Here is a 57,671-nt window from a genome sequence, read left to right as displayed (position 1 = left end):
CGCTTCAGGGCATCGACGAAATCAACTCGACCGTTACCGAAGGCAATTCGGAAACGGTGATCCAGCTCACCATCGGCACGCCGATCGACCGCGCGGTCAACGACGTGCGCGACGCGATCGCGCAGATCCGCAGCGACCTGCCCGAGGGAATCCTCGAGCCGCAGGTGTACCGTGCGAACACCAGCGGCAACGACGTCGCGAGCTTCGCGGCGATCACCAGCGACATGACCGTCGAACAGCTCTCCTGGTACATCGACGACACCGTCACCAAGGATCTGCTGTCGATTCCCGGCATGGCGACGATCAGCCGCAACGGCGGCGTGAGCCGTGAGATTCGCGTCATCCTCGATCCGCTCAAGCTCCAGAGCCAGGGGCTGACCGCCAGTCAGGTCAATTTGCAGTTGCGCCAGGTGAACCTGAATGCTGCGGGTGGTCGTGCCGAGATCGCGGGCTCCGAGCAGTCGATCCGCGTGCTTGGCAATGCGCGCGACGCGGCCGATCTCGGCCAGACCCAGATCAACGTCGGCAATGGCCGTACCGTGCGCCTGGCCGACATCGCGCAGGTCCGCGATCTCTATGCCGAGCAGCGCAGCCGCGCGACCGTCGATGGACGCCAGGCGATCACCTTCGATTTCCAGCGGGCCAAGGGCGCGTCCGACGTCACCGTCTATCACGCCGCGGTCGAGAAGCTGCGCGCGCTCGAAAAGCGCAATCCTTCGGTCAAGTTCGTCCAGCGCTACACCAGCACCGACTATACCGAAGCGCAGTATGAGAGCGCGATCCATGCCATGATCGAGGGCGCGATCCTTGCCGTCATCGTCGTCTTCATCTTCCTGCGCGACTGGCGCGCGACCGCGATCTCCGCGCTGGCGATCCCGCTGTCGGCGATCCCCGCCTTCTGGTTCATGGACCTGCTCGGCTTCGACCTGAACGGCATGACGCTGCTCGCGCTCAGCCTGGTCGCGGGCGTGCTGGTCGATGACGCGATCGTCGAGATCGAGAACATCGTCCGGCACATGCGGATGGGCAAATCCGCCTATCAGGCCTCGATCGACGCCGCCGACGAGATCGGTCTCGCGGTGCTGGCGACGACGATGGCGATCGTCGCAGTGTTCCTGCCGGTCGCGCTGATGCCGGGTATCGCCGGGCAGTTCTTCAAGAATTTCGGCCTGACCGTGGTCGCAGCCGTGCTGATGAGCCTCGCGGTCGCGCGGCTCGTGACGCCGATGATCGCCGCGTATTTCCTGAAATCGTTCGGCCATGCCAGCCACGGCGAGGGCCGGATCATGGACTGGTATGTCCGCACGCTCCACTGGACGCTTAACAGCGACAAGGCGGCGGCGTGGCGCGCCCGCGGTGGCATGCGGAAAATGTTCAACCGCGTGATGGATCACCGGATGTGGGCGATCGGTGCGGGCGTGCTCGCCTTCGCGCTGACGCTGTTCATGTTCACCGTCATCCCGTCGCAGTTCCAGCCGACCCGTGACGAGGATGATTCGTCCGCACAGATCGAGATGGTGCCGGGCACCACGCTCGCGCAGACCGATGCGGTGGTCGCGCGCGTCAGCGAGATTCTCCGCCGACAGCCCGAGGTAACGACGGTCTATGCGCGGACCAGGGTCGGTAGCGGTTCGGTGACCGCCAATCTTCGCCCCGATCGCAAGGAGACCTCGGTCGAGTTCGAACGCCGGATGGCGCCGCAGCTCACCGCGATCCCCGATGCGCGCGTGTCGTTCCGCTCGCAGTCGGGCTGGGGCAGCAGCGGTCGCGACGTGACCGTGGTGCTCGGCGGCAGCGATCCCGCCAAGCTGCAACAGGCAGCGGACAAGATCGTCGCCGAGATGGGTTCGCTGAAATCGCTGACCGCACCGCGCGTGTCGGGCGGCATGCAGCGCCCGGAAATCGTCATCCGCCCGCGCTTCGATCTCGCCGCCAATCTCGGCGTGACCACGCAGGCGCTGTCGTCGGCGATCCGGATCGCGACGCTCGGCGATATCGACCAGAATTCGGCGCGCTTCTCGCTCTCCGATCGCCAGATCCCGATCCGCGTCGCGCTCGATCAGTCGGCGCGGACCAGCCTGTCGACGATCCAGAACCTGCCCGTGTCGACCGCATCGGGTGGCTCGGTGCCGCTCAACCTGGTCGCGGATATCGGCCTCGGCTCGGGTCCGACCAAGATCGACCGCGTCAACCAGCAGCGCCAGATAACGCTCGGCGCCGATCTCGCGCCCGGCGTGGTGATCTCGGACGCGATGAAGCAGGTTCACGCGCTGTCGTCGATGAAGAACCTGCCAGTCGGCGTCAGCGAACTCACGCTCGGCCAGAGCAAGTGGCAGGCGGAGATGATCACCAACTTCATCACCGCGGTGATCGCGGGCACCTTCCTCGTGTTCGCGGTGCTGGTGCTGCTGTATCGCCGCGTGTTGCCGCCGTTCGTCAACATGGGGTCGTTGCTGCTCGCGCCGCTCGGCGGGTTGCTGGCGCTGTGGGCGACCGGCCAGCCGCTGTCGCTGCCGGTGTATATCGGCCTGCTGATGCTGCTCGGGATCGTCGCCAAGAACTCGATCCTGCTGATCGACTTCGCGCTCGACGAGATGAGCAAGGGCGTCGACGCCTTCACCGCGATCATCGATGCCGGGCACAAGCGCGCGCAGCCGATCGTGATGACCACGGTCGCGATGGTCGCGGGCATGGTGCCGACCGCGCTGTCGCTCAGCGGCGATTCGTCGTCGCGCGCGCCGATGGGGACGGTCGTGATCGGCGGCCTCGCGCTGTCGACGATGCTGACGCTGCTGATCATCCCCGCGGCGTTCAGCCTTGCGGTCGGGATCGAGCGCTATGTCGGGCCGCGGCTTGGTCGCCGCCTGCTCACCTATCGTCCGGGCGACAATGGCGACGAGGTGATCGGGATCGCCGGGCCCAATCCGGGGCCGCTGCTCGGACCCGCGACCGGCAAGCTCGGCCACGGCCGCGATCACGGTGACGGCACGCAACCCGCCGAGTGAGTCATCCCCGGCACGCCCCTCTGCACCCGGGCACCCGAACCGCCGCAGCGGCGTGAACATTCGGGGCGCCCGGGGATTGTTACGGGCATGACGCTTTTACCCCGTATGCGCCCGGCCGGCGAAGCCCCCCCGCCGGCGCTCGTCCGCATGCGGATCGTCGCCACCGGTCTGCTCGTGTTCATGGCCGCGACGTTTTTCGTCAGCCGTGCGCTCGTCCCCGTCCACCCGGCGTTCGGGTTCGTCCGCGCGTTTGCCGAGGCGGCGATGGTCGGCGGTCTGGCGGACTGGTTCGCGGTCACCGCGTTGTTCCGGCACCCGCTCGGCCTGCCGATCCCCCACACCGCGATCGTACCGCGCAACAAGGACCGGATCGGCGACACGCTCGCGCAGTTTCTCCGGGCGAATTTCCTGATCCCCGTCGTCATCGCGCGCCGCACCCGCCGGCTCGACGTGGCGGGGGCGATCGCGCGCTGGCTGACCGATCCGCCCGAGGGGGCAGGGGGGCGTTTTCGGCAGGGCGCGTCGAAGCTGGTCGCGCAGGTCTTGGAAGGGCTCGACCCGGCGCGGCTCGGCGGGATGGTCAAGGCCGGAATCGGCGCACGCCTGCGCGCCACCGAAGTCTCGCCGATCCTTGGCCAGCTGCTGAAGGCCGCGATCGCCGAGCGCCGCCACGCGCCGCTGCTCGAAAGCGCGATCCGCTGGGCCGCCAAGACGCTCGCGGCAAACGACCACCTCGTCCGCGCGATGGTCCACGACAAGGCTGGCTCGATCCTACGCTGGACCGGGCTCGACACCACCGTCGCGGACAAGCTGATCAGCGGCTTCGACAAGCTGCTCGCCGAGATGGCCGAGGACCCCGAGCATCCGTTGCGCCTGAAGGCGGAGGAGGGACTCGATCGCCTAGCCTGGGATCTCCAATACGACCGCCGGATGCGCGAGCGCGTCGAGACGATGAAGAACGACCTGCTCGACAACCCGGCGATGCAGCGCTGGCTCGACGGCCTGTGGGAGCAGGCACGCGGGGCACTCCTCGCGATCGCCCGCGACCCCGAGCGCGCGATGGCCGGCAAGCTCGGCGACATCCTCCGCCAACTCGGCGAAACGCTGCAGCACGACCCCCGCATGTCGCGCACGATCAACCGCTTCGTGCGTCGCGCAGCAGTCGGCGCGGCGGCGGACTATGGCGACGGCATCGTCAAGCTGGTGTCCGAAACGGTGCGCAGCTGGGATGCCGACACGATCACCAGCCGCCTCGAGAACGCGGTCGGCCGCGACCTGCAGTATATCCGGGTGAACGGCACGATCGTCGGCGGGCTGGTCGGGCTGGTGATCCACAGCGTCGATGTTTTGCTGTGACGGGGGCGGCGTAGGATTGTTTGGATTGCACGCGGAACGGCAGTTCTACAGGTATGGTCGGGTCGTCTGTACCTGTCTGGGTTAAGTAAGACCTGGAGGGGGTGGCGCTGAAAACAGATCGAGAGGGGACGGCGCTTGCCGACATCGAATGTCTGGGTTGGAAGAAAAGCAGTCGTTCCCGATCTGTCAGTAGACGATCGAAGTCCCCCGCTTCAGCGGCTTAGGCGGCGTCGGCGGACGCAGGCCGGCGGCACGATAGTCGGCAGGTACCGGCTTGAGATTGAGGGCAGCTTGGTAGCAGCCTTCCAGCGGCCGATCGGTGAGCCCTGCCGCCTCCCAGAATTTCTGCCCGGCTGCGGTCGACAGAGATTTCCGGACGTCCGCGATCTCAGCAGTCGACAGCCGGCGCGCGATCCCATCCATCGCACATGCCGCAACCGCAGTGTCCAACTGGCTCGGGTCCGCGGGCACACGGCGGGCGATTATCGGCTTTAATCGGTCGTATGCACCCAGATAGGTCTTGGTCACCGACAGCCTCGGACTCGGCTGCATGCCGATCGTGTAGAGCGCCTGCCTCGTTGCTTCCGCCACGGCGCTGTCGATCGCCTGCTGCTTCGTAAATTCTGCCGGTGGATGATCCGCCCACAACTGGATGGCTGCCGCAAGGCTGTCGGCTGGCGGTGATGGCACGGGTGGGGCCGACGAAGCTTGCAAAAGAAAGGCGAGCAGCTGAAGCATTCGCCGTTCGTGCCATACCCGAGGCGATGTCCGCAACTGGGCGATTGCGGAACGGCCGGGATGGGGAGGAAAGCGGACTGGCCGCTTTGGAGCAGCGGCTAGAGGTAAGCGGACATTTGTTGTCGTATCGCAGGACGGTCCCGATCGTTGCGCCGGCCACATTGTGGGAATGAGCGCCGTGGCCCGTCTGGGAGAAACATGATGTCGACTTTGTTAGCTCAGCAGGAAATGCGCCGGTTCCTCGGCAACGAGGACGCTGAGGTGTTGAGCATTAGTGGGCGTTGGGGCGTCGGCAAAACTTATGGTTGGCGTGCGGCGCTCACAGCGGCCCGCGCGGCCGGGAAGCTGCCGCGGGACCGCTACGCCTATGTGTCGGCCTTCGGAGTGCGAAGTATCGATGCGCTCAAGGCTGCGATCTTCCAGTCAACTGTACGGCTCGATGCGCCAACGTTGGAGCCGACGCTACAATCGTTCCAAGAGCTCTTGTCATCGAGCGCAGGCATCAAGACAATTGCCGAGCAGGGCGGCCGCAAAGGCGTAAACGTTTTAAAGACAATCGTTTCTGCGCTTCCTTGGATCGACAAGGCATCCGACCTTATCGTTCCCGGCGCGTCGCTTCTAATCAAGAATCAGATCATATGCATCGACGACATCGAGCGTGCCGGTGAAGGTCTAGCGGTTTCGGATATCTTGGGCTTCGTCTCGTCGCTGCGCGAGGAGAAGAACTGCAAAGTTTTGCTTCTTCTTAATGAGGAGGGCCTGGGCGATGAACGGGAAACGTTCAGGACCCATCTCGAAAAGGTCGTCGATCAGGCAGTACGCTACAGCCCGACACCCGCCGAGTCCGCCGCGGCAGCGCTTGACGACGCGCTTCCGACCGAACGGCTTCTCGCCCAGTCGACCATCAAATTGGGCATTACGAATATTCGGGTGATCGGTCGAATTAAACGCTTTCTGTCATTCGTCGAGCCGATCGTAACACCGCTCCATCCCAACGTGCTGGGCGATACGATCTCAGCGATGGCGTTACTTGGATGGGCCGTTTTCGAGCCGAAGCTCGCGCCCAATATCGAGCATATCAAAAAGCATAGTGGTTATGCGGCGTACCTGCTCAAAGAAGATCCTTCTGAGGACGAGGTGCGCTGGAACACCGTCCTCGATGCCTATGGCTTCACGCACTTCGACGCATATGACGAGATCCTGCTTGCGGGACTTCAGTCGGGCGGGTTCGACGACGAGCGTTTGAAGAATGAGGCCACGAGGTTGGCCCACGATCAGGATCGCGCCGAGATACGCCGAGTGATCACCGAGCCATGGAAAATACTTGGTAGAGGCTTTGCCAATGACGAGGCCGAGTTCAAGAAAGCATTGATTGACTCGCTCGAGGTGCATGCGAAGGACATGAGTTTGCACGACGCTGACAACGTTATTAGTACATTGCGTGAGCTTGACGATGACGCTGAAGCTGATCGCCTCATCGAGCATTATATTATTCAAAATGCAGGACAAGCACGGCAGTTCTTCAATCTAGAAGAGCATCACCTGCGCCAAGTCCCTGACCAGAAGCTGGCAACGGCGTTAGAAACCAAACGCGACGCGATGAAGCTTGAGCGCGATCCAAAGGATCTGTTGCTGAAGATCGATCGCGATGCCAGCTGGAACCCTGAAGATATCGAGTTTCTCGCATCCTTGTCCGAGCAGGACTACGTGAACCTGCTGCGCGGGCTGCAAGGGCCTGAATTTCCTCATGTCCTGAAAGCAGCGCTACGCATCGGTCGAATTGTCGATGCCGAACCTGTCTATCGGACGGTCGGAGAGAAGACGATTGCCGCCCTGAAAACAATTGGCGCGGAGAGCCGGCTGAAGGCCATGCGCGTTAAACCCTACATTCCGCGTGCGCCAGCCAAACCCGAAGGCAGCGACGCCGGGACGCCCGCGGAAGTAGTGGCCTAAAATCAAATCGTGGGGGCCGCTAGATCAAACCGGTTTCGGCTGCGAGCATCTCGAACGGGGGCTAAATCAAGCCACCAAGCCAAGAGTTGCAAGTCGGGTATTGGCCAGACCATGCCAAAGTGGAAAGCTAAACGAACGGCAGAAGTTGGGCAGCAGTGGAGGGGCTTTGGATGGCGATGTTTGGGCGATAGTTACTAAGTAGGTTTTGGCAGCGGTCACCGATCGCGCAACGGAACTACCGTTCCCAATCGGGCATCGGCCAGCCCTTAGCCTTTGCCAGCAACCGCAAAGGCCCATGTGCATTCACCGCGAAGGGTTCGTCGGCCCACTCGAAGGTCGGGGCATCCGAAACATGGTCGGAATAGAAGCGGATGTGCGCGTGGTCTCGGGCGATGCCTTCGCGGTCCATCCAGGCCTGGATCATGCGCAGTTTTGCCGGGCCGTAGCAATTCTCGCCTTCGATGCCGGCGAGCAGCACGCCGTCGCGATCGCGCAGGCTCTCGGTGCCGATCACCGCGTCGAAGCCCAGTCGCCGCGCGATCGCCTCGACGTAGAATCGGTACGACGCGGTCGCCATCACCAGCCGGTATCCGGCGGCGCGGTCTGCCTCGATCTGCGCGCGGGCGCTCGCGAACACGCCGTCGCGCATCACGCGGTCGGCGAAGGCTTCGGCCGCGCGGCGTTCTTCGGCGGGCGTCATGCGCTTGCCGAGCATCATCCGCTGCATCAGGTATTTGAGCCGGCCGCGGCTGATCAGCTTGCCGACATAGCCGAGCGCGGCGACTCCGGCGAACGGGACGAGCGCCAGCCGCCACGGCGCGCCGCCTTTCTTCGCGGTGTGGAGCAGGAACGGCGTCCAGGTCGGCGCGTGCGTGATCGTCTTGTCCATGTCGTAGATCGCGAGGCGGACGGACGGGGCGGCGGAAGGCAATTCGGTCATCGTCGCGACTTACGCCGCATTCATCTTGCCGATCCAGTCACTTTGCCGCAAAGGTGCCCCCGATGAGCGCGATGGCCGATTTTCAGCAGGACGGTGCCGATACCGGCACGCTTCGCTTTACCGGCGATCTGTCGCTCGCAAAGATCGGCAATCTGCCCGATCGGCTCGAGGCGATCGACGCGGCTTCGGTGAAGCATGTCGACCTGAGCGGGGTCGACCGGATCGACACGATCGGCGCCTGGGTCGTCCACCGCTTCGCGGCGCGCAACGATGCGACGATCGACGGGCTCGATGCCAACGACCAGGCGCTGTTCGACCAGGTCGTCGCTTCCGATCAGCCGCTCGCCGCCAGGCCCGCCAAGGTCAACGCGGCCAGCCGCGTGCTCGGCGAGATCGGCGATGCAATCGTCCTGTCGGGCAAGACCATGCTCGGCCTGCTCGGGTTTCTCGGCGCGACCACGATCGCGTTCGGCAGCGTCATCCGCCATCCGCGCCGCTTCCGCTTCAACGCGGTGGTCCAGCGGTTCGAGGTGGTCGGCGTCGCCGCGCTCGGCATCGTCGGGCTGATGAGCTTCCTGATCGGCATGGTCATCGCGCAGCAGGGTGCGGTCCAGCTCCGCCAGTTCGGTGCCGAGGTGTTCACGATCAACCTCGTCGGCCGCTTGACGATCCGCGAACTCGGCCTGTTGATGACCGCGATCATGGTCGCCGGCCGCTCCGGCTCCGCGTTTGCCGCACAGCTCGGCACGATGAAGCTGACCGAAGAGATCGATGCGATGCGGACGATCGGCGTGTCGCCGATGGAGGCGCTGGTGCTGCCCCGCGTGCTCGCCGCGATCGTGATGATGCCGCTGCTCGGCTTCTACGCCTCGGTGATCGCGATCATCGGCGGCGGGCTGCTCTGCTGGGTCCAGCTCGGCATTCCGCCGGTCACCTTCATCGCGCGTATCCGTGAAGTCGTGCCGATCACCGATCTCTATATCTCGCTGATCAAGGCGCCCGTCTTCGGCGCGATCATCGCGATCGCCGGCTGTTTCCAGGGGATGCAGGTCGAATCGGACGCCGAGCAGGTCGGCCTGCGCACCACGTCGGCGGTCGTCCAGGGCATCTTCCTGGTGATCGTGCTTGACGCATTCTTCGCGGTGTTCTTCACGTGGTTGGGTTGGGACTGATGCCCCGCAAGCAAGACGATATCATCATCTCTGTGAAGGGGCTGAAGAACGCGTTCGGCGATTCCGTGGTGCATGAGGGGCTCGACCTTGACGTGCGGCGCGGCGAGATCCTTGGCGTCGTCGGCGGCTCGGGGACGGGCAAGTCGGTGCTGATGCGCTCGATCATCGGCCTTCAGACTCCGGTCGCGGGCGAGGTCACTGTCTTTGGCGAGCCGAACATCGGTCGCGAAGAGACCGAGGCGACCGAAATCCGCAAGCGTTGGGGCGTGCTGTTCCAGGGCGGCGCGCTGTTCTCGACGCTGACGGTGGCCGAGAACGTCGAAGTGCCGTTGCGCGAATTCTATCCGGACCTGTCGCCGGCGCTGCTCGCGGAAATCGCGTCGTACAAGGTGGTGATGACGGGTTTGCCTGCCGACGCCGCGAACAAGTTTCCCGCCGAGCTTTCGGGCGGCATGAAGAAGCGTGCGGGCCTCGCCCGTGCGCTCGCGCTCGATCCCGAACTGCTGTTCCTCGACGAGCCGACCGCGGGGCTCGATCCGATCGGGGCGGCGGCGTTCGACGGGCTGACCCAGTCGTTGCAGAAGACGCTGGGGCTGACCGTGTTCCTGATCACGCACGATCTCGATACGCTGTATGCGATCTGCGACCGGGTCGCGGTGCTTGCCGACAAGAAGGTCATCGCGGTCGGCACGATCGACGAGCTCATCGCGCTCGATCACCCGTGGATCGAAGAATATTTCAAGGGGCCCCGCGGCCGTGCCGCGGTCGCGACGCAGGAGGCGCACGAGCGCGCCGACGAGCAAGCAGCCCAACACCCTACCGAAGTCCAGTCCAAGCAGTCCGCGCCGGACGACGCCGACGCGACATACGCCGAGAAAGAAGCAAGGACGCGCTGATGGAAACCCGTTCGAACCACGTCCTAGTCGGCGCCGTCGTGCTGATCCTGCTGGCGCTGCTGGCACTGTTCACCGTGTGGATCGCGCGGCTGGGCGGCAAGGAAGAGAAGGAATACGACATCTTCTTCCGCCAGTCCGTCGACGGGCTTGCGCGCGGCTCTGCCGTCGTGTTCTCGGGCGTGCCGTCTGGACAGGTGAAGACGATCTCGCTGTGGAAGAACGATCCGCAGTTCGTCCGCGTCCGGATCAGCGTCAACGACGAGACGCCGGTGCTGCAGGGCACGACCGCGTCGATCTCGGGCGTCGGCTTCACCGGCGTCAGTCAGGTCTCGCTAGATGGCGCGCGGAAAGGTGCACCGCCGGTCGCGTGCCCCGACGTCAATGGCCAGCCTTGCCCGTACGGCGTGCCGGTCATCCCGACCAAGCAGGGCGGACTCGGCGCGATCCTGAACTCGGCACCGCAGTTGCTAGAGCGCCTGTCGACGCTGACCGAGCGGCTGACCGGGTTGCTGACCGACCGTAACCAGGCGTCGATCGCGGGCATTCTCGAGAACACCAACCGTCTGACCGATGCGCTCGCCGATCGTGGCCCCGAGATCGCCGCGACGCTCGCGCAGACCCGCGTCGCGATCCAGCAGGCGGGCGATGCCGCGCAGCAGTTTGGCGTGCTCGCCAAGACGACCAACGGCGTCCTGTCCGAGGACGTGAAGCCGGCGATGGCGAACCTGAACAAGGCGATCACGTCTGCGCAGCAGAGCGCCGAGACGCTCAACGCCGCGATCGGCGATGCGCGGCCGGGCTTGCAGGCGTTCTCGAAGACGACGATTCCCGAGGCCAACCGTCTGGTCCACGACCTTCGGACGACTGCCGCGGCATTGTCGTCGGTCGCCGAGAAGGTCGACCAGCAGGGTGCGAGTTCGCTGATCGGGCAGCAGAAGCTCCCGGATTACAAGGGTAAGTGAGGCACGCCATGAAGACACCGCTCATCCTGATCGCGATGCTGCCACTCGCCGGGTGCATCAGCTTCGGCGCGAAACCGCCCCCCACGCTGCTGACGCTAACGAGCTCTTCGTCGGTGCCGGTTGGCCAGAACCAGGATTCGGCGACCGCTAAGTCGATCACGATTCAGGTGCCGGTCGTGCCGCAGTCGCTCGCGACCGCGCGCGTGCCGGTGCAGGCCACGCCGACGTCGATCGCGTACGTGACCGATGCGCAGTGGGCGGAGCCGCCGGCTCGCCTGTTCGCGCGGCTCGTGTCGGATACGGTTGCGTCGCGGACTGGGCTGGTCGTGCTGTCGACTGCGCAGTCGATTGGCGATCCAGGTGGATTGCTTGGTGGCGAGTTGCGGTCGTTCGGGCTGGATGCGACGACGCGACAGGCGGTCGTAACGTTCGACGCATCGCTGACCCGCGCGGGCAAGACGTCGGTCGAGAAGCGCCGCTTCGAGGCGCGCGTGCCGGTGTCGGCGATCGATGCGACGTCGGCGGCGGCCGGGATCAACCAGGCGGCGAACCAGGTCGCGACCGAAGTGGCGGACTGGATCGGCCGATGAACGCCACGTTGGCCTGAGCGTTGATGCTCTCTGATGAGGAGAGCTGCAATGCCACAGGGCGACAAGGATGCGTATACGGATAAGCAGAAGCGCAAGGCTGCGCATATTGCGGATGGCTATGAGGCGAAGGGTGTCCCCGAGTCCGAGGCTGAGGCGCGTGCCTGGGCGACGGTGAACAAGGATTCAGGCGGGGGCAACAAGTCCGGCTCAGGGCGCGGCAAGCCCGATACGCAGGCGTCTGCGCGCAGTGGTGGGAAGCAAGCGGCGGGGCGTAGCGATGCGGCGAAGTCTGCTGCGGCGAAGAAGGGTTGGGACACCCGACGGAAGAAGGCAAACGGCTAACCAAGTCTTCGATCCTCCCCTGCAAGGGGAGGTGGCTGGCGCTTGCCAGACGGAGGAGTGACACCCTTTCGATAGCGCGATACCCCGTCAGTCCTGCGGACTGCCACCTCCCCTTGCAGGGGAGGATCAAAGTCTGCCTCAATCTGCTAGCATCGCTTCCGCCTCGGCCAGATGCAGCCGCTCGACCATCTGGCCATCCAGTCGGATCGCGCCCTTGTCGGCATTCTCCGGCTTGGCGAACGTGGCGACGATCAGGTGTGCCCTTGCCAACTCCTCCTTGCTAGGAGCGAAACCCGCGTTCGCCGCCTCGATCTGCGACGGGTGGATCAGCGTCTTGCCATCGAAGCCCAGCATCGCGCCCTGCGCGCACTCGGCGGCGAAGCCCTGCGCATCGTCGAGCGCGTTACAAACGCCGTCCAGCGCGACGATCCCAGCCGCCCGCGCGGCTATGACGGTTGCTGTGAGCGCGGGCATCAGCGGCGTGCGATCCGGCCCGAGACGACACCGCATCTCCTTGGCAAGATCGTTGGTGCCGGCGACCAGCGCCGTCAGTCGCGTAGCTGATGCGGCTTGGGACAAGGTCGGCAGCGACAGGATCGCGGCACAGGTCTCGATCATCGCCCAGATCGGCGGGCCATCTTCGCCAAGCGATGCACGAACGGTCTCGAGATCGGCGGGGTACGACACCTTGGGAACGAGCACCGCGCCGACACCGATCTCGCGCACTGCCGCGACGTCGTCCGCGTACCAGGGCGTCCCGAGGCCGTTGACGCGCACTACGAGTTTGCGCGAACCGAAACCGCCTTCGCGGACCGCCTCGACCACGCGGTCGCGTGCTGCGGTCTTTTCGTCGGGCGCGACGGCGTCTTCCAGATCGAGGATGACGACGTCGCAATCGAGCGTCCGCGCCTTAGCGATGGCGCGGGCGTTCGAGGCGGGCATGTAGAGTGCGCTGCGGCGGCGTCTTGTCGTCATGCTATCAGCCGTTGCGGATCAGGTGACGACGTCGGGCGCGGTGCGGCCGGTGTGCTGGGCGATCCCCGCGATCGACTCCGCGGCGGCGACGATGCTGGCGAGCATCTCGCCGGTATCGCGGTCGAGATCGCCGCCGACGGGTTCGTAGCGTTCGAGATAGACGCGCAAGGTCGCGCCGGTGGTGCCGGTGCCCGACAGGCGGAACACGACGCGGCTGCCGCCCTCGAAGAGTACGCGGACGCCCTGATTTCGGCTGATCGAGCCGTCGGTCGGGTCGGTATAGGCGAACTCGTCCGCGGTCTCGACGGTGAGGTCGCCGAACTGCTGGCCGGGGAGGGTGGCCAGGCTCGCGCGCAGGGCCGCCATCAGCGCGTCGGCGCGCGGGGTCTCGACGCCTTCGTAATCGTGGCGGGCATAGTAGTTGCGGCCGAACTTCGCCCAGTGATCGCGGGCGATCGTGTCGACGCTGTCGCCGCGGACCGCGAGGATGTTGAGCCACAAGAGGACTGCCCACAGCCCGTCCTTCTCGCGGACGTGATCCGAGCCGGTGCCCGCGCTTTCCTCGCCGCAGATCGTCGCCATGCCGGCGTCGAGCAGGTTGCCGAAGAATTTCCAGCCGGTCGGGGTCTCGTAGGCCGGGATTCCGAGCGCTTCGGCCACGCGGTCGGCGGCGGCGCTGGTCGGCATCGAGCGGGCGATGCCCTTGAGCCCGCCTGCATAGCCCGGCGCGAGGTGCGCGTTGGCGGCCAGCATCGCGAGGCTGTCCGAAGGGGTGACGAAGCGGTGCTTGCCGATGATCAGGTTGCGGTCGCCGTCGCCGTCCGAAGCCGCGCCGAAATCGGGTGCGTCGGGGGCCATCATTGTCTCGTACAGGGCGTGCGCGTGGACGAGGTTGGGATCGGGGTGGTGGCCGCCGAAATCGGGGAGAGGCTCGCCGTTTCGGACGGTGCCGGGCGCGAAGCCGAGGCGGCGTTCGAGGATCTCGGTCGCGTACGGTCCGGTAACCGCGCTCATCGCATCGAATGCCATCGTCAGTTTTGCGGCGCGGATCACGTCGAAGTCGAACAGCGTTTCCATGAGCGCGGCGTAATCCTCGACAGGGTCGACGACCTCGACGGGCATATCGCCGACCATGACTTCGTCGTCGGTGTCGAGGTCGATGTCGTCGGCATCGACGGTCAGCCAGCGGTCGATCTCGAGCGTGCGCGCGTTGATCGCGTCGGTCACGGACTCAGGGGCGGGGCCGCCGTTGGCGATGTTGTACTTGATCCCGAAATCCTCGTCGGGGCCGCCTGGGTTGTGGCTGGCGGAGAGGACGAGGCCGCCGATCGCGCCACGCTTGCGAATCATGTGGCTGGCGGCGGGGGTCGACAGGATGCCGCCGCGGCCCACGATGACGCGGCCGAAGCCGTTGGCCGCTGCCATGCGGATCGCGACCTGGATGACCTCGCGGTTGAGGAAGCGACCATCGCCACCAATGACCAGCGTCGCGCCGGCCTTGTCCGCGACCACGTCGAACACGCTCTGGACGAAGTTTTCGGCGTAGTTTGGCTGCTGGAACACCTTCACCTTCTTGCGCAGGCCCGAGGTGCCGGGCTTCTGGTCGGTGTACGGCGTGGTCGATACGGTGCGGATCATGCGGTCCCCGTCAGGCTTGCGTAAAGGTCTGCGTAGCGGCGACCGCTCTCGTCCCACGAGAAGTCCGCGCGCATCGCGTTGCGCTGCAACATGGACCAGCGATCGGGGCGTGCATAGAGGGCCATCGTTCGGCGCAGCGCGTGACTCAGCGCTTCGGGCGTGACGCCGTCATGCTGGACGCCCGTGGCGACGCCCGCGGCGATCGCGGCTTCGTTGGCGTCGATCACGGTGTCTGCGAGTCCGCCGGTCCGCGCGACCACGGGGATGCAGCCGTAAGCGAGGCCGTAGAGCTGCGTCAGGCCGCACGGTTCGAACCGCGATGGGATCAGGATCGCGTCGGCGCCGCCTTGCAGCAGGTGCGAGACGGGCTCGTCATAGCCTATGCGGACGCCGATCCGGCCGGGGTGGCGTTCGGCAGCGGCGAGGAAGGCGTGTTCGAGTTCGATGTTGCCCGAGCCGAGCAGAGCAAGACGGCCGCCGAGCGCGACGAGTTCGTCGAGTGCGCCGGCGAGTACGTCCATGCCCTTCTGCCCGGTAAGGCGGCTGACGACGGTGAAGAGCGGACCATCTTCGGTATCGAGGCCGAACAGGGTTTCGATCGCGCGCTTGTTGGTGCGGCGGCGGGCGAGCGTGCGGGCGGTGTAGCGGGCGGGAAGGGCCGCATCGGTTTCGGGGTTCCAGACGGCGGGGTCGATGCCGTTGACGATGCCGGTTACGCGGCTGGCGCGGTCGTTGATCAGCCCTTCTAGGCCCATCCCAAATTCGGGGCGGCGAATTTCTGCGGCGTAAGTCGGGCTGACGGTGGTGATCGCGTTGGCGGCTTCGAGCCCGGCCTTGAGATAGCCGACACCGCCATAATATTCGACGCCGTCGAGCGCGAAGGCGATGTCAGGCAGCGCGAGGTCGGCGAAGATGTCGTAGCCGTAGCGCCCCTGGAACGCGATGTTGTGGATTGTGACGACCGTCTTGGCGGGCTTGGCCGGGCCGGGGGCGTAGCGGAGATAGGCGGGGGCCATCGCCGCCTGCCAGTCGTGCGCGTGGAGGATGTCGAACGCGTAGCCGGGGACGACTCCCGAGGCGAGGTCGGCGGCGGCGCGGCTGAACGCGGCGAAGCGGCGCCAGTTGTCGGGCCAGTCCGCGCCGGTTGCGTCGCCGTACGGGCCGCCGCCGCGTGCGAAGAGCGCGGGGGCGTCGAGGACTAGGAGCGGGTGGTCGCCGATTTTTGCTTTCAGGATGCGGGCTTCGGTGCCGAGGAGATCGGTGTAGCGGTGGACGACTTTTGCGCGCTTCGTGACGGCGGCGAGCGCAGGGTAGCCGGGGAGGAAGGTGGTGAGCGCCACGCCATGCGGCGCGAGCGCGGCCGGCAGGGCGCCGACGACGTCTGCGAGACCGCCGGTCTTTATGAGAGGATAGGCTTCGGAAGCGACGGAGAGGACGCGCATCAAATCCTCCCCGGCACGGGGAGGGGGACCGTTCGCCACTGGCGAATGGTGGAGGGGGCTCGCCGCCACCGTACCGCTGGTGGAAGCCCCCATCCACCATGCGATGCATGGTCCCCCTCCCCGTGCCGGGGAGGATTTGCGTTGGTCATCACGCGATTAGCCGGTCGATCATGGATTTGGTTACGAGCGTCACGCCGCTGTCCGTGCGGCGGAAGCGTTGGGCGTCGGACTCGGCGTCCTCGCCTACTACCAGACCGTCGGGGATCTCCACGCCACGATCAACGACGACCTTCGACAACCGCGCACCGCGACCGATCACGCAGTGGGGGAGGATCACCGCCTGATCCAGCATCGAATAGCTGTGCGCGCGCGTGCCGGTGAAGATTAGGCTGCGGTGGATCGACGAGCCGGAGATGATGCAGTCCCCCGACACCAGCGAGGACACCGCCTCACCCCGACGACCATCGTCGGCATGGACGAACTTCGCCGGCGGGGTGACCTCCGAATAGGTCCAGAGCGGCCAGCTGCGGTCGTAAAGGTCGAGCTTGGGCACGACGTCGGTGAGGTCGATGTTCGCCTCCCAATAGGCGTCGACCGTGCCGACGTCGCGCCAATAGGCGTCGACTTCGCTGCCCGAGCGGACACAGCTGTCGGAGAAGCGGTGCGCGACCGCCTTGCCGTGCTTGACGAGGTACGGGATGATGTCCTTGCCGAAATCGCGCGAGGAACCGGGCGTCTCGGCATCGCGGCGCAGTTCGTCGAACAGCAATTTGGTATGGAAGACGTAGATCCCCATCGACGCCAGCGCGATGTCCGGGTTGCCGGGGATCGCGGGCGGATCGGCGGGCTTCTCGACGAACGCGGTGACGTTGTCGTGCTCATCGACGGCCATCACGCCGAAGCCGACCGCCTCCATCCGCGGCACTTCGAGGCAGGCGATGGTGACGTCCGCGCCGGTCTCGCAATGCTGTTGCAGAATCAGCTCGTAATCCATCTTGTAGATGTGGTCGCCCGCGAGGATGACCATGTATTCGGGCGCGTGGCTCTCGATGATGTCGATGTTCTGGTAGACCGCGTCGGCGGTCCCCTCGTACCATTGGAACTCGCTGATCCGCTGCGAGGCGGGCAGGATGTCGAAGCTCTCGTTGCGTTCCGAGCGCAGGAAGTTCCAGCCGCTCTGGAGATGGCGGATCAGCGAATGCGCCTTGTACTGCGTCGCGACGCCGATCCGGCGGATGCCCGAGTTGATCGCGTTGGACAGCGCGAAATCGATGATGCGCGCCTTGCCGCCGAAATACACCGCGGGTTTCGCGCGCGTATCGGTCAGCTCCATCAGGCGACTGCCGCGGCCGCCGGCCAGCACATACGCCATCGCGTCGCGTGCCAATGGCTGTCCCCGCCGTTCCACCATGTCAGTCTCTCCCTAATATTCAGCAGTATAACGCGCCGTCACCCGCCGGTTGTTCCGTCGTTGCGCCGGATCGGTCTTCGAACTCGATCAGCCTTCGTATTCGAGCATGATCGTCGCCAGCGGGGGCAGCGTGACCCAGGCCGCGCCGTCTTTCGCGACGACGCCGCCGAGATTGCCGAGGCCGCTGCCCCAATAGTCGTGCGCGTCGCTGTTGATGATCTCGCACCAGCGGCCGTCGATCGGCAGCGGTATGCGGTACGGCGCGCGGGCGATCGGCGTCATGTTGGCGATGATCGCGACCGGCTTTGCGCCGGGGGCCTTGCGCAACCATGCGAACACCGAATTGGCGGCGTCGTCGGCGATCAGCCATTCGAAGCCCTCCGCCTCGCAGTCGCGCGCGTGCAGCGCCGGCTTCTCGCGGTAGACGGTGTTCAGGTCGCGGACGAGGTTGCGGATGCCCTCGTGGCTGCGCGCGTTGCGCAGGTCCCAGTCGAGCGCGCGGTCCTCGGACCATTCGCGGCGCTGCGCGAATTCCTGCCCCATGAAGAGCAACTTCTTGCCCGGATAGCCCCACATGAACGCGTAATAGGCGCGCAGATTGGCGAATTGCTGCCAGTCGTCGCCGGGCATCTTGGTCAGCAGCGAGCCCTTGCCGTGGACCACTTCGTCATGGCTCAAGGGCAGGACGAAATTCTCGCTGAACGCATAGACGAGACCGAAATTGATCTCGCCGTGATGGTGCTTCCGATGCAGCGGATCGCGCGCCATGTACTGGAGCGTGTCGTGCATGAAGCCCATGTTCCACTTGAACCCGAACCCCAAGCCGCCGCTCTTGCCGTCGTCGCTGACGGGTGCGGAAACGCCGGGCCACGAGGTCGATTCCTCGGCGATCGTGAAGACGCCGGGGTGCTGGCCGTAGATTTCGCGGTTCATGTCGCGGAGGAACGCGACAGCCTCCCAATTCTCGCGGCCGCCGTCCTCGTTGGGGATCCATTCGCCGCTCTTGCGCGAGTAATCGCGGTACAGCATCGACGCGACCGCATCCACGCGCAGGCCGTCGATGTGATAGCGCTCCGCCCAGAACAGCGCGTTGTTGACGAGAAACGACGCGACTTCGCGCCGGCCGAAATTGTAGATCGCGGTGTTCCAGTCGGGGTGGAAGCCGAGCCGCGGATCTTCGTGTTCGTACAGCGCGGTGCCGTCGAACTTGGCGAGCCCGAACGCGTCGGTCGGGAAATGCGCGGGGACCCAGTCGAGCAGCACGCCGATCCCGGCCAGATGCGCGCCGTCGACGAACCGCGCGAAGCCATCGACGTCGCCGAAGCGGGCGGAGGGCGCGTAGAGACCGGTGGTCTGGTAGCCCCAGCTCGGGTCGTACGGATGTTCGCTGATCGGCAGGAATTCGATGTGCGTGAAGCCCATCTCGACCACGTACGGGATCAGGCGATCGGCGAGCGCGTCCCAAGTCAGGAACCAGCCGTCGGCGTCGCGGTCCCATGATCCGGCGTGGACCTCGTAGATGCTGATCGGCACGCGGCGTGGATCGACCGAGGCCCAATGTTTCCGATGATCGGTGTCGGCCCAGTCGTGCGCCAGCTTTCGCGTGATCGAGGCGTTGGCGGGGCGGAGTTCGGCCGCGAACGCGAACGGGTCGGCCTTGAGCGGCTGCAACTGGCCGTCGGGGCCGACGATCTCGAACTTGTAGGCGCGATATTCGGCGATGTCGGGGATGAAGATCTCCCACACGCCGACGTCGCCGCGCTTGCGCATCGCGTGGCGGCGGCCGTCCCAGTCGTTGAAGTCGCCGACCACCGACACGCGCTGCGCATTAGGGGCCCAGAGCGCGAAGTGGACGCCGTGCGCGCCCTCATGCTCGATCAGGTGCGCGCCCATCTTGTCGTGAAGACGGCGGTGCGTGCCCTCCGCCATCAGCAGGTCGTCGATCGGGCCTAGTACGGGGCCGAAGCTGTAGGGGTCGGTGACCCACCACGAGGTTTCGCCCGCCTCGGCATGGTATTTCACCGGCTGTTGCGTGCCCTCGATCGGACCCTCGAACAGGCCGCGATCGTCGATGCGGGGGAGAGTGCCGAGCGCGGTGCCGTCGAGTGCGTGCGCCTTGGCCGTGTCCGCGCCGGGCAGCCAGACGCGCGCGAACACGCCGGTCGGGCCGCTGTGGACGCCGAGCAGCGAGAACGGATCGTCATGACGCCCTTCCAGCAGGGCAACGATGGCGCCTTCGGGTGGCTTCACATCACCGTCCAGATCTCGCGCGCGTACTCGCGGATCGTGCGGTCGGACGAGAACCAGCCGACGCGCGCGACGTTGCGGACGGTCGACGCGACCCACGCGTCGCGGTCGTTCCAGCGGGTGTCGACCGCGCGCTGGGCGGTGGCATAGCTGTCGAAGTCGGCGGCGAGCATGAACCAGTCGCCGTCGTACAGCCCGCCCATCAAGCCGGCGTAGCGCGTCTTGTCGTCGGGCGAGAACACGCCGGACGCGATCGCGGAGACCGCCTGGCGGAGTTCGTTCGAGCCGTCGATGACACTGCGCGGATCATAGCCGTTGGCGCGCTTCGCCTCGACCTCGTCCGCGGTCATGCCGAAGATGAAGATGTTGTCGTCGCCGACGCGGTCCTTGATCTCGATGTTCGCGCCGTCGAGCGTGCCGATCGTCAGCGCGCCGTTCATCGCGAACTTCATGTTGCCGGTGCCCGACGCCTCGAGGCCGGCGGTCGAGATCTGTTCGCTGAGATCGGCGGCGGGGATGATCTTCTCCGCCAGCGACACGTTGTAATTGGGCAGGAACGCCACCTTGAGCAGGCCACCGACTGATGGGTCCGCGTTGATCCTGCGCGCGACGTCGTTCGCCAGCTTGATGACGAGTTTGGCGTTGTGATAGCTCGACGCCGCCTTGCCCGCGAACAGCTTGACCCTCGGGGTCCAGTCTCGCTCGGGATGGCTGCGGATCTGGTCGTAGAGCGCGACCGTCTCGATGATGTTGAGCAGCTGGCGCTTATACTCGTGGATGCGCTTGATCTGGACGTCGAACAGCGCGTCGGGATCGACGCGGAGCCCCATCGTTTCCTTGATGTGATTAGCCAGTGCCACCTTGTTCGAACGCTTCACGCTCGAAAAGCGCTCCCTGAAACCGGAATCGTCGGCGAAAACATCCAGACCGACCAGCTTTTCCGCATCGTCGAGGAAGCCGTCGCCGATCGCATCGCGGATCAGCGCGGTCAGGCCGGGGTTGCACTGCTGGAGCCAGCGGCGCGGCGTGATGCCATTCGTCTTGTTGTTGATCCGCGTCGGATACAGCTTGTGCAGATCGGCGAAGACCGTCTTCTTCATCAGCTGCGTATGCAGCGCGGCGACGCCATTGACGCTGTGCGACCCGGCAAAGGCGAGGTTCGCCATCCGCACGCGCCGCTCGCCGCCCTCGTCGATAAGGCTGATCGCCGAGATCGCGCGGTCGTCGATCCCCTCGGTGCCGCGCGCTTCCCGCAGCAGCTTGGCGTTGATCGCGTAGACGATCTGCATGTGCCGCGGGAGCAGGCGTTCGAACAGCGGCAGCGGCCAGCTCTCCAGCGCCTCGGGCAGCAGCGTGTGGTTGGTGTAGCCAAAGGTGGCGCGCGTGATCTTCCACGCCTCGTCGAACGCGAATTCGTGGTGGTCGATCAGCAGCCGCATGAGTTCGGCGACCGACACCGCGGGATGCGTGTCGTTGAGCTGGATCGCGGCCTTGTCGGGCAGCGTGCGGATGTCGCCGAAATACTGGATGTGGCGGCGGACGATGTCCTGGATCGACGCGGACGAGAAGAAATACTCCTGGCGCAGGCGCAGTTCCTGGCCGGCTGCGGTGGAGTCGTTGGGGTAGAGGACGCGGGTCAGCGTTTCGGCGCGCGTCTGGTCGGCGAGCGCACCGGTGAAATCGCCGGCGTTGAAGCGGTCGAGCTTGATCGGATCGAACGCGCGGGCGGTCCACAGACGGAGCGTGTTGACGTGTTTGCCGCGCCAGCCGACGACGGGGGTGTCGACTGCCGTCGCTTCGACGGCTTCGTTAGGTCGCCAATGCACCTGTCCGCTGTCGCTCGCGGTGACCTCGCCGCCGAAGCCGATAAAGTACGCGCTCTCGCGGCGTTCGAACTCCCAGGGGTTACCGTGCGCGAGCCAGTTCTCCGGCATCTCGACCTGCCAGCCATCGTCGATCCGCTGGCGGAACATGCCGTTCACGTAGCGGATGCCGTAGCCGTAAGCGGGCAGCGCGAGGCTCGCCATGCTTTCCATGAAGCAGGCGGCGAGCCGGCCGAGGCCGCCATTGCCGAGTGCCGCGTCGGGTTCGATCTCTTCGAGTTCGGCGAGGTCGACGCCGTGGAGCTTCAGCGCCTGCGTGACCTCGTCGTTGCGCTGGAGGTTGGTTACCGCGTCGCGCAGCAGCCGGCCGATCAGAAATTCGAGGCTGAGATAATAGACGCGCTTGGCGCCGGCCGCGTGCGCCGCCTTGGTCGACGCCATCCAGCGTTCGACGATGTCGTTGCGGACGGTCAGGATCGTCGCGGCGAGCCAGTCATGGGAGCGTGCGGCCTGCGCGTCCTTGCCGATGCGGTGGACGAGCGTGTCTAGAATCGAGTCGGCCAGATCCTGGATGACGGGTGCTTGAACGGGCGGCTGTACGGCAGGATCTGAGGTCACGCGGCTTCCGAAATCGTTACGGTCGCGGCGATCCTAGCCGTCCGCGAGCCGATGTCACGCGGACTTGCTTCCCGTGCAGGAAAAGAATGTTGCCGATCAATGCTTTGAATTGGGATGATCCATCACCGCGCTGGGGCGGTGGTGGACAGGGTAGGGTTCGAACCTACGTAGGAGAAACTCCGGCAGATTTACAGTCTGCTGCCTTTAACCACTCGGCCACCTGTCCAGGCCGCTTTTGCAAGCGCCGCTCTTTCAAGCGAGGCGGCTCAATGGCGAAGCGCGCTCGGTGTGTCAACGCAGGTTTTGCGAAGTTTCGTGGTTCATAGTTGCCGCGGGCGCGGAATGCCGACAAGGACGCGGCATACACAGACACGATAGAGAGCGAATATGGCACGCAAGGGACACAGGCCGAGCAAGGCACCGGCAGGCCGCCCCCGCTTCTGGGGCAAGCACGCGGTAGGGGCGGCGCTCGCCAATCCGGAGCGCACGGTGCGCAAAATCCTCGGCACGCGCGAGGCGCTGGCCGGGTTCGACCTGCCCGCCGACGTGCCGGTGACCTATGCCGAGGCGATGGATCTGGCGCGGCTGGTGCCGGGCGACGCGCCGCACCAGGGCGTGGTGATCGAAGTCGAGCCGCTCGAGGACATGTGGCTGGCCGACCTGCTCGAGCACGGCAAGGACGACAATCGCCCGCTTGTGATCCTCGACGGCGTGACAGATCCGCATAACGTCGGCGCGATTCTTCGCTCGGCGGCGGCGTTCGATGCGCTGGGGATCATCACGCCGGATCGCAATGCGCCGCCGGAATCGGGGACGATCGCGCGGGCTGCGTCTGGGGCGCTTGAGAGCGTGCCTTGGATCCGGGTCGTGAACCTCGCGCGCGCTCTGGAAGAGATTGCGGCGGCGGGGTTCTGGCGGATCGGGCTGACCGGCCACGCGACGCAGACGCTGTCGGAAGCGATGGGGACGCAGCGGATCGCAATCGTGCTCGGCGCCGAGGGCGAGGGCATGCGGCAGAATACCGAGCAGCATTGCGACGAGCTGGCAAAACTGCCGATCTCGGAGAAGGTGGAGAGCCTCAACGTGTCCAACGCCGCGGCGATCGCGCTCTACGCGATAACGACACGGTGACCTGAACTCCCTCGCCCCTACGGGGAGATGGAAGGGGCCCGCCGCACTTGCGGTGGGAAGGGAGAGGGGCTTGAGGCTCGGGACGGTTCAGCCCAACAGCCCCTCACCCTTCCGTCGCCTACGGCTCCTCCCTCCCTCTCCCCGCAGGGGCGAGGGAATCAGTCCTCCGCGGCGATTCTTACCTTCAAACCATCCAAGCCCTCGGTCAGCTCGATCTGGCACGACAGGCGTGAAAACTCATCCCGATCACTCGTCGAATCGAGCAAGTCGTCCTCGTCCGGCCCCATCGGCTTCAGTTTGGCCGCAAAGTCCGGGTCGACATGGACGTGGCAGGTGGCGCACGAGCAGCAGCCGCCGCACAGCGCCAGGATCTCGTCGATCCCGGCGTCGCGGATGACTTCCATCACCGAAAGCCCCGCCTCGCCGATGATCTCGCGTTCTTCCCCTTCGCGCGTCACGACGATAAGCTTGGGCATGTCATTCTCCGAAAAATCTTCGTGCGTTCATGCCGTTGCGCGAGCCAGGGATCAAGCATCATGGGCCTGAGCGCAGAGCAACTCGAAACCGCGATGGCGGCATTGTGCGAAATCGAACCGGCGTTCGCGGTCGCGGTCGGCAATGCGGGCCACCCCGCGCCGCGGATCAGCGAGCGCGGCTTTGCGACGTTGCTGCGGACGATCGTCGGGCAGCAGGTGAGCGTCGCCTCGGCGGCGGCGGTCTGGAACAAGCTCGACGCGGTGGTCGGTGGCGCAGGCGACCCGGCGAAGATCGCCGCCGCCAGCGACGAGTTGCTGAAGAGCGCCGGTCTCTCCCGCCAGAAGCTTGGCTATGCGCGCAGCCTCGCCGACGAGGTGACGAGCGGCCGGCTCGACCTCACCAACCTGCCCGAGGATGACGAGGAGGCGATCGCCGCGCTGGTCCGCGTGAAGGGGATCGGTCGCTGGTCGGCGGAGATCTACCTGCTGTTCGCGGAAGGGCGGACGGATATCTGGCCGGCGGGCGACCTCGCGATCCAAATCGAGGTCGGACGGATCCTTGGCCACGAGACCCGCCCGAGCGAGAAACTGACGCGTGAGGTAGCGGAGGCGTGGCGCCCGCACCGCGGCGCGGCGGCGATCTTCGCGTGGCATCATTACCAGGCGGACATGAAGGTCATCTGACCTCCTACTCCCTCCCTGGAAGGAAGGGGGGACGCTTCCCATATATTCCTTGCGTTCCACCCCGCCCACCCCACCACACCCCGCCCGACATCCCAGCGAAACCTGGGATCTCCCCGTTCAAGTCGTGACACCCGCCAACCGAAATACCCCAGCTTTCGCTGGGGTGACGGATTTGGCGGGGGGACGGGAGGCGGGGGTAGGCCAGCTCTGGCAGCTTCAGGACGCAGGCGCTTGTTCCCTACCCCTCGTTCCGGCAAAGCACCCCCCGATGTCAGCCCCCAATCTCCCCGCGTCCGGCTTCGCCAACTCGCTCGCCGAGAGTCACCGCACCGTCGTCGTCCCCGAAGGCGCGTCGTTCTGGCGTCGCCTGTTCGCGTTCGTGGGCCCCGGCTATCTCGTCGCAGTCGGCTATATGGACCCCGGCAACTGGGCGACCGACATCGCCGGCGGCTCCGCGTTTGGTTACACGTTGCTGTCCGTCGTCCTGCTGTCGAACCTGATGGCGATGGTGCTGCAAGCGCTCTCCGCGCGCCTCGGCATCGTCGCAGGGCTAGACCTCGCCCAGGCCTGCCGCGCGCATTATTCGAAGCCGGTCTCGGTCGCGCTCTGGTTCCTGTGCGAGATCGCGATCATCGCGTGCGACCTAGCCGAAGTGCTCGGCACGGCGATCGCGCTGAAACTGCTGTTCGGCCTGCCGCTCGTCTACGGCGTCGTCCTCACCGCGCTCGACGTGTTCCTGATCCTCGCGCTGCAACGCTTCGGGTTCCGCAAGCTCGAGGCGTTCGTCGTCGCGCTGCTCGTGATCATCGCCGGTTGCTTCATCTTCGAACTGTTCCTCGCGCGGCCCGAATGGGCGGGCGTGCTCGGAGGTCTCGTCCCGACGACGCAGATCGTCACCAACCCGGCGATGCTCTACATCGCGATCGGCATCCTCGGCGCGACCGTGATGCCGCACAACCTGTACCTCCATTCGTCGATCGTCCAGACTCGCGCCTTCGCCAAGGACGCCGCGGGCAAGCGCGACGCGATCACGATGGCGACGATCGACGGCACCGTGGCGCTGGGACTCGCCTTCTTCATCAACGCGGCGATCCTGATTTTGGCGGCAGCGACCTTCCACGTTGCAGGGCGCACCGACGTCGCCGAGATCGACCAGGCGTACCAACTGCTCGCACCGATGCTGGGGATGGGCGCGGCGAGCGTGTTGTTCGCGGTCGCGCTGCTCGCGTCGGGACAGAACTCGACAGTGACGGGCACGCTCGCCGGTCAGATCGTGATGGAGGGCTTTCTCAACCTGCGCATGCCGGTCTGGGCGCGGCGGCTGGTAACACGGGCGCTCGCGATCGTCCCCGCGGTGTTAGTGGTCGGTGCGTCGGGCGATGCGGGCGCAACAAAGCTGCTGGTGCTCAGCCAGGTCGTGCTCAGCCTGCAGCTGCCGTTCGCAGTCGTACCGCTCGTCAAGTTCACGGGCGACCGCACGATCATGGGCGACCTAGTCAGCCCGGCCTGGCTGAAGATCCTCGCCTGGGTGATCGCCGCGGTGATCATCGGGCTGAACGGCACGCTGCTCTACGGGATGCTCTAGGCGACCGGCGCACCAGCGTTGGGCAGGGCGGCGTCATCGGCCTTGGGTTTCTTGGCGAACAGCGCGCGGTCGGCGGGGCCGAACGCGTATTTCCACAGGATGTAGAGATAGGTCGCGGCGATCGCGGGTTCGCCGATCGCGAGTTCGACCCATTCGTAGCGCTTGGGGAGCGCGGTGAACCCGGCCCCGACGACGATCGCGGCGAGCGCGGCCCAGACCAGCGGCCAGCGCCACGGCGACACGTTGGCGCCGAGCAGATGGCCGAGCAGCTTCGACTTGATGATCGAGGTGAGGCCAACCGAGAGCATGAGCGCGATCGCCGGGCCGGCCGCCTGATAGTTGACGGGGTAGCCTAGCGCCCGGATCGTGAAGATCAGCGCGAAGCTGAGCCCGACCTGGAACGCGAGCATCGCCGCGGAGATCATCAGATTTCGGTGGCGGGCGATGTAGACGAGCGCGGATTCGCTGACGGCGCCGGTCGAGGCCAGCACTTCCGCCGTCAGCAGGAAGGAGAGCGCGGCGGTGCCGGCGACGAACTGCGGCCCGACCACGCCCATCACCGCTTCGCCGGGGATCGAGCCCATCAGCGCGAGCCCGCCTTGCGCGGCCATGATCCAGAACGCGACCTGGCGGACCTGGTTGGCGATCGCGGCACGGTCGTTGATCGCCAGGCTGTGGGTGATGACGGGGCCGAGGATCGGGTCGAAGCTGGTCTTGAGCTTCTGCGGCAGGGACGCGACCTGTTGCGCCATGTAGTAGATGCCGACAACCTTGGGCTCGAACATCACGCCGAGGATGAAGCGGTCGACGTTGCGGCTGCCCCATTCGAGGATGTCGGCGCCGGCGAGCGGCACGTTGGCGCGCGCGAGCGCGTAGAGCGGGCGGAGCTGTGGCGACCAGCCGCGCGGGATGCCGTAGCTGCGCAGGAACGGCACGAGGCTGGCGATCAGTGCCGCGGTCATCGACGCGACGTAGCTGAGCACAAGGCCGTCGCGGATCGTGAAATACGAGAACGCCCAGGCGGCGATCGATATCGTCCAGGGCTCGACGACTGCGCGGGCGGTGACGGCGGCCTTGACGTTGAGGCGGTAGGCGAGCGCGGCGAGGCTGACGTCCGACCAGGCGATCGCGACGATGATCAGCGGCAGGAACCGGTCGAGCCCGGTGATCGCGCTGTTCGGATACATGATCTGCGGGAAGGTGCAGAGGACTGCGCTGGCGATGAGGGAGGCGACGAACGCAACCGCCATCGCGTCCCAGACGACGCACGCGTGCGGGCGATCCGCGCTGCTGAGCGCCTGCGCGAGACCGCGTTTCAGGCCGAGCGTGGCGAGCAACGCGGCGAGTTCGACCACCACGACGGCGATCGCGAAGCGGCCGACGAGGTCAGGGCCGTAGATGCGGCCGGCGATGAACAGGAACGGGATGCGCGCGGCGAGGCGGAGGACGAAGCCGGCGATGTTGGTCCGACCGCCTTTGGCGAGCGTGTCGATATCCTGCGTGGCCTCGGTCACCGCCAATAGCCTCCGTCACCCCGGACTAGTTCCGGGGTCCACGGCTCCGCGCACTCATAGGCCGGCGAGTACGCGGCACGGTGGATGCCGGAACAAGCCCGGCATGACGGGGGGGGCTGGCTCAATGTGCTGCGCCCCAGCTCAGGCCGGTGCCAATTTCGATGCCGAGTGGGACGTCGAGCGTCACCGCGGGTTGCGCGGCGTTCGCCATGACCTGCTCGATCACGGGCTTGGCCGCGGCGACGTCACCTTCCGGCAGTTCGAACACGAGTTCGTCGTGGACCTGGAGGAGCATGCGGACGTTCGGCAGCCCCGCTTCGAGCAACGCCGGCCCCATCCGCACCATCGCGCGCTTGATGATGTCGGCGCTCGTCCCCTGGATCGGCGCGTTGATCGCGGCGCGTTCCGCGCCCTGACGTTCGTGCTGGATCTTCGAGCGGATGCGCGGGAAGTGGGTCTTTCGGCCGAACAGCGTGGTTGTGAAACCGCTCGCGCGTACGCTCTCTGTGGTCTCGACGATGTAGTTCGAGATGCCGGGGAAACGATCGAAATAGCGGTCGATCATTGCTTGGGCCTCGTCCGCCGACACGTCGAGGCGACCGGCGAGGCCCCAGCGCGAGATGCCGTAGAGGATCGCGAAGTTGATCGTCTTCGCGCGGCCGCGGGTGTCTCGGTTGACCTCGCCGAACAGTTCCTGTGCGGTCAGCGAGTGGATGTCGTCGCCGTTGGCGAACGCGGCCTTCAGCGCGGGGACGTTCGCCATGTGCGCGGCCAGCCGCAGCTCGATCTGCGAGTAATCGGCCGCGAGGATGACGTTGCCGGGCTCGGCCACGAACGCGTCGCGGATCTGGCGACCGATCTCGGTGCGGATCGGGATGTTCTGGAGGTTCGGGTCGGTCGACGACAGCCGGCCGGTCTGCGCGCCGGTCAGCGAGTAGGACGTGTGGACGCGGCTCGTCGCCGGGTTGATCTGCGCCTGCAACGCGTCGGTGTAGGTGGATTTGAGCTTCGACAGCTGGCGCCAGTCGAGCACTTTCCGCGCGATCACGGCGCCGGGCGAGTCCTTGTCGGCCGCGATCCGTTCGAGTTCGTTGACGTCGGTCGAATAGACGCCGGACTTGCCCTTCCGCCCGCCCTTGATGCCCATCTTCTCGAACAGCACGTCGCCCAGTTGCTTGGGGCTGCCGATCGTGAACGGCGCGCCGGCGAGCGCGTGGATTTCGGTTTCCAGGCTCGCCATCTGGCCGGCGAACTCGGTCGACAGCTTCGACAGTTTGGCGGCGTCGACCTTGATCCCATGCATCTCCATCTGCGCGATGACGGGGACGAGCGGGCGGTCGACCATCTCGTACACGCGCGTCGAGCCTTCCGCGGGGAGGCGGCGCTTGAACCGGCGCCAGAGACGAAGCGTCACGTCGGCATCCTCGGCGGCGTAGCGCGTGGCGGCCTTGAGGTCGATTTCGTTGAAGGTCCGCTGTGTCTTGCCGGTGCCGACGACGTCCTTGAACGCGATGCAGCTGTGCGAGAGGTGCGTGGCGGCGAGTTCGTCCATGCCGTGGCCGTGCAGGCCAGCGTCGAGATCGAAGCTCATCACGATCGTGTCGTCGAACGGCGCGATGTTTACGCCGCCGGTGGAGGCGTAGGCGCGGCCGAGGACGATCATGTCGTATTTGAGGTTGTGGCCGATCTTCAGGATGCTCGGATCCTCCAGCAACGGCTTCAGTTTGGCGAGCACGAGCGCACGATCGAGCTGGACCGGGTTTTCCGCGAGCAAATCCGTGCCGCCATGCGCGATAGGTACGTAGCAGGCGAGGTTCGGATGCAGCGCCATGCTCACCCCGACGAGGTCCGCGCGCGTCGCGTCGATGCCGGTGGTCTCGGTGTCGATCGCGATCCAGCCTTGGTGTTTCGCCACGGTGATCCAGCGATCGAGTGCGGCTTCGTCGACGACGGTCTCGTAGTCGTCGTGCTTGCAGGGCTCGTCCTCGTCGAACTCAGCGGTGCTTGCCGGTTCCGCGACGGGAGCTTCGGCGACCGCGGAGAGCTTGGCGATCAGCGACTTGAAGCCGTGATGTTCCAGGAACGCGCGCAGAGGGGCGTCGGGGATGCCCTTGAGTTCGAGATCCTCGAGCGGCTCGGGCAGTGCGACGTCGCATTTGAGCGTGACGAGCACCTTCGACAGCCGTGCCATCTCGGCATGCTCGATCAGGTTATCGCGGAGCTTGCCCTTCTTCATGCCGTCGGCGGCGGCGAGGACGGATTCGAGATCGCCGTGCTCGAGGATCAGCTTCGCCGCGGTCTTGGGGCCGACACCGGGAACGCCGGGGACGTTGTCGACGCTGTCGCCCATCAGCGCGAGCACGTCGCCGAGCTGTGCGGGCGTGACGCCGTGGAATTTCTCCGCGACGTGCTCCGCGCCGAGCCGGCGGTTGTTCATCGTGTCGTACATGTCGAGGCCGGGCTCGATCAGCTGCATCAGGTCCTTGTCCGAGGACACGATCGTGACTTCCCAGCCCTGCGCGAGTGCCGCCTTGGAATAGCAGGCAATGATGTCGTCTGCTTCGAGGCCCTCGGTCTCGATGCAAGGGAGGCTGAACGCGCGCGTGGCGTCGCGGATCATCGGGAATTGCGGGACGAGATCCTCGGGCGGGGGCGGGCGCTGCGCCTTGTACTTGTCGTAGAGATCGTTGCGGAACGTCTTCGACGACTTGTCGAGGATGACTGCCATGTGCGTGGGGCCATCAGCCGCATGGACCTCGTCGGCGAGCTTCCACAGCATCGTCGTATAGCCGTACACCGCGCCGACCGGCTCGCCATGCTTGTTGGTGAGCGGCGGCAGCCGGTGATAGGCGCGGAAGATATAGCCGGAGCCGTCGACGAGATAGAGATGGGGCATCGCGCGCGGTCTAGCGGATGCTGGGGCGGGCTCCAATGGCGGAAGCGTGGTTGTTGGGTATCAGGTGGGGAGAAAAGCGGTGGGGGGAATGGGGGCGCGTCACTGTCCCGAGAGAGGCACCACCCCGGCGAAGGGCGGGGCCCAATTGGAAGGTGGTCGTAACGGCGCGCTGCGCTTCGTTATAACCGTCCCCCCATTGGGCCCCGGCCTTCGCCGGGGTGGAGGTGTGGTGGAAGCGGAGGTCTGGGGCGTGCCCGTTATCTCAATCCTCCCCCGCCAGGGGGAGGTGGCGCCGAAGGTGACGGAGGGGGAGGGTACGGAACAGACGTTTTTCTATCCTCCCCCTCCGTCTGGCGAGTGCCAGCCACCTCCCCCTGGCGGGGGAGGATCGATATGGCTCACCTACTTCTTGATCAGCCCGATCTCGACCAGCCGCTCGTACAGATAATCATGCGCCGTGATCGGGGTCGGATAGCGGTTCGCGTTGTCCGGCGTGATCGTGCCCGGCAGCGTCTCGATCAGGAAGTCCGGCGCGGGGTGCAGGAAGAACGGCATCGAATAGCGTGAGTGACCGCGGCGCTCGGGGGGCGGGTTGACGACGCGGTGCGTGGTCGAGGGCAGCACGTTGTTGGTCAGCCGCTGGAGCATGTCGCCGACGTTGACGACCATCGCGCCCTCGGGTGGCTTGATCGACAGCCAGCGTCCGGTGGCTCGGTCGAGCAGTTCGAGGCCGGCTTCCTCGGCGCCGAGCAGCAGCGTGATCAGGTTGATGTCCTCATGCGCGCCGGCACGGACGCCTTCCGCATCGGCGGGTATCGGCGGGTAATGGAGCAGGCGGAGGATGCTGTTGCCGTCCTTTACCGCCGGGTCGAACCAGTCGGGCTTGAGCTTCAGGTGGCGCGCGATCGCGGACAGGAGCTTGTCGCCGGCGCGGTCGAATGCGGCGAACAGTTCGAGGAAGACCGGCTTGAACCCCTCGGGGCGCGTCGGCCAGACGTTCGGCGCCATCGTGTCCGCATAGCGATGCCCCTTGGGCAGTTCGCGACCGACGTGCCAGAACTCCTTGAGGTCGACGACCTTGGCGTCCTTGGCGATCTCGGTCTTGAACGGCGTGTAGCCGCGCGCGCCGCCGCCGCCGGGGATGTGGTAGCCGCGCTTCTCGTCCTCGGGGAGGTCGAACAGGAGCTTGGTCTCGGCCCAGGCGCGCTCGATCAGGTCGGCGGGGATGCCGTGGTCGGCGACGATCGCGAAGCCGTACCGCTCGAACGATTCGCCGAACGCGGCGGCAAAGCCATCGGGGTCGGTGTCCTGCCTAGCGAGGCTGAGCGTCGGGACCTGGGCGGCGGGGGTGTCGAGCATGAGGTTCGTGTCCGAATTGGGGGACGCCCGATATAGGGGATCGTGGGTGTGGTGCCAAATGCCTGGGTTAGGGTGGGTTTACATTTTGAACGATCCTCCCCCGCCAGGGGGAGGTGGCGCCGAAGGTGACGGAGGGGGAGAACATGGGGCAGGTGTGGCTCTTACCTCCCCCTCCGTCTGCCAAGCGCCAGCCACCTCCCCCTGGCGGGGGAGGATGTAGATTAGCCGCTAATGACGATCGTGCCGGTCGCCTTGTCCTTGCCGTCGGGGGCGAGTTCGAGGCGGAAGGGTTTGTTTTCGTCGGTCGTCCCGATCAGGTTCGCGCCCTCGGGATGCACCTGGTAGCCGACCTTGCCGAGCCGCTCGGCGAACCAGTCGCGGACGATTGTCGGGGTGGCGGGGCTGGCGAACGCTACGCGCAACCCGCCGGCCTTGTCGTCGCCGACGATGTTGAGCGTCTTGATCGATGACCCCGGATACAGGCGCACGCCGTTGAGATCAAAATTGCCGGTGTCGATCTTGATCTTCGGCAGCTTCACCGAGCCCTGGAAGCCGGGGACGTCGATCTTCATCTCGCCGGTCTCGCCATTGATCGCGCCGAGGACGTTGCCGCCGTCGGCGTTGATCGAGACCGACGCGCCTTCGTTCGAGCGATCGCAGGCGGACAGTGCGAGTGCGCCGGCAAGGCTGACGGTGGCGAGCAGGAGCGGGCGGATCATGGCTTTCTCCGATGTGTATTGGTATGATAATACAGATAGGAGGCATCGGCGTATCGCGCAATCATCTCCGAACCGCGCCGGTTAGCGGGTTTCGCAAGACCGGCCGAGCGGGTAAAGGCGCAGGCATCATGCAGACCCAGGATCCCCAATCCGACGCGCCAGCGATGCGCGGCGCGCCGATCGGTTTCGTCGAGTTCGTCGCGCTCGTCGCCTCGCTGATGTCGCTCACCGCGCTCGGCATCGACTCGATGCTGCCCGCGCTGCCGGCGATCGGCGACTCGCTCGGCGTCGCGACGGAGAACGGGCGGCAGTTCGTCGTGACCGCGTTCGTGATCGGCTTCGGCGTCGCGCAGCTCGTCCACGGGCCGCTCGCGGATCGGTTCGGGCGGCGAACCGTGCTGCTCTGGTCGCTCGTCCTGTACATCATTGCCAACGTCGCCTGCGCGACCGCGGGGAGTTTCACGCTGTTGCTGGCCGCACGCGCATTCGGCGGTGCGGTGATTGCCGCCGCGCGGGTCGCGACGATCGCGCTGGTCCGTGACTGCTATCACGGGCGGGCGATGGCGCGGGTGATGTCGATCGCGTTCATGGTGTTCATGATCGTCCCCATTCTCGCGCCGACGTTCGGCTGGACGGTGCTCCAGTTCGGCGACTGGCGCGCGATCTTCTGGACCGTGGCGGTGCTGACGCTGGGCGTGCTGGTGTGGTTCTATCTGCGGATGCCCGAGACGCTGGCGCCCGAGAACGTTCTGCCGATTACCCCGCGCCGCATCCTTAGCGACTGGCGGCAGACGGTCGCCGATCGTAATTCGCTTGGCTATACGCTCGCGTCGACCGCGTTGATGGGCGCGCTGTACGGGTATCTCAATTCGATCCAGCAGATCATGGCGGACGTGTTCCACAAGCCGACTTTGCTGGCGCTGATCTTCGCGACGACGTCGGTGACGATGGCGGCGTGCAACCTGCTCAACTCGCGGATCGTGATGCGGCTGGGGACGCGGTTGATCAGCCACGGCGCGTTGTCGGTGTTGATCCTGGTGTCGCTGGTGCATCTGTTCGCGATTGAGATCGGGTTCGAGACGTTGGTCAGTTTCGCGATCTTCCAGGCGCTGACGCTCGGGTGTTTCGGCCTTGCCACGTCGAACTTCTCGGCGATGGCGATGGAGAATATGGGGCGGATCGCGGGCACCGCATCGAGCGTGCAGGGATTCCTGAGCGTGACGATCGGCGCGGTGATCGGCGCGCTGATCGGGCAAGCGTTCAATGGCACGACGGTGCCGCTGGTCGCCGGGTTCCTGGTTGCCGGTCTCGCCGCGCTTCTCGCCATCCTGATCACCGAGCGGGGGCGCCTGTTCCGCCCTGCGTCGACGGCGCCGTTGCGCGCTTGAAGGAACCACCGCGCACGTCCACCGTTCGCATCCGGTAGGCCCGCAGCGTGCGGGCGTCCTGAACGAGGGAGTGTGACGATGGGCGGACATCAGGTGCCGAGTGCCGGTTCGGGCGACGACGGCTATGACGAAGAGGGCTATGACGAGAGCCAGCGCGCCGAGATCCTCGAGGCGACGCGCAGTGGCCCGACCGATGGCGTCATCCTGACCGATCTCGATCCGGACCTTGGCGAGGACGACATCGACGACGAGTCGATCGACGAGACGAAGATGGACTCCGAAGAGGTCGGCGAGAGCGATGCCTCGGTCACGATGGACGAAGACGACATGGACGAGGATGACGTCCAGGACGAACTCGACGATGGCAGCATCGACGACGACGAGGACCTCAAGGATGCCGACGACGTCGCGCTGAAGCCCTAACCCACGAAACCCTGAACGACCCGCGACGCGCCAACGATCGGCGCGTCGCCGCTAACCGGTGGCGTTGGCGAGGATCGCCAGGTCCCGCGCATCGAACGCAGCGCCCGTCGCATCGGTCTGCCCCTCCACGACATTGCTCGAAACCGCATTTCCGGCGGCTGGTTTCGGCGCGTCGCTGGCCACGTCATAGGCCGTCCACACGATACCGGCGGACCAGAACAGCGCCGCCCAGCGGCTGCGGAACAGACGTGAAAACCCCATCGATGCTGCATTGCACATCGATCGTCACCCACTGATAAACAGATAGCGTTAATGCCGGCATCCGCTGCTTTTTGCCGCTTTTCCGCTGTATTCCGGGCTAGTTCGCCGCGGTGAAGCCATCGTTCGTTCATGTAACTGACAGGAACCGTTGCTGTAACGCAACACAGACGAACAGTTCCCCGGCAGTTCCCCGAATGTGACGTTTTTTGTGCAACCATGTGCCCGCCGGCCTGTTTCGACTTGCCTGGACCGAACCGACGCACCGTGCAGTCGGGGATCCACGCAACACTCGAGATAAGGTCACACGCATGCGTAAGCTTTCCCTGGCAATCGCCCTCGCCGCCGCAACGGTCGCAGTTCCCGCCTTCGCGCAGGACATGTCGGCACCGGCCCCCACCGACAACAGCGCACAGCCCGGCGAAGCAGCAGCTCCGGACGGCTCGAAGGCATTCGGCATCGAGCCGTACTTCGGCGTCATGGGTGGTTGGGAGCAGTTCGACAACGAGCGCGGCCACGGCATCCCGCAGGCGCTGAACGCCGACAACTCGCTCCGTCGCGGCTACAAGCCATCGGGCTCGCTGGTCCAGGGCGTGCTCGGCGTGAACGTGCCGCTCGGCCCGGTCTTCGTCGGCGCAGAAGGCAACGTGATCAAGGGCATCGATGGCAACATCGATTGGGAATACGGCGCAGCAGGCCGCTTCGGCTTCCGCGCTGGCGACAGCGGCCTGATCTACGGCAAGGTCGGCTACCAGTGGGTCAACTTCGACCATTTCTCGGCACGCTCGACCAACGGTGGCGACACCGGTCGTGACTACAGCGCGATCACCTACGGCATCGGCGCAGAAGTCGGTCCGCAGAGCATCGGCCTGAAGGGCATCACCGGCAACGCAGGCTTCCGCATCCGCGCCGAGGTCAACACCTTCGGCGACGCGCAGAGCTTCCGTCCGATGCTCGGTATCATCACGCACTTCTAAGCTTTTGCCTCGCAAGAGATTCAAGCTGGACGCGTAACGGGGGCGGGGAGTGGCTAGGGCCATTTCCCGCCCTTCGCGTGTCTGGCGTTTCCGGCGTGTCGGGCGAGTGAAGTATAGGAAGTGTAGACGCTCGCACGGTAATCGCGGGAGGTTGCGCGGGGGCGCGTAAGGGCGGGAAGTGGCGACACGTTCCGCCCTTCGCGTGTCTGGCGTTTCCAGTGGGTTGGCGAGTGAAGTATAGGAAGTGCAGACGCTCGCACGATCGTCGCAGGAGGGCGCATGCTGGACGCATCGCGGGGTGCGTGCACGCTGCGCTGGACTGGAGTGAGGGCTGGCATGCGTCGAGCTGGGCATGTCGGCCCCGTGTAGGACAGCGAAATCTGGCGCGTTCGCAAGCGGGTGCAATGCTGGTCCGATTCATCCAGGACGTGACCTGCGCGATGTTCACGATGCGTTCGCCTCGTTTCCGACTCCGCTCGCCGCAAGACCGGGTCGCGCCAAGGTGACTTCCGCGCGCGCGCGCGTAGGCGCGAGCGATGATGGAGTATGTGTTTGATTTCATGCGGTTGCTCGGCGGCGACCGCGCTGGCGCCACGCGTGGCCGTGGGGGCTCGGCGCGCGGTACCAGGCCGGGAGTCCTGCTGCAGCTCCGCCTGGTGTTCTACGGCGTGCTGCTCGGGCTGATGATGCCGGTGATCCGCCAGATCGACTGGGCGGCGCTGGTGCCGCCCGGATTGAAGATCGAATGGCCGACCGGGTTCGGCATCGCCTGGCCTGCCGGGCATCTGCGCGTGCCGGGTGGCTGGGGTTGGGGCGCGGACGCGGCCAAGGCGGAGGCGTCGGCCGCGGCTGCCGGAGCGGCGACCACGGCCGGTGCCGCCACGACTGCCACCGGCGCGCTGGCGACTGCGGCGGGTGTCGCCAGTGCGGCGACGACCGTGGCGGCGGCAGCGTCCGCGCTGTCGGGCGGCAAGGCGGTCTCCGCGCGCTTCACGATCTGCGGCCACGCCAAGCGGATCGACTGCATGGTCGACGGCGACACGTTCTGGATGGCGGGCACCAAGATCCGCATCGCCGACATCGACACGCCGGAGACCCACCCGCCGCGCTGCGCCCGCGAAGCGCGTCTGGGGCAGGTGGCGACGCTGAAGATGCAGGCGCTGCTCAACGCCGGACCCTTCACGCTGACCCCGATCCGGCGCGACGTCGACCGCTACGGGCGGAAGCTGCGCATCGTCGAGCGGGGTGGGGTATCGCTGGGGGCGGTACTGGTCCGCCACGGACTCGCGCGCCGTTATGGTGGCGGCAAGCGCTCGCCTTGGTGTTGATGGTGTGAGCTGCCGCTGGTCGTGATTGCCGTCGAGGTATATCTTCGAGTCGATGCCTCGCGAAGATGCCCTGTTCGATACGAGCGATCCAGCTGCGGAGGCTAATGCCGATGCACGGGCGGATGCGGACGTGCGCAACGGGCGGCTGATCAGTCACGACGCAGTCAAGCGCTGGCTATCGTCATGGGGTTCGCCCCAGCCTCGACCCAGACCCCGCGTCGGTGATTAGTTGCGCATCGTCTGGAAGGACGATGCCGTCGCCAATCTAGAGGCGATTGTCATGGGTCGTCAGGCGGCGGAGAGGGCTTGTTCGTCCGTCAGTCCCAGCCGGCGATGAAGGCTGTCGGCCGACAATTCGAACCCGTTGGGCCAGGCGAGGGCGCCGCTCTCGATGAAGGCGCGGGCGAAGTAGGCGGGGTCGGCAAGAGGGCGCGTCATGACCGTATCGCGTGCGATGAGATCGGCGGCCGACCAGAGCGCCGCAGCGCCATCCGAAAATACGAGCTGCAGGGCGTCGTCACCTTCTACGGTTACGCGGACGAGTTTAATCATCAAGGTCTGCACCGGCGATCATCTCCAGCGGCAACAGGTCGACGCCGCGCTGCCAGTTTGCCATGAGTTCGGGGGTATGGTCGAGAGCCCATTGCTGCACGATCCGTTCCGCCTTACGGGGCAAGCTGCCGCGGATGATCTTGCCGTCCATGATCCGCACGAACGCCTCGAAGCCCTGATAGCTGGCGTGGAAATGCGGCGGCGGATGATCGTCGAAATACATCCGGATCACGATCCCGAAGAAGAGCGAGATTACGGGCATTGGACGAGATAAGCTCAATTCTGTTCGAACGACAGAAAGTTATATCGATACTTGAGAGTTCCAATCTCGAATCAGAGAGCCCAGACGTGCCATATCCCGATCGGAAAGCGAGCCACTATGCATTATTACGTTGCGTGATCGCTCAACCACTTCGAATACACTCTTCACCCAAGGAACATTGGGGAGGTATGGTTCAAAATTGTCGAAGTTATTTTCGATAATTGCCGCCAGGTTGGGAAGCATTGTGAATCTTATCGGGTCATCGCCACGTTGAACATGCCATCGAACCTTTTCCTCTGCCTCCTGCCGATTTTTTGCTGCAGTCCTCACTCGATCTGAAACGCAGTTCTCCCACCAACCTTCACCCGCAGCTTCTGCTAAAACTCTAGAAATCAATTCACGAACTGAATTTTCGAATGCCGCGACCGCAATGTAAACGAATGACATTTTCTCTGCAGTGGCAACGTAGTCTACATCAAGAACATTTATACCAAGCGTTTGCCGTAGGTCTTCAACGGACGCGGATAGATCATATCGGGTTCGGCGCCCCGCTCGATCAAGGGCGGCCTCCGTCAGCTGCCCTCGAAATACGAAGCTGTAAGGTTCGCCTTCGTTCATCCAAAAAGGTGCTCGCTGAGGCTACGAAATAGAGCATCATACACCTGAGGGTCGCGCGTCTCAGGCAATATTATTTGAATATTATAATGGAGGCCACCTAGGTTTCTTGCAGGTTGGTGAGTGCTGCGATCGTTTCTTGGCTTGGCCCTCTGACGTAGTTCGATAGGCTCTTCATCATAACGAGTAGAGCGATCGCTTTCAGCGTTTTCGTTGTCGGCAACGTCTTGAACGTTCGGCAACGACGAAAAATCAGACAGCTTCACCAAAGCCTGAAAGGTCGTTGCCATCTTATCCAAAACAGATTCGCTAAAACCTCCTTGAGAAAGGGTCTTGAACTTGTTAACTAATTCACTCTTGGTAAGATTCTGAGCATTAATATTTACGGAAAATATATCCGTATATGACTCTCGAACGGCATCGGCTAATATTGCCGCGGATTGTGTTTGATCCAAAAAGCTAAAATAGCGCTGCGTTGGCCTGCCTTGATCGTCTAAAAATCCAAGTGACTTTAGTACGCCGATTATTAAACGGTCCGCGGCACTTTTGAACTCCAAAGACTCGAGAAACCGCGTGGTAAACCTCTCGGGAGCCTTTGCTTGTTGTATTGATTCGAAGATAGCGCCCAAATTCTTCGTACTAGTTAAGTAGGATTTTGGAAGCGCCACCCTTGTGTTCCCTTATTTCGCTGCTACGCCCGCAATAGAGAACATATCGGCACTTTGCTGTCTAGTATCCTCTTTTGCCGCTGGGGATTTCTTTGCGGTCTGGCGCTTGTCGAAGAAGTTTCAAACGTCGTTCGACCCGCCCTTGGTCGCCGCCTTCGAATACCCGGCAGCACTTTGTTCGAAGAGGTCGGGGTGCTCGACGTCTTTGAACATCAGCGCGGGCATGGGCAAAGCCCATGCCGTCGGACGGCGCCTATAGCGCCGCCGGCCGGTCGCACCGCCGAGGGCGGGGTTTAGCCTTCGCTAAACCCTCGCGCGATGCGACTTACTCAGCCGCAACCGAGTCGCTGAACATGTCCCGAACCTCACTCAGGTCCACATTCGCAGCAGGCCCCTTCTTCGCGGTCTGGCGCTTGTCGAACGAGTCCCAGACGTCGTTCCACTGGCCCTTGGTCGCGGCCTTCGAATATTCGGTGGCGCGCTGTTCGAAGAAGTTGGCGTGCTCGACGCCGTTGAGCATCGGGGCGAGCCAGGGCAGCGGGTGCTCGTCGATCATGTAGATCGGCTTCAGGCCGAGTTGAGTCATGCGCCAGTCGGCGATGAAGCGGATGTACTTCTTGATCTCCTTGGGAGTCATGCCGTTGACCGGGCCCATCTCGAAGGCGAGGTCGATGAAATTGTCCTCGAGGCGGATCGTCGTCTGGCAGACGTCGGCGATGTCGTCCTTGACCGCCTTGGTCAGGCACTGGCGCTCCTGACAGAAGGTGTGGAACATCTTGATGATGCCCTCGCAGTGGAGGCTCTCGTCGCGGATCGACCAGGTGACGATCTGGCCCATGCCCTTCATCTTGTTGAAGCGCGGGAAGTTCATCAGCATCGCGAACGACGCGAACAGCTGGACGCCCTCGGTGAAGCCGCCGAACATGGCCAGCGTGCGCGCGATGTCCTCGTCGTTGTCGACGGTGAACTGCTGCATGTAATCATGCTTTTCCTTCATCTCGGCATATTCGAGGAAGGCGCCGTACTCGCTCTCGGGCATGCCGATGGTGTCGAGCAGATGGCTGTAGGCGGCGATGTGGACCGTCTCCATGTTGCTGAACGAGGTCAGCATCATCTTGATCTCGGTCGGCTTGAACACGCGGCCGTATTTCTCGTGGTAGCAATCCTGCACCTCGACATCGGCCTGCGTGAAGAAGCGGAAGATCTGCGTGAGCAGGTTGCGCTCGTGATCGCTGAGCTTCTGCGCCCAATCGCGGCAATCCTCGCCCAAGGGCACTTCCTCGGGGAGCCAGTGGAGCTGCTGCTGGCGCTTCCAGAACTCGAACGCCCAGGGGTATTCGAACGGCTTGTACTGCTTGGAGGCGTGAAGGAGGGACATGGGGTAAGCCTTTCGGACTAAAAAACGAAGAGAAGGATAAGAGCGATCGCGCCGATGGCGGCGATGATGAAGGCGGTGCGGTGCTGGCTTTCGCGCGTGGGGTAGGCGGCGTTGACGCGCCCGGCCTGCGCGTCGCGTTCGCGCATCCGGTCGCCGAAGACGAGGATCGCCACGCCGCCGAGCAAGGCGACCGTGCCGCCGATGCCCATCATGAGCTTTGCTATGCTTTCCATGTCGGGGCTTCCTCGTGGAGGCGCGCGGGATGGCCGCGGCGGCGTGACGGACAATCGACGAACGCGGTCATGTTTCCGTGCTCCACTGCCACATCGCGGCGGCGGACATCGCGAGGACGATCGCGCCGGAGGTGAGCATGATGCCGATCATGCGGAATGCGTAGGTCTGTTGCTCGGTGATGCTCGGGCTGCGCAACCGGAGCAGCATCCCGGTGCCGACGATTCCGAGCACGCCCGCGACCACGAACATGATAGCTGAACCATACGTCATGCGACCAACTCGCCCGGCGCGCGTTCAGCACCCGAACCCCAAACAGGAGAACGACCATGGTCGATGCAACCAAGATCCAGGAACATGCCGAAGTCATCGGCGCGGACGGCGTCCATGTCGGCACCGTCGACAAGGTCGAAGGCAACCGCATCAAGCTGACCAAGAAGGACTCGGGCGCGCAGGTCGTCGAGGGCACGGGCAGCCATGAAGGGCATCATCACTTCATCTCGCTCGGGCTGGTCGCGGATATCGAGGACGGCAAGGTCCGGCTTTCGGCCAACGCCGACGTGGCGGTGACGTTCGAAGAAGAGGCCTGACGCGAACGCGGTGCGTTCGATACGCGCCGCATAGCCAGTCCGAGCCCCGGTCCGCTTCGTGCGGGCCGGGGTTTTTTGCGTCAGGCGCGCCCCGGTCCGTGATGCACGGGCCGGGGTCACGCTTGAACGCCGAGAGGCCTTACTGGCAGGCAAGGCACTCATCGTAATCCTTCGACTCGACGTCGATCTGGCGCAGGTCGATCGTGTTGTCCGCCTCGACGCCGCCGGCGAAGCCCGCGCGCTGGACCGACTTCGAACGCAGGTAATAGAGCGACTTGATGCCGAGCTCCCACGCGCGGAAGTGGAGCATGAGCAGGTCCCACTTCTCGACGTCGGCGGGGATGAACAGGTTCAGCGACTGCGCCTGGTCGATGTAGGGCGTGCGATCCGCGGCGAGTTCGAGCAGCCAGCGCTGGTCGATCTCGAAGCTCGTCTTGTAGCAGTCCTTTTCCTCGACCGAGAGGAAGTCGAGATGCTGGACTGAGCCGCCCTGTTCGAGGATCGAGTTCCAGACCGCGTCCGAGTTCTTCGACTTCTCGCTCAGCATCTTCTCGAGATACGGGTTCTTGATCGAGAAGCTGCCCGACAGCGTCTTGTGCGTGTAGATGTTCGCCGGGATCGGCTCGATGCAGGCCGACGTGCCGCCGCAGATGATCGAGATCGACGCGGTCGGCGCGATCGCCATCTTGCAGCTGAACCGCTCCATCGCGCCGACGTCGGCGGCATCGGGGCAGGGGCCGCGCTCGATCGCGAGCTGCATCGAGGCTTCGTTCGCCTGGCTGCTGATGTGCTTGAACATCCGCAGGTTCCACGACTTCGCCATCGCGCCCTCGAACGGGATGCCGCGTGCCTGGAGGAACGAGTGGAAGCCCATCACGCCGAGCCCGACCGACCGCTCGCGGCCCGCGCTGTAGGCGGCGCGTTCCATGCCGGGTTCGTGGCGGTCGATGTAATCCTGCAGGACGTTGTCGAGGAAGCGCATGACGTCCTCAATCAGGCCCTTCTCGTCCTTCCACTGATCCCAGGTCTCGAGGTTCAGCGACGACAGGCAGCAGACCGCGGTACGCTCGTTGCCGAGGTGATCCTTGCCGGTCGGCAGCGTGATCTCCGAGCACAGGTTCGAGGTCGAGACCTTGAGGCCGAGCTCGCGGTGATGCTTGGGCATCGCCTTGTTCACGTGATCGGCGAAGACGATGTACGGCTCGCCGGTCTGGAGGCGGGTCTCGACGAGCTTCTGGAACAGCGAGCGCGCATCGACGGTGGCGCGGATCGCCTGGTCCTTCGGCGAGCGGAGATGCCATTCCTCGCCATTGCGGACGGCTTCCATGAAGTCGTCGGTGATCAGCACGCCGTGGTGAAGGTTGAGCGCCTTGCGGTTGAAATCGCCCGAGGGTTTGCGGATTTCGAGGAATTCCTCGATCTCGGGGTGCGAGACGTCGAGATAGACCGCGGCCGAGCCACGGCGCAGCGAACCCTGGCTGATCGCGAGCGTCAGCGAATCCATGACGCGGACGAACGGAATGATGCCGCTGGTCTTGCCGTTAAGGCCGACCGGCTCACCGATGCCGCGGACGTTGCCCCAATAGGTGCCGATGCCGCCGCCGCGCGAGGCGAGCCAGACATTCTCGTTCCAGGTGTCGACGATTCCGCCGAGGCTGTCGGGGACCGAGTTGAGGTAGCACGAGATCGGCAGGCCGCGGCCGGTGCCGCCGTTCGAGAGAACGGGGGTGGCGGGCATGAACCAGAGCTTCGAGATCGCGTCGTACAGACGCTGCGCGTGGCCGGCGTCATCGGCGTACGCGGAGGCGACGCGGACGAACAGGTCCTGGTAGCTCTCGCCCGGGAGCAGGTAGCGATCCTTCAGCGTGTCCTTGCCGAATTCGGTCAGCAGCGCGTCGCGGCTGTGATCGACCTCGACCGGGTAGATCTGTGCGCGCACGGAATGACTGTCCTGCGCCTGGCGGGGGGCCTTCGGAGCCTCGGCTTCGATGGTGGGGGCTGCTTGGTCGATCGTGTCTGTGGTCATGTCGCTATCCCGGCTGCTGTCTCTGAAATCCATCGAAACCGCTCCTAGTGTTCTGTATTCGTTCGAATCGGCGTCATGTCGCCATGCTACCATCGGACGGCCCCGAACGGGAGAACAAAAAGTGACCATCGCGGCGGTGGAAGGCGCGCTTACGGTCATATCGCATAAGACTATGCGAAGGTTGTTCTACCAGCGATTGGGTCCGCCCCCGAACGCAACCCCAAGAGATTGTGCCAAAGCGCGATGAGACGCAAGGGGGTGCGGGGGGTGTCGGGGGTTCGGTTCGTCGTGTTCGTGAGCGGGTTGAGCGAGCCGAGGATTCGCGACGCGTGGAGTTCTGCGGGGTTCGCGATGTGCAAGGGAACGGGGCGGGAACGAAAAATTATTTCAGGGGTCAAAGTGGCAAATGTTGCTTTGGTTGTAACGCAGGGCGGGGGGGCGGTTGAGTGACTTCCGCCGTTTCTAGTTCCCCCGCGGAGGCGGGGGCCCAGGAGCCGCGAGCGTCGTCCTGCGTGATTCCTGGACCCCCGCCTTCGCGGGGGAACGGGAATTGTTCGGGATCCCGCCCACACCACCACCACACCACCCCGGCGGAGGCCGGGGTCCAATTGGGGGACGTCGCCAACGGAGCGGTGCGCGTCGTTACTGCGACCTTTCCATTTGGGCCCCGGCCTTCGCCGGGGTGGTGGCATTGGATGGGGGGCTGGCTCAGCCCTCGATGATCGTCCGGATCTGCGTGGCCAGCGCCTCCATCGCGAACGGCTTGGTGATCATCGACATGCCCGGTTCCAGGAAGCCCGCCGCGAGCGCGGCGTTTTCCGCATACCCCGTCATGAACAGCACGCGCAGCCCCGGGCGCATCGCCCGGCCGGCGTCGGCGACCTGGCGACCGTTCAACCCCGGTAGGCCGATATCGGTGACGAGCAGGTCGATCCGGTCCATCGTCCGCAACCGTTCGAGACCGGTCGGGCCGTCATGCGCCTCGACCGCCTGATAGCCGAGCTCGCCGAGCACCTCGACGATCAGCGACCGGACGACCGTATCGTCCTCGACCACCAGCACGACCTCACCCGCGTCGGTGGCGTGATCCTGCGTCAGGCCGGGGAGCGCCTCGTCCTGCTCCGCGTCGCCGTAATGGCGGGGGAGATAGAGCTTGATCGTCGTGCCCTGACCGACCTCGCTGTAGATCCTCGCATAGCCTTCCGACTGGCGCGCGAAGCCGTAGATCATCGACAGGCCGAGCCCGGTGCCCTGGCCGATCGGCTTGGTGGTGAAGAACGGCTCGAACGCTTTGGCGATCGTGTCCGCAGACATGCCAGTGCCGGTGTCCGAGACGCAGATGCAGACATAGCTACCCGGGCGGACGTCGCGCTGACTGGCTATGAAATGATCATCGAGCAGTGCGTTGGCCGTTTCGATCGTCAGCTTGCCACCATGCGGCATCGCATCGCGCGCGTTGATGACCAGGTTGAGCAGCGAATTCTCGAGCTGGTTGGGATCGCACAGCGTCGTCCAAAGGCCGGCGGCGAGCACCATCTTGAGCTCGACCTGCTCGCCGATGGTCCGGCGGAGCAGGTCCTCCAGCGAGGCGATCAGCGGGTTGACCTTGACCGGGCGCGGATCGAGCGGCTGGCGGCGCGAGAAGGCGAGCAGGCGATGCGTGAGCGAGGCTGCGCGGTTGGCGGCGGCGGTGGCGCCGGTGATGAAACGGTCCAGTTCGCTCACACGGCCTTGCGCGACGCGGCGCTGGACGATCTCCAGGCTGCCGGTGATGCCCTGCAACAAATTGTTGAAGTCGTGCGCGATACCGCCGGTGAGTTGGCCGACCGCCTCCATCTTCTGTGCCTGGCGGAGGGCTTCCTGTGCCTCGACCAGTTCCTGCGTGCGATCGCGGACGCGCTGTTCGAGGTCGGCATTGAGCGATTGCAGATCGCGTTCGAGCATCTTGCGATCGGTGACGTCCGCCCCCTCGACGAAGATGCCGACGACCGCGCCGTTAGCGTCGCGGATCGGCTGATAGACGAAATCGACGTAGCGATCGTCAATCGGACCGCCGGGTTCGGCCTGGACCGCATACAGCATGCCCGACGCGGTGAAGGGTTCGCCCGTCGTAAACACACCGTCGAGCAGGCCCAGAAACCCTTGTTCAACCGCGTCGGGGAGCGCCTCGGCGACGGTACGACCGAGCACGGGGCGGTGGCCGATCAGCTTGTCATAGCCGGGATTGGTCAGTTCGAACCGGTGATCGGCGCCGCGCAACATCGCCATGAAGGTCGGCGCCTGCGCGAACATCTGGCTCATTCGCTCGCGCTCGTCGCGTAGTGCGCGTTCGGTCTGGACTCGCTCGGTGCTTTCGTAGGTTGAGCAGAACATGCCGGCGACCGCACCGCTTTCGTCGCGCACCGGCGAATAGGAGAAGGTGAACCAGGTCTGCTCGTCATAGCCCTTGCGATTGGTGACCAGCGGCAGGTTTTCGAAGAACGACGCCTTGCCGCCGAGAGCGCGGTCGACGAGCGGGCCGATGTCCGACCAGAGTTCCGACCATATGACATCGAGCCGACCGCCGAGCGCGGCGGGGTGCTTGTCGTAGAGGATCCGCGCGTAATGATCGTTGTAGAGGAAGCCGAGTTTGGGTCCCCAGGCGACGCACATCGCGAATTCCGATGCAAGCATCAGCGAGACGATGGACCGCAGCGATTGCGGCCATTGCTCGATCGGCCCCAACGGAGACGTCGACCAGTCATGCGCGCGGATCATCTCGGCCATCTCGCCGCCGCCGGTCAAGAAATCGGCCTCGGCCGTCTGTAGGGTCATCTCAAATTCCTGCCGGGTCGCACGCCAGGCCGAATTTTACTCCGGGGTGCGTTCGATACGGCGACGCGTCGCACGTTTCTACCGGTTCGCAGGCAGGTCGGCGGGTCATCGGCACAGTTCGTCGGCCAATCGCGTCAGGCTGTCGACGCTATAGTCCCAATCCTGCGCGGCATCCGCATCGGGTGCGGAGCGGCCGCCATATTCCTGAGGGCGGTCGACATAGGCGGTCTGCAGGCCGGCGGCGCGCGCCGCAGCGAGGTCGCTGTGGTGCGCGGCGACGAGGCAAAGTTCGCCGGGAGCGATGCCGAGAAAACGCGCGGTGGCGAGGTAGGATTCGGGGAGCGGCTTGTAGATGCGACTGACTTCGGCGCCGAGGATCGCGTCCCAGGGAAGACCGGCGCGGCGGGCCATTTCCAGCATGAGCGCGATGTTGCCGTTGCTCAGCGTGACGATCGGGAAAGCGGCCTTGAGTCGGGTCAAGCCTTCGACGGAATCGGGCCATGGATCGAGCCGGTGCCACGCATGCGTGAGGTCGACGAGCGCGGCTTCGTCGAGCGTGGCGGGATCGATGGCGTGATGACGGAGCAGATCCTCCAGTGCCTCGCGGTGAAGCGTGTCGAGGATCACGAACGGACGGCGACCGCTGCGCACTTCCTCCAGCGCCGGCTGATAGCGTTTGCGCCAGCCATCGGCGAAGCGGTGCGGGTCGATATCGCCGCGGTTCAAGCGCGCGAGGAAGGGTGCTGCCTCGCGGGCGATGCCCGAACGCCAATCGACGACGGTGCCGAAAACGTCGAAGGCCAGGGCTTTGATGGACGCGCGATGTACCATGGAGGAGAGACGGTGGGGGCGGGGGTTGGTTCCCCGGAATGGGCGAGTTCGAGGCCTTTGCGCATGCTGGCGGTGAGCGCGTCGTCGACGCTTTGGCCCCCATCCCGGTAAAGGTCGGGACCCGATTTGGGCACGGGGGGTAGCGAACCCCGTCCTCTGTCACGACGACCTTTCCAGTTGGGGCCCCGCCTTCGCGCGGCTTACCCTACTTCACCCTACTTCACCCTGCGCGCCGAATGCGCGAGGCCTGTCCCTGGTTCAGCCGTTCCAGGTTGAACGCCTCGTGGAATTCGATCCCGGCCTTGCCGTCGCGCGCCCAGCGGACGCGGGCGGGGGTGAGTTGGTCCTCGATCAGTTCGATCTGCATCTCGACACCGTCGGGATTGCCGTCGATCCTTACCCCGTCGAGCATCGCGCCCGACGTCGATATGTCGCGGATGCGGACGTCGCCGCGTACCCCGCCGATCAGAATGCGCGCCGAGCGCAGCATCTTGGTTCGTGGCGCGCGGCTGACCTTGAAGCCGCTTGCGGTCGCTGCACCATTCTCGCCGCCGAGTTGCAGCAATGCCTCTTCGGCACGGACCGGACGGCCATATACATAGCCCTGGATGTGGCTGCACCCGAGATCGCGCAATAGGTCGATCTCGTCCTGCACCTCCACCCCCTCGGCAGTGGTCTCCATGCCGAGCGTGTCGGCGAGCGTGACGATCGCCTTGATGATCGCGGCGTTGCGGTTGCCGGGTTCGGCGGCGCCCTTCACGAACGACCGGTCGATCTTGATCTTGTCGAACGGCGCGTTGCGCAGATAGCCGAGCGACGAATAGCCGGTGCCGAAATCGTCGAGCGCGAGCCGGACGCCGACGCCTTTCAGCGCCTTGAACATCTGTTCGGACGAGCGCGTCTCGTCGAGGAACACGCCCTCGGTGATCTCGAGCTCGAGCCGGCCCGGCGCGATCCCCGACTGCGCGAGTGCGCTGGTCACGAGTGCGGGGAGGACCGGGTTGGCGAACTGGATCGGTGAGACGTTGACCGCGACGCGAATGCTGTCGGGCCAGCGCGCCGCCTCCAAACACGCGGTGCGCAGGACCCATTCGCCGATCGCCTCGATCAGCCCGCATTCCTCCGCCACGGGGATGAAGTCGGCGGGCGAGACGAGCCCCCGGGTCGGGTGGTTCCAGCGGATCAGCGCTTCATAGCCAACGATCCGCACCGATTTGGTGCTGACGACGGGTTGGTAGCACAGATGGAACGCGCCTTCCCCGAGGGCGACCCGCAGATCGTCTTCGAGCAGTTTGCGCGTCCGTGCGCCTGCGAGCATCTCGTCCGAGAAGAACCGGTGGACGCCGCGCCCGTCGCCCTTGGCGGCGTAGAGCGCAAGATCGGCGTTGCGGACCAGCGTCTCGGAGTCATCGCCATCGTTGGGCGCAATCGCGATGCCGATCGAGCAGCCGATCGTAACCGCGGTACCGCTGATGAAATAAGGCTGCGACAACGACGCGATCAGGTCGCGCGCGAGCACCGCGAGCGTATCGCGGTTGTCGATCCCCGGCAGCACGACCTTGAACTCGTCGCCGCCAAGTCGCCCGACCAGCCCAGCGTGGCCGACCCCGCGTTGCAGCCGTTGTGCGACCTGCTGCAGCAACGTGTCGCCCGCCTGGTGGCCAAGCGTGTCGTTGACCGCCTTGAACCGATCGAGATCCATCAGGAACAGCGATGTCGCGCGGTAGGGGCCGGTATTCTGCGCGAGCGTCTTGTCGAGCGAGACGCGCATCCGCTGGCGGTTAGCGAGCCCGGTCAGCCCGTCGAACAACGCCAGCCGCGTGATCTCCGCCTCCGACTTGCGCTTTTCGGTGAGATCGCTGCCCGAGCCGATGAAACCCTGGAATCGACCGAGATCGTCGACCATCGGCCGACCCGAGATCGACCACCATCGCTCGCAATCCTGCGCCGCGGCGCACACCGAATAGTCGGCGAACGAGGTTCTCGACGAGATGTGGAAGGCGAGCGTGCGTTCGGTGCCGGGCGCGTCGCTGTCCATCCGGAACAGATCGGTCAGCATCTGGCCGACCGCGTCGCCCGACGGGACGAGGTCGCGCGCGACCTTGGCGGACAGATAGGTCACGCGGCCCTGACGATCCGCCTCCCAGAACCAGCCGGCGCCATGGCCCTCGAACTCGGCGATCATCTTGACCGCGACGCGGCCTTCGTTGGAGGCGGTCGCACGCTCGAGTTCGAGCGCGTGATCGATCCGCGCGAGGCTGACCGTCGCGGCGATCAGGCACCCGAAGAACAGGAGCGCGATCGCGACGGCAATGGTGAAGCCGGCGAGGATCGCGAGCGCGAACACGAGGCCGGTGCCGACGCCGAGGATCGCTGCGCGAATCGGGTGAAGGCTGACCGCGGTGATGCCGATCGTCCCGGCGACCGCGATCGCGCTGCCAAACTGGATCGCGCCGTCCGGCGTCGATGTGACCGACCAGAGCAACGATGTGAGTGCGGCCCCCATGATCGCCGCACATATGGTGACGATCCAGTTGCGTCGGTGCGGCGCCAGTGCCTCCGTATCGGGAGCGCGGACCGTCACGAAAACCAGCAGCGACGCTAGCGTCAGAATGCCGCCATGCACGATGATCGCGCCAACCGATGCGTGATCGGCGGCATCGCCGACGGCGGCAAGGCAGATCAGCAGACCGCAGGTGACGATCTGGATCGCCAGGGCAAATGGCCAGACTGCGGCGACCTGCGCGAGCTTCAGCACGAACAGGTCGGTCACCTGATCGCCGATATCCGCGGCCAGCCCGAACAGCCCGCGCATTGCGAGATGGGGTGGCCGGTCTTGCGCACGGCGATCGGCGGAGGGAAGCGGGGCGTACATCGCGGTCTTCGTCACCTTGGCGGGGCAAAATGCCAGATATGGCGCGCGAAGCCCGAACACTCGCGTGACGCGGTACTCTACCCGAAGTGGTTTCTTTCGCGTAAATCGCCAAAGCGTTTTTCGCACGGAAACAAGGCGTTCGGTATGCCCGCGGCGGGACCCGCTCGGCAGGGATCCAATGTCGTCCGTCAAAAAATCCGGGGATAGCTATGCCTGCTGTCGCGTTGAGCGCGTGACCCCTTATCCACCGAGGCATTCCCCATGAGCGCAGTTTCCACGATCACGTCCGCCCTCGGGCTGGGCAAGAAGAAGGTCCGTTATGCGATCGTCGGGCTCGGCGACATCTCGCAGGCATCGATGATGCCCGGCGTCGCGCATACCGGCAACTCGGAGATTACCGCGCTGGTCACCGACGATCCGGTCAAGGCACGCGAGCTTGGCAAGACATACGGCGTCGAGGCGACCTATCGCTATGACCAGTTCGACGAGCTTCTAGCCTCGGGGCTGATCGATGCGATTTATATCGGGACGCCGAACTGGCGGCATGCCGAGTTCGCGATCCCCGCGTTGAAGGCCGGCATCCATGTCCTGTCGGAGAAGCCGCTGGAAATTTCGGTCGAGAAGGCCGAGGCAATCCGCGATGCCGAGCGTGCGTCGCCGGCGAAGCTAATGACCGCGTACCGGTTGCATTTCGAGCCGTCGACGCTCGATGCGATCCGGCGCATCCGGGCCGGTGAACTGGGCGAGCTGATCGCGTTCACCTCGTGCTTCACGCAGAAGGTCGATCCTGCCAATCACCGCGTGAAGAACGGCGTCATCGCCGGGCCGCTGTTCGACATGGGTCCGTATCCGATCAATGCGACGCGCTATCTGTTCGGGGCGGAGCCGACCGAAGTGGTTTCCGCGGTCGCCACGCGGCATCCCGAACTGGGGCTGGGCGATCTCGACGACACGTTCGCTGTGACGTTGCGCTTTCCCGGTGATCGGCTCGCGCAGTTCACAGTCTCTTATGCGGCGAACAACGTCGATAGCCTGACGATCTCGGGCACCGAGGGCAGCATCCACATGGACCCGGCGTATGGCTTCGGCGACGCGATGGAACAGCGCGTGACGATCGGCGAGACGAAGAGCCATGAGAGCTTCAAGCCGACCGACCAGTTCGGCGGCGAGATGCGCTATTTCTCCGACTGCATCCTCGAGGACCGCGATCCCGAGCCCGATGCGGAGGAGGGGCTTGCCGACCTGCGCGTGATGGAGGGCGTGCTGGAGGCGCTGAAGACGCGTGGGCCGGTGACGTTGCCGCCGTTCGTGCGGTCGCGTCGAATCTCGGCGGATCAGGAGCAGACGCTGTCGCCGATCAAGGAGCCCAAGCTCGTCCACGCCGCCAGCCCGACCGGCTGAGGCGATGCTCGCCTTCCTCGATTTCGAAGCGTCGTCGCTGGGGAAGAAGAGTTACCCGATCGAGGTGGCGTGGGTGTTCGAGGATGGTACGTCGGAGAGTCATCTGATCAAGCCTGCGCCCGAGTGGACTGACTGGGATCCGGCGGCGCAGGCGATCCACGGGATCGAGCGGCGGGTGTTGGAGGAGGAGGGCGAGGACCACCGGGCGGTTGCGGCGCGGATGGTGGAGGTGCTGGCGGGGCACGACCTGCTGGCGAGCGCGCCGTCCTGGGATGGGAAATGGTTGAGCACGCTATTGCGGGCTGGTGGTCAGCCGCGCCGGGTGTTGCGGTTGCGCGATAGCGACGAGGCGCAACTGGAGGCGGCGCGGGCGTGCCTCGCGGATGTCGAGCCGGCGGCGGCACGCGAGGCTCTCGCGCGGGAGGTGGTCGGCGAGGTGTCGCAGCGGCGGAACGGGCGGGTGCCGGATCACCGGGCGCTGGCCGATGCGAAGGCGGAATTGGCGCAGTGGCTGGAGGTGCGGGTCGAGGCGCAGAAGCGGGCGAGGGACTATGGGGCGCTGACTGGCAATACCGAGCACGGGCCCGTCTGAGGCACCACCCCGGCCTTCGCCGGGGTGGTGTTTCAGCGACAGCAAGCAAGCGGCACGTTCAAACCATGTTTCCCTGCGAACGCGGGCACCCAGACTGGGCTCCCGCCCTCGCGGGAGAACAATGGAGCAAGTGGTCCTCGGCGTTGAATCGACGCCTGTCCTCCAACGTCACCCCAGCGAAAGATGGGGTATCCCGCTTGGGTCGCGACACCCGCCTGAGAGGGAGATCCCAGCTTTCGCTGGGATGACGGATTGTGGATGGGTAGCGGATGTCGTGGAGGGGTAGCGGCGTGTTTGAAGTTGCGGCGCCGACCTACTCTTGTCCGTCACCCCAGCGAAAGCTGGGGTATCCCGCTTGGGTTGCGGCGCCCGCCTGACCGGGAGATCCCAGCTTTCGCTGGGATGACGGGTTGGGCGGCCTCAGTTCGTCTCCGCCCTTGGCGCGCCACTCATCGTCACCGGTTGCGGTCCGCCTGCGGTGGCTTCCAGCGTCGAATCGCCGCCCAGCACCCGGTACAGCGTCACGCGGTTGCTCGCGCCGACGAGTTGCGTCGCGACGAGGTTACGCTGTGCGGTGTAGAGCGAGCGTTGCGCGTCGAGCGAGTTGAGGAAGGTGTCGATCCCGCCGCGATAGCGCGCGTCGGACAGGCGATACGTGTCCAGCGCCGCTTCGGAGAAGTTCTGGTTCGCCTTGAGCTGGTCGGCGATCGTGCCCTGGCGGGCCAGCGCATCGGCGGTTTCCTGGAATGCGGTCTGGATCGTCTTTTCGTAGGTCGCAAGCGCGGCGTCGCGTTGCGCCTTCGAATAGGCGACCCCGGCGATACCGGCGCCGGCGCGGAAGATCGGGTAGCTGACCGAGGGCGCGACCGAATAGTTGAACGCGCCGCCGCTGAACAGCGAGGTGAGCGACGTGCTGGCGAACCCGAGGATGCCGGTCAGCGAGATCTTCGGGAACAGTTCCGCGCGGGCTGCGCCGATCTCGGCATTGGTGGCGCGGAGCTGGTATTCGGATTCGACGACGTCCGGACGGCGCAGGAGGATGCTGCTGTCGAGCCCGGCCGGCAGCGTGGCGACGGTCGGCAGCGCCTGTTCGATCGAGGCGGGCAACAGGGTGGCATCGACCGGCGCGCCGACGAGCAGTTGCAGCGCGTTGACGTCCTGCGCGAGCGCGGTGCGCTGTTGTGCGAGGTCGGACTGCGCGGTGAACAGGATCTGCTGTGCCTGGCGAAGATCGGTGCGCGGCGCGACGCCGCCGCGCAGCCGCGCGTTGGTCAGCGTGACGCTACGCTGCGAACTTGTCACCGTGTCCTGCGCGATCTTGAGCAGGCTCTGGTCCGACGCGTAGGTGAGCCATGCATCGGCAATGTCGCCGACCAGCGTCAGGCGGGTGGCGCGCGCGGCGGCTTCGGTCGCGAAATAGCGATCGAGCGCGGCGCTGGTCAGCGAGCGGATGCGGCCGAACAGGTCGAGCTCGAACGCGGTGGTGCCGAGATCGACCGAGAAGGCGCTGTTCGAGCTAGACGAACTGACGACCGATCCGGTGCCGGTGCCGGTGCCGGTGCCTGTTCCAGTGCCGCCTGTACCGGTCCCGGTTCCAGTGCCCGTTCCGGTCCCGGTCCCGGTCCCGCCTGTTCCCGTACCGCCCGTTCCGCCACTCGTAACGGTGTTGCGGGTGCCATTGCCACCGCCCGAATAGGTGTAGCGGCCGCTGGCATCGACCTGCGGCAACAGGTCGGCGCGCTGGATGCGGTACTGCGCGCGGGTCGAGGCGATGTTGGCGGCGGCGACGCGGAGATCGCGGTTGTTCGCGAGCGCCTGGACAATGATCTGCTGGAGCCGCGGATCCTTGAAGACGTCGCGGTAGGTGATCGCGGGAAGCGCCGCCTCCGACTGGCGCAGATACGCGTCGCCGACCGGGAGCGACGGCGGGACGGGAAGCTCAGTGCGCGCATATTTTGGCGCGAGCGAGCAGCCGGCGAGCGCGGTCGAGGCGGCGAGGATCAGGACTAGCGAGCGCATCATGCGGGCTCCGGCCGGTGAGGGCCCTGTGGTTCGGGTGGTCCGAGCGGTTCGTTGTGATCGCCATCGGGTCCGTGGTCGTCATGGCCCTGGAAGCCGGTCGGCTTGCCCCGCAGCTTGGCGATGCCGTCACGTGCGCCGCGGCGGACGAGGACGAAGAACAGCGGGATGTAGAAAATCGCCAGGATCGTCGCGGTCAGCATGCCGCCGACCACCGCGGTCCCGATCGCGATGCGACTGTTCGCGCCCGCACCGGTCGAAAGGGCCAGCGGCAACACGCCGAGGATGAACGCGAACGACGTCATCAGGATCGGGCGCAACCGGATCTTCGCCGCGGACAGGGCCGCCTCGATGACGCGCTTGCCCTTCTTTTCCTCCTGCTCGGCGAACTCGATCATCAGGATCGCGTTCTTCGCGGCCAGGCCCATCGTCGTCAGCAGGCCGATCTGGAGATACACGTCGTTGATTAGCCCGCGCAGCGTCACCGCGAGGATCGCGCCGACGAGGCCCAATGGGATGACGAGCAGCACCGCGATCGGGATCGACCAGCTCTCGTACAGCGCGGCGAGGCACAGGAACACGACCAGCAGCGACAGGCCGTAGAGGATCGGCGCCTGACCCGAGGACAGGCGTTCCTGATACGACAGGCCGGACCACGCGACCGACGTCCCGGGGATCTGGCCGGCAAGCTCGGCGATCCGGTTCATCGCATCGCCCGAGCTGACGCCGGTCGCACCCGAACCCTGGATCTCGTACGAGGCGATGCCGTTGAAGCGCGACAGCGTCGTCGGTGCCTGGCCCCAGCTGGTTTTCGCGAACGACGAGAACGGTGCCATCTGGCCGTTCGATCCGCGCACGAACCACTGGCTCAGGTCCGACGGCTGCGCGCGGAACTGCGCGTCGCCCTGGACATAGACTCGCTTCACACGGCCGCGGTCGATGAAGTCGTTGACGTACTGACCACCCCAGGCGGTCGACAGCGTCGAGTTCACGTTCGCCTGCGTGAGGCCGAGCGTGGAGAGCTTCTGCTGGTCGGCATCGACGCGCAAGGTGGCGACGTCAGGCAGTTCGGTGAGGCGGATCGCGGTCAGCGACGAATCGGCACGCGCGAGCGCGAGCAGCTTGTCGCGTGCGGCGCTGAACTCGGTCTGGCTGAGCCCGCCTGCGTTCTGCAATTCCATCGTGAAGCCGTTCGACGAGCCGAGACCGCGAACCGCTGGTGGCACGAGCGAATAGACCTGCGCATCACGGAAGCCGGCGAACGCCTTCGACGCGCGGCCGGTGATCGCTTCGGCGGTGTTCTCCTTGCCGTGGCGGTCCTCCCACGGTGCGAACGAGACGAAGCCCTGGCCCGTGTTCTGGCCGCTCGCGCCACCACCGCCGCCGCCGCTGACGGTGAACATCGTGCGGACGTTGGCCTTCTCGTTGGTGAAGTAATATTGCTCGATCTGCTTTTGCAGCGCGAAGGTGCGGCCTTGCGTGGCGCCCGCCGGAAGCTGGAACTGGACGATGCCAGAACCCTGGTCCTCGGTCGGCAGGAAGCCCGTCGGCAGCCGCAGGAACAGCACCGCGAGCACCGCGACGATCACCGCGTAGATCAGCAGGAACAGCCACTTGCGGTCGATCACCGATTGCACGGCACTGGTGTATTTCTGCGTGCCCTTCTCGAACCCGCTGTTGAACTTGTCGCCAGCGCGCGTGAAAAAGTGCGCGACCTTGGGGAATTTACGTTCGCCCCAGCTCTTCTCGTGGTTTCCCTCGGCGTCCTTCTTTTTCTGCTTCAGCAGCGTCGCGGTGAGGGCGGGCGAGAGGATCAGCGCGACCAGCACCGAGAGGACCATCGCCGACACCATCGTCAGCGAGAACTGGCGGTAGATCACGCCGGTCGAGCCGCCGAAGAACGCCATCGGCAGGAACACCGCCGACAGCACGAGCGCGATCGCGACCAATGCGACGGTGATCTCGTTCATCGATTCGATCGTCGCCTCCCGAGGCGTCATCTCGGGATTTTCCTCCATCAGGCGCTCGACGTTCTCGACCACGACGATCGCGTCGTCGACCAGCAGGCCGATCGCGAGCACGAGCCCGAACAGCGTCAACGTGTTGATCGAGAAGCCCGCGAGATAGAACACGCCGAACGTGCCGAGCAGCACGACCGGGACCGCGATCGTCGGGATCAGCGTCGCGCGCCAGCTTTGCAGGAACACGAACATGACGATGACGACGAGGATGACGGCCTCGATCAGCGTCTTGACGACCTCGTCGATCGACAGCTTGATGAAGTCGGTGGTGTCGTTGGCGTAGGCGAATTTCAGGCCGGGCGGGAAGCTCTTGGCGGACTTGGCGACGAACGCCTTGACCAGCTCGGCGGTCTTGAGCGCGTCGGCGCCCGGCGCGAGCAGCACCGCGATACCGGCGCCGGGATGCGCGTTGACGCGGCTGCGCGCGTTGTAGTTCTCCGCGCCCAACTCGATCCGGGCGACGTCGCGCAGCTTGACCACCGCGCTGTCGTTGGTGGTCTTCAGGATGATATTGGCGAACTGCTCGGGCGTCTGGAGGCGCGACTGCGCGGTGACGGTCGCGTTCAGCATCTGCGTGTCGGGCTGGGGTTGCCCGCCGAGCTCGCCGGCGGCGACTTCGGTGTTCTGCGCCTGGATCGCGGTGGTCACGTCGCTCGGGATCAGCTGGTAGCTGGCGAGCTTGTTCGGGTTCAGCCAGATCCGCATCGCGTATTGCGCGCCGAACACGTTGCTGTCGCCGATCCCCGGAATACGGCCGAGCGGGTCCTGCAGGTTCGAGACGAGATAGTCCGAGACGTCCTGGTTGGTCAGCTTGTCGGTCTCGTCATAGACGCCGACGATCAGGAGGTTGTCCGGGTTCGACTTGCGGACCACGAGGCCCTGCTGCTGGACCTGTTGCGGCAAGCGGGAGAGCGTCTGCTGGACCTGGTTCTGGACCTGGACCTGCGCGATGTCGGGATCGGTGCCCTTCTCGAACGTCACGGTGATCGTCACCGACCCCCGCGACGATGAGGACGAGCTGAAATAGATCAGCCCGTCGATGCCGGTCAGCGATTGCTCGACGACCTGCGTGACGCTGTTCTGAATGGTCTGCGCGTTGGCGCCCGGGAAGGTCGCGCGGACGGTCACCTGCGGGGGTGCGACGTCGGGATATTGCGCGATCGGCAGGCTCATGATCGCGCCGATGCCGCCGAGCATCACGATGATCGCGAGCACCCAGGCGAAGATCGGGCGATCGATAAAGACACGAGATAACATAAGGGCTTAGCCGGCCTTTTTCTGGCTGGAGTCGCCACCGGAGGAGTCATCCTTGGGCGCTTCGATCTTTTGCGCGGTGTTTTCCGGCACCGGCTTCACGCCCTGGTTGGGGGCGATCTTCGACAACCCTTGCGTGATGATCCTGTCGCCGGGGTTGAGCCCGCTGGTGACCACCCAGAACGCGCCTTGCGTGCGGTCCGCCTTGATCTTCTTCTGCACCGCCTTGTTGTTCGAATCGACGACATAGACCGTCGCATTGCCCTTGGCATCGCGCGACACGCCCGCTTGCGGCACGAGGAACGCGCGCTGGTTGATCGCCTGCGCGAACTTGGCCTGGACGAACATGCCGGGCAGCAACAGTCCCTGCGGATTGGGGAAGCGGGCGCGCAACGTCACGGTGCCGGTCTCGGTATTGACCAGCGCTTCGGCGAACTCGACGCTGCCGGTCGCGCCATATTCGCTGCCGTCCTCGAGCGTGAGGCGGACTTCGGCGCGGGTCGCGACGATGCCGTTCTGGCCGAGCGAGCGCCGCAGTGCGAGCAGATCGCCAGAGGATTGCTGGATGTCGACGAACATCGGATCGAGTCGCTGAATCTGCGCGAGCGGATCGGTCTGCGTCGCCGAGACCAGCGCGCCGACGGTGAACAGCGAGCGGCCGATACGACCCGTGATCGGTGCAGGGACGGTGGTGAA

General features: G+C 65.3%; 47 protein-coding genes and 1 tRNA gene (2 of these 48 only partly in view). 19 read left to right on the top strand and 29 right to left on the bottom strand.

Going from position 1 to position 57,671, the window contains the following annotated elements:
• A protein-coding gene (locus U1763_RS08575) for an efflux RND transporter permease subunit (RefSeq protein ID WP_332754862.1) crosses the window boundary here: on the top strand, positions 1–3,005 show its 3' portion. Its footprint begins 226 nt before the window's first position; only the last 3,005 of its 3,231 coding nucleotides appear in the window; its start codon lies off the left edge, out of view; it ends in the stop codon at positions 3,003–3,005.
• A gap of 87 nt (positions 3,006–3,092) precedes the next feature.
• The gene (locus tag U1763_RS08570; RefSeq protein WP_132736413.1) at positions 3,093–4,361 is read left to right on the top strand and encodes a DUF445 domain-containing protein; all 1,269 of its coding nucleotides are present in this window, start codon (positions 3,093–3,095) and stop codon (positions 4,359–4,361) included.
• 186 nt (positions 4,362–4,547) lie between these two features.
• On the opposite strand, the gene U1763_RS08565 is transcribed toward U1763_RS08570, so the two are convergent.
• Positions 4,548–5,099: a hypothetical protein gene (locus U1763_RS08565; protein ID WP_332754861.1), complete on the bottom strand. Its 552-nt coding sequence runs from the start codon at positions 5,097–5,099 to the stop codon at positions 4,548–4,550.
• Between the two features lie 201 nt (positions 5,100–5,300).
• Between U1763_RS08565 and U1763_RS08560 the strand changes: the two genes are divergently transcribed.
• The gene (locus U1763_RS08560) at positions 5,301–7,052 is read left to right on the top strand and encodes a hypothetical protein (RefSeq protein ID WP_332754860.1); all 1,752 of its coding nucleotides are present in this window, start codon (positions 5,301–5,303) and stop codon (positions 7,050–7,052) included.
• Positions 7,053–7,287: 235 nt separating this feature from the next.
• Here the strand turns inward: U1763_RS08560 and U1763_RS08555 are convergent, their stop codons facing one another.
• The gene (locus U1763_RS08555) at positions 7,288–7,992 is read right to left on the bottom strand and encodes an HAD family hydrolase (RefSeq protein ID WP_332754859.1); all 705 of its coding nucleotides are present in this window, start codon (positions 7,990–7,992) and stop codon (positions 7,288–7,290) included.
• A 62-nt stretch (positions 7,993–8,054) separates the two neighbouring features.
• Between U1763_RS08555 and U1763_RS08550 the strand changes: the two genes are divergently transcribed.
• The 5 genes from U1763_RS08550 to U1763_RS08530 are packed head-to-tail and all read left to right on the top strand — an operon-like array spanning position 8,055 to position 11,954.
• Positions 8,055–9,164 (top strand): ABC transporter permease, encoded by a 1,110-nt coding sequence (locus tag U1763_RS08550; protein ID WP_132736411.1) that lies wholly within the window; start codon positions 8,055–8,057, stop codon positions 9,162–9,164.
• Positions 9,164–10,060 (top strand): ABC transporter ATP-binding protein, encoded by an 897-nt coding sequence (locus tag U1763_RS08545; protein WP_332754858.1) that lies wholly within the window; start codon positions 9,164–9,166, stop codon positions 10,058–10,060. Before U1763_RS08550 ends, U1763_RS08545 begins: the two co-directional genes overlap by 1 nt.
• Positions 10,060–11,022 carry an MlaD family protein gene (locus tag U1763_RS08540; protein ID WP_132736407.1) on the top strand — a complete coding sequence of 321 codons (963 nt, stop codon included), beginning with the start codon at positions 10,060–10,062 and terminating at the stop codon, positions 11,020–11,022. The genes U1763_RS08545 and U1763_RS08540 overlap by 1 nt, the downstream gene beginning before the upstream one ends.
• 8 nt (positions 11,023–11,030) lie before the next feature.
• Positions 11,031–11,612 carry an ABC-type transport auxiliary lipoprotein family protein gene (locus U1763_RS08535; RefSeq protein WP_132736404.1) on the top strand — a complete coding sequence of 194 codons (582 nt, stop codon included), beginning with the start codon at positions 11,031–11,033 and terminating at the stop codon, positions 11,610–11,612.
• 48 nt (positions 11,613–11,660) lie between these two features.
• Positions 11,661–11,954, top strand: a complete 294-nt coding sequence (locus U1763_RS08530) for a plasmid stabilization protein (protein WP_132736402.1) — start codon at positions 11,661–11,663, stop codon at positions 11,952–11,954.
• A 138-nt stretch (positions 11,955–12,092) separates the two neighbouring features.
• On the opposite strand, the gene U1763_RS08525 is transcribed toward U1763_RS08530, so the two are convergent.
• The 7 genes from U1763_RS08525 to U1763_RS08495 all read right to left on the bottom strand — a co-directional run bounded on the left by U1763_RS08525 (position 12,093) and on the right by U1763_RS08495 (position 22,334).
• Positions 12,093–12,929: an HpcH/HpaI aldolase/citrate lyase family protein gene (locus U1763_RS08525; RefSeq protein WP_332754857.1), complete on the bottom strand. Its 837-nt coding sequence runs from the start codon at positions 12,927–12,929 to the stop codon at positions 12,093–12,095.
• 18 nt (positions 12,930–12,947) lie between these two features.
• A complete protein-coding gene (locus tag U1763_RS08520; RefSeq protein ID WP_332754856.1) occupies positions 12,948–14,567 on the bottom strand; it encodes an alpha-D-glucose phosphate-specific phosphoglucomutase in 1,620 nt (539 codons plus the stop codon).
• A complete protein-coding gene (gene glgA / locus U1763_RS08515) occupies positions 14,564–16,009 on the bottom strand; it encodes a glycogen synthase GlgA (RefSeq protein WP_332754855.1) in 1,446 nt (481 codons plus the stop codon). The genes U1763_RS08520 and glgA overlap by 4 nt, the downstream gene beginning before the upstream one ends.
• Before the next feature lie 148 nt (positions 16,010–16,157).
• On the bottom strand, positions 16,158–17,417 hold the full coding sequence (gene glgC, locus U1763_RS08510; protein ID WP_443026904.1) for a glucose-1-phosphate adenylyltransferase: 1,260 nt from the start codon (positions 17,415–17,417) through the stop codon (positions 16,158–16,160).
• A gap of 90 nt (positions 17,418–17,507) precedes the next feature.
• Positions 17,508–19,670, bottom strand: a complete 2,163-nt coding sequence (gene glgB / locus U1763_RS08505; protein WP_332754853.1) for a 1,4-alpha-glucan branching protein GlgB — start codon at positions 19,668–19,670, stop codon at positions 17,508–17,510.
• Entirely contained in the window at positions 19,667–22,063 is a 2,397-nt protein-coding gene (locus U1763_RS08500) for a glycogen/starch/alpha-glucan phosphorylase (protein WP_332754982.1), read from the bottom strand. The genes glgB and U1763_RS08500 overlap by 4 nt, the downstream gene beginning before the upstream one ends.
• Positions 22,064–22,247: 184 nt before the next feature.
• Positions 22,248–22,334 (bottom strand) — tRNA-Tyr (locus U1763_RS08495).
• Between the two features lie 161 nt (positions 22,335–22,495).
• Between U1763_RS08495 and rlmB the strand changes: the two genes are divergently transcribed.
• Entirely contained in the window at positions 22,496–23,239 is a 744-nt protein-coding gene (rlmB, locus tag U1763_RS08490; RefSeq protein ID WP_056055070.1) for a 23S rRNA (guanosine(2251)-2'-O)-methyltransferase RlmB, read from the top strand.
• Positions 23,240–23,397: 158 nt separating this feature from the next.
• Here rlmB and U1763_RS08485 read toward each other — a convergent pair whose 3' ends face one another.
• Positions 23,398–23,715, bottom strand: a complete 318-nt coding sequence (locus U1763_RS08485) for a 2Fe-2S iron-sulfur cluster-binding protein (RefSeq protein WP_056061033.1) — start codon at positions 23,713–23,715, stop codon at positions 23,398–23,400.
• A 60-nt stretch (positions 23,716–23,775) separates the two neighbouring features.
• On the opposite strand from U1763_RS08485, the gene U1763_RS08480 reads away from it, so the two are divergent.
• Both U1763_RS08480 and U1763_RS08475 read left to right on the top strand, forming a co-directional pair.
• A complete protein-coding gene (locus U1763_RS08480) occupies positions 23,776–24,399 on the top strand; it encodes a DNA-3-methyladenine glycosylase family protein (RefSeq protein ID WP_056055074.1) in 624 nt (207 codons plus the stop codon).
• Between the two features lie 268 nt (positions 24,400–24,667).
• Entirely contained in the window at positions 24,668–25,984 is a 1,317-nt protein-coding gene (locus U1763_RS08475; RefSeq protein WP_332754852.1) for an Nramp family divalent metal transporter, read from the top strand.
• Here the strand turns inward: U1763_RS08475 and U1763_RS08470 are convergent.
• The 4 genes from U1763_RS08470 to U1763_RS08455 all read right to left on the bottom strand — a co-directional run bounded on the left by U1763_RS08470 (position 25,981) and on the right by U1763_RS08455 (position 32,472).
• Complete coding sequence (locus tag U1763_RS08470) at positions 25,981–27,498, bottom strand: lipopolysaccharide biosynthesis protein (protein ID WP_332754851.1); 1,518 nt, start codon at positions 27,496–27,498, stop codon at positions 25,981–25,983. The genes U1763_RS08475 and U1763_RS08470 overlap by 4 nt on opposite strands.
• Before the next feature lie 121 nt (positions 27,499–27,619).
• Entirely contained in the window at positions 27,620–30,394 is a 2,775-nt protein-coding gene (gene polA / locus U1763_RS08465) for a DNA polymerase I (RefSeq protein WP_332754850.1), read from the bottom strand.
• A gap of 402 nt (positions 30,395–30,796) precedes the next feature.
• Positions 30,797–31,753, bottom strand: a complete 957-nt coding sequence (locus U1763_RS08460) for an isopenicillin N synthase family dioxygenase (protein WP_332754849.1) — start codon at positions 31,751–31,753, stop codon at positions 30,797–30,799.
• Between the two features lie 221 nt (positions 31,754–31,974).
• Positions 31,975–32,472 carry a hypothetical protein gene (locus U1763_RS08455; RefSeq protein WP_332754848.1) on the bottom strand — a complete coding sequence of 166 codons (498 nt, stop codon included), beginning with the start codon at positions 32,470–32,472 and terminating at the stop codon, positions 31,975–31,977.
• 128 nt (positions 32,473–32,600) lie between these two features.
• On the opposite strand from U1763_RS08455, the gene U1763_RS08450 reads away from it, so the two are divergent.
• Together U1763_RS08450 and U1763_RS08445 are read left to right on the top strand one after the other, a co-directional pair.
• Positions 32,601–33,860 (top strand): multidrug effflux MFS transporter, encoded by a 1,260-nt coding sequence (locus tag U1763_RS08450; RefSeq protein ID WP_332754847.1) that lies wholly within the window; start codon positions 32,601–32,603, stop codon positions 33,858–33,860.
• A 78-nt stretch (positions 33,861–33,938) separates the two neighbouring features.
• On the top strand, positions 33,939–34,283 hold the full coding sequence (locus U1763_RS08445; protein ID WP_132736360.1) for a DNA primase: 345 nt from the start codon (positions 33,939–33,941) through the stop codon (positions 34,281–34,283).
• Positions 34,284–34,334: 51 nt separating this feature from the next.
• Here U1763_RS08445 and U1763_RS08440 read toward each other — a convergent pair whose 3' ends face one another.
• Positions 34,335–34,544: a hypothetical protein gene (locus U1763_RS08440; protein WP_332754846.1), complete on the bottom strand. Its 210-nt coding sequence runs from the start codon at positions 34,542–34,544 to the stop codon at positions 34,335–34,337.
• A gap of 308 nt (positions 34,545–34,852) precedes the next feature.
• Here U1763_RS08440 and U1763_RS08435 point away from each other — a divergent pair, with 308 nt between their 5' ends.
• The 3 genes from U1763_RS08435 to U1763_RS21225 all read left to right on the top strand — a co-directional run bounded on the left by U1763_RS08435 (position 34,853) and on the right by U1763_RS21225 (position 37,075).
• A complete protein-coding gene (locus U1763_RS08435) occupies positions 34,853–35,518 on the top strand; it encodes an outer membrane protein (protein WP_132736355.1) in 666 nt (221 codons plus the stop codon).
• 539 nt (positions 35,519–36,057) lie between these two features.
• The gene (locus tag U1763_RS08430; RefSeq protein WP_332754845.1) at positions 36,058–36,846 is read left to right on the top strand and encodes a thermonuclease family protein; all 789 of its coding nucleotides are present in this window, start codon (positions 36,058–36,060) and stop codon (positions 36,844–36,846) included.
• A gap of 52 nt (positions 36,847–36,898) precedes the next feature.
• The gene (locus tag U1763_RS21225) at positions 36,899–37,075 is read left to right on the top strand and encodes an antitoxin (RefSeq protein ID WP_503676873.1); all 177 of its coding nucleotides are present in this window, start codon (positions 36,899–36,901) and stop codon (positions 37,073–37,075) included.
• Between the two features lie 59 nt (positions 37,076–37,134).
• Here the strand turns inward: U1763_RS21225 and U1763_RS08425 are convergent, their stop codons facing one another.
• The 7 genes from U1763_RS08425 to U1763_RS08395 all read right to left on the bottom strand — a co-directional run bounded on the left by U1763_RS08425 (position 37,135) and on the right by U1763_RS08395 (position 40,825).
• Positions 37,135–37,410, bottom strand: coding sequence for a DUF2442 domain-containing protein (locus U1763_RS08425; protein WP_332754844.1), 276 nt, complete (start codon positions 37,408–37,410; stop codon positions 37,135–37,137).
• Positions 37,391–37,660 carry a DUF4160 domain-containing protein gene (locus U1763_RS08420; RefSeq protein WP_332754843.1) on the bottom strand — a complete coding sequence of 90 codons (270 nt, stop codon included), beginning with the start codon at positions 37,658–37,660 and terminating at the stop codon, positions 37,391–37,393. Before U1763_RS08420 ends, U1763_RS08425 begins: the two co-directional genes overlap by 20 nt.
• Positions 37,661–37,699: 39 nt before the next feature.
• Positions 37,700–38,278, bottom strand: a complete 579-nt coding sequence (locus tag U1763_RS08415; protein ID WP_332754842.1) for a Swt1 family HEPN domain-containing protein — start codon at positions 38,276–38,278, stop codon at positions 37,700–37,702.
• Positions 38,275–38,943 carry a DUF5343 domain-containing protein gene (locus U1763_RS08410; protein ID WP_332754841.1) on the bottom strand — a complete coding sequence of 223 codons (669 nt, stop codon included), beginning with the start codon at positions 38,941–38,943 and terminating at the stop codon, positions 38,275–38,277. Before U1763_RS08410 ends, U1763_RS08415 begins: the two co-directional genes overlap by 4 nt.
• A gap of 325 nt (positions 38,944–39,268) precedes the next feature.
• Positions 39,269–40,321 carry a ribonucleotide-diphosphate reductase subunit beta gene (locus U1763_RS08405; protein ID WP_056060836.1) on the bottom strand — a complete coding sequence of 351 codons (1,053 nt, stop codon included), beginning with the start codon at positions 40,319–40,321 and terminating at the stop codon, positions 39,269–39,271.
• 17 nt (positions 40,322–40,338) lie between these two features.
• Positions 40,339–40,554 (bottom strand): hypothetical protein, encoded by a 216-nt coding sequence (locus U1763_RS08400; RefSeq protein ID WP_332754840.1) that lies wholly within the window; start codon positions 40,552–40,554, stop codon positions 40,339–40,341.
• 67 nt (positions 40,555–40,621) lie between these two features.
• Entirely contained in the window at positions 40,622–40,825 is a 204-nt protein-coding gene (locus tag U1763_RS08395; protein ID WP_332754839.1) for a hypothetical protein, read from the bottom strand.
• Between the two features lie 56 nt (positions 40,826–40,881).
• Here U1763_RS08395 and U1763_RS08390 point away from each other — a divergent pair, with 56 nt between their 5' ends.
• Positions 40,882–41,142: a DUF2171 domain-containing protein gene (locus U1763_RS08390; protein WP_056055125.1), complete on the top strand. Its 261-nt coding sequence runs from the start codon at positions 40,882–40,884 to the stop codon at positions 41,140–41,142.
• Positions 41,143–41,281: 139 nt separating this feature from the next.
• On the opposite strand, the gene U1763_RS08385 is transcribed toward U1763_RS08390, so the two are convergent.
• From U1763_RS08385 to U1763_RS08370, 4 genes are all read right to left on the bottom strand, one after another.
• A complete protein-coding gene (locus tag U1763_RS08385) occupies positions 41,282–43,201 on the bottom strand; it encodes a ribonucleoside-diphosphate reductase subunit alpha (RefSeq protein ID WP_056484645.1) in 1,920 nt (639 codons plus the stop codon).
• 675 nt (positions 43,202–43,876) lie between these two features.
• Entirely contained in the window at positions 43,877–45,982 is a 2,106-nt protein-coding gene (locus tag U1763_RS08380; RefSeq protein WP_332754838.1) for a hybrid sensor histidine kinase/response regulator, read from the bottom strand.
• Between the two features lie 105 nt (positions 45,983–46,087).
• Entirely contained in the window at positions 46,088–46,813 is a 726-nt protein-coding gene (locus U1763_RS08375; RefSeq protein WP_332754837.1) for a haloacid dehalogenase type II, read from the bottom strand.
• Positions 46,814–47,033: 220 nt separating this feature from the next.
• Positions 47,034–49,748, bottom strand: coding sequence for an EAL domain-containing protein (locus tag U1763_RS08370; RefSeq protein ID WP_332754836.1), 2,715 nt, complete (start codon positions 49,746–49,748; stop codon positions 47,034–47,036).
• 201 nt (positions 49,749–49,949) lie between these two features.
• Between U1763_RS08370 and U1763_RS08365 the strand changes: the two genes are divergently transcribed.
• Both U1763_RS08365 and U1763_RS08360 read left to right on the top strand, forming a co-directional pair.
• Positions 49,950–51,089: a Gfo/Idh/MocA family protein gene (locus U1763_RS08365; protein WP_332754835.1), complete on the top strand. Its 1,140-nt coding sequence runs from the start codon at positions 49,950–49,952 to the stop codon at positions 51,087–51,089.
• A 4-nt stretch (positions 51,090–51,093) separates the two neighbouring features.
• The gene (locus U1763_RS08360; RefSeq protein WP_332754834.1) at positions 51,094–51,681 is read left to right on the top strand and encodes a 3'-5' exonuclease; all 588 of its coding nucleotides are present in this window, start codon (positions 51,094–51,096) and stop codon (positions 51,679–51,681) included.
• Positions 51,682–52,101: 420 nt separating this feature from the next.
• Here the strand turns inward: U1763_RS08360 and U1763_RS08355 are convergent, their stop codons facing one another.
• The 3 genes in view from U1763_RS08355 to U1763_RS08345 are tightly spaced (at most 6 nt apart) and all read right to left on the bottom strand, a layout consistent with a single transcriptional unit that may run on beyond the window.
• Complete coding sequence (locus U1763_RS08355; protein ID WP_332754833.1) at positions 52,102–53,703, bottom strand: efflux transporter outer membrane subunit; 1,602 nt, start codon at positions 53,701–53,703, stop codon at positions 52,102–52,104.
• The gene (locus U1763_RS08350) at positions 53,700–56,978 is read right to left on the bottom strand and encodes a multidrug efflux RND transporter permease subunit (RefSeq protein ID WP_332754832.1); all 3,279 of its coding nucleotides are present in this window, start codon (positions 56,976–56,978) and stop codon (positions 53,700–53,702) included. The genes U1763_RS08355 and U1763_RS08350 overlap by 4 nt, the downstream gene beginning before the upstream one ends.
• Before the next feature lie 6 nt (positions 56,979–56,984).
• Positions 56,985–57,671, bottom strand: the 3' portion of a protein-coding gene (locus tag U1763_RS08345; RefSeq protein WP_443026903.1) for an efflux RND transporter periplasmic adaptor subunit. Its footprint extends 537 nt past the window's final position; the window shows 687 of its 1,224 coding nt (coding positions 538–1,224); the start codon falls outside the window, past its right edge — the gene reads right to left on this strand; the stop codon is at positions 56,985–56,987.

The organism is Sphingomonas sorbitolis (genome assembly GCF_036663875.1).
GTDB lineage: Bacteria > Pseudomonadota > Alphaproteobacteria > Sphingomonadales > Sphingomonadaceae > Sphingomonas.
This window is presented reverse-complemented; position numbering and strand designations above follow the sequence as displayed.

Coding starts and splice junctions, on each gene's coding strand:
- U1763_RS08450 (WP_332754847.1), top strand. CDS start 32,601: ATGCAGACCCAGGATCCCCAATCCGACGCGCCAGCGATGCGCGGCGCG.
- U1763_RS08390 (WP_056055125.1), top strand. CDS start 40,882: ATGGTCGATGCAACCAAGATCCAGGAACATGCCGAAGTCATCGGCGCG.
- rlmB (WP_056055070.1), top strand. CDS start 22,496: ATGGCACGCAAGGGACACAGGCCGAGCAAGGCACCGGCAGGCCGCCCC.
- U1763_RS08435 (WP_132736355.1), top strand. CDS start 34,853: ATGCGTAAGCTTTCCCTGGCAATCGCCCTCGCCGCCGCAACGGTCGCA.
- U1763_RS08555 (WP_332754859.1), bottom strand. CDS start 7,992: ATGACCGAATTGCCTTCCGCCGCCCCGTCCGTCCGCCTCGCGATCTAC.
- U1763_RS08415 (WP_332754842.1), bottom strand. CDS start 38,278: ATGAACGAAGGCGAACCTTACAGCTTCGTATTTCGAGGGCAGCTGACG.
- U1763_RS08565 (WP_332754861.1), bottom strand. CDS start 5,099: ATGCTTCAGCTGCTCGCCTTTCTTTTGCAAGCTTCGTCGGCCCCACCC.
- U1763_RS08475 (WP_332754852.1), top strand. CDS start 24,668: ATGTCAGCCCCCAATCTCCCCGCGTCCGGCTTCGCCAACTCGCTCGCC.
- U1763_RS08395 (WP_332754839.1), bottom strand. CDS start 40,825: ATGACGTATGGTTCAGCTATCATGTTCGTGGTCGCGGGCGTGCTCGGA.
- U1763_RS08545 (WP_332754858.1), top strand. CDS start 9,164: ATGCCCCGCAAGCAAGACGATATCATCATCTCTGTGAAGGGGCTGAAG.
- U1763_RS08360 (WP_332754834.1), top strand. CDS start 51,094: ATGCTCGCCTTCCTCGATTTCGAAGCGTCGTCGCTGGGGAAGAAGAGT.
- U1763_RS08350 (WP_332754832.1), bottom strand. CDS start 56,978: ATGTTATCTCGTGTCTTTATCGATCGCCCGATCTTCGCCTGGGTGCTC.
- U1763_RS08520 (WP_332754856.1), bottom strand. CDS start 14,567: ATGATCCGCACCGTATCGACCACGCCGTACACCGACCAGAAGCCCGGC.
- U1763_RS08535 (WP_132736404.1), top strand. CDS start 11,031: ATGAAGACACCGCTCATCCTGATCGCGATGCTGCCACTCGCCGGGTGC.
- U1763_RS08405 (WP_056060836.1), bottom strand. CDS start 40,321: ATGTCCCTCCTTCACGCCTCCAAGCAGTACAAGCCGTTCGAATACCCC.
- U1763_RS08440 (WP_332754846.1), bottom strand. CDS start 34,544: ATGGGGTTTTCACGTCTGTTCCGCAGCCGCTGGGCGGCGCTGTTCTGG.
- U1763_RS21225 (WP_503676873.1), top strand. CDS start 36,899: ATGCCTCGCGAAGATGCCCTGTTCGATACGAGCGATCCAGCTGCGGAG.
- U1763_RS08550 (WP_132736411.1), top strand. CDS start 8,055: ATGAGCGCGATGGCCGATTTTCAGCAGGACGGTGCCGATACCGGCACG.
- U1763_RS08485 (WP_056061033.1), bottom strand. CDS start 23,715: ATGCCCAAGCTTATCGTCGTGACGCGCGAAGGGGAAGAACGCGAGATC.
- U1763_RS08355 (WP_332754833.1), bottom strand. CDS start 53,703: ATGATGCGCTCGCTAGTCCTGATCCTCGCCGCCTCGACCGCGCTCGCC.
- U1763_RS08375 (WP_332754837.1), bottom strand. CDS start 46,813: ATGGTACATCGCGCGTCCATCAAAGCCCTGGCCTTCGACGTTTTCGGC.
- U1763_RS08400 (WP_332754840.1), bottom strand. CDS start 40,554: ATGGAAAGCATAGCAAAGCTCATGATGGGCATCGGCGGCACGGTCGCC.
- U1763_RS08570 (WP_132736413.1), top strand. CDS start 3,093: ATGACGCTTTTACCCCGTATGCGCCCGGCCGGCGAAGCCCCCCCGCCG.
- polA (WP_332754850.1), bottom strand. CDS start 30,394: ATGCCCCATCTCTATCTCGTCGACGGCTCCGGCTATATCTTCCGCGCC.
- U1763_RS08445 (WP_132736360.1), top strand. CDS start 33,939: ATGGGCGGACATCAGGTGCCGAGTGCCGGTTCGGGCGACGACGGCTAT.
- U1763_RS08430 (WP_332754845.1), top strand. CDS start 36,058: ATGGAGTATGTGTTTGATTTCATGCGGTTGCTCGGCGGCGACCGCGCT.
- U1763_RS08455 (WP_332754848.1), bottom strand. CDS start 32,472: ATGATCCGCCCGCTCCTGCTCGCCACCGTCAGCCTTGCCGGCGCACTC.
- glgA (WP_332754855.1), bottom strand. CDS start 16,009: ATGCGCGTCCTCTCCGTCGCTTCCGAAGCCTATCCTCTCATAAAGACC.
- U1763_RS08540 (WP_132736407.1), top strand. CDS start 10,060: ATGGAAACCCGTTCGAACCACGTCCTAGTCGGCGCCGTCGTGCTGATC.
- U1763_RS08460 (WP_332754849.1), bottom strand. CDS start 31,753: ATGCTCGACACCCCCGCCGCCCAGGTCCCGACGCTCAGCCTCGCTAGG.
- U1763_RS08365 (WP_332754835.1), top strand. CDS start 49,950: ATGAGCGCAGTTTCCACGATCACGTCCGCCCTCGGGCTGGGCAAGAAG.
- U1763_RS08480 (WP_056055074.1), top strand. CDS start 23,776: ATGGGCCTGAGCGCAGAGCAACTCGAAACCGCGATGGCGGCATTGTGC.
- U1763_RS08560 (WP_332754860.1), top strand. CDS start 5,301: ATGTCGACTTTGTTAGCTCAGCAGGAAATGCGCCGGTTCCTCGGCAAC.
- U1763_RS08530 (WP_132736402.1), top strand. CDS start 11,661: ATGCCACAGGGCGACAAGGATGCGTATACGGATAAGCAGAAGCGCAAG.
- U1763_RS08380 (WP_332754838.1), bottom strand. CDS start 45,982: ATGACCCTACAGACGGCCGAGGCCGATTTCTTGACCGGCGGCGGCGAG.
- U1763_RS08385 (WP_056484645.1), bottom strand. CDS start 43,201: ATGGATTTCAGAGACAGCAGCCGGGATAGCGACATGACCACAGACACG.
- U1763_RS08420 (WP_332754843.1), bottom strand. CDS start 37,660: ATGCCCGTAATCTCGCTCTTCTTCGGGATCGTGATCCGGATGTATTTC.
- U1763_RS08525 (WP_332754857.1), bottom strand. CDS start 12,929: ATGACGACAAGACGCCGCCGCAGCGCACTCTACATGCCCGCCTCGAAC.